The organism is Acidobacteriota bacterium, from assembly GCA_040754075.1.
GTDB lineage: Bacteria > Acidobacteriota > Blastocatellia > UBA7656 > UBA7656 > JBFMDH01.
Genome location: JBFMDH010000022.1, coordinates 1 through 57,671 on the forward strand (window position 1 = coordinate 1; position 57,671 = coordinate 57,671).

Sequence of the window (57,671 nt, forward strand, 5' to 3'; positions counted from 1 at the left end):
TGGGCGGAAGGCGACGAGTATTTTTCGGTCTGGTTTGAATCATTTGCGGCGCATATTATGCAATCTCTGGGATCGCTTCCAACAGATTGCGTTTCGACAAGTTACTCAACTTTTGTCATGTACATAGCTGTCCGTCTTAAAGTAACCAATAAACGGGTAAGTCACAGACGTTGCAGATGCTGTGCTCTTTTTAGCCGGAGAGCAAGCTGCCTGGATCACAGGCGTGCTAATGCCGCTCGACGGCGGCGTAACGGCTGGTCGTCACAATTAACCCATGCCATCAAAAAATCAAGCGGAGCCGCCAGTCGTTGTGCTGGCGGCTCCTTTCTGATGAATTACTGTTGTGCAAAGATATGATGTCCAATTCAGTTACCGTTTTGGGCGCGCTGCCACGCGCGCCGATTATTTCATCGTATGCCAACGTAGCGCATTATTTCTGTATGAGAAAATCTTTTGGAATAAATCACCTCAGTAAAGGAGTAGGTGGTATTGAGTGCTTAATTTGAATGGTGAAAGAACCCTGGGATCAGAAGCCTCCAGGGTTCTGGTGGATGAACCTAAGTAGAGACCATTTTGGAGGAGCTGAAAAATGGAATTATCGAAAACCAAAAATACGCTTTTGTGGGTGCTGCAAATTCTTCTTGCCATTTTTTACATCGCTCAGGCGGTTCTCAAGTTAATGGGAAGTGAAGAGGTTGTGGCGAACTTCAAACGCTGGGGCTTCCCCTCAGGCTTTCATCTGGTTATCGGCGGAGTTGAATTACTCGGCGGCTTGCTGCTGCTCTTTCCCAAAACCGCAGCTTACGCAGCTATCGGGTTAATTTTGGTGATGATTGGCGCAGCGTTTACGCACATTCTCAACGGCGAAGGCGCGATGGTCATTATGCCGATTATCCCGCTGCTTTTGCTCGCCGTAGTTGCCTACTTTCGAGGCGGTTGGGGTACAAAAGGAAGGCTGTCCAGGCTGGATGCCAACCAGTGAACCGCCATTTTGTGAACGAGAGATGTAATAGCAGGATATAAAATGAGCATATTTTGTACCCGGAGATGTGGTGTCGAAATTCGATAACATTCAACGAAAGACCAATTTCGAGCGTCAGGTTATTGCTTATGTAGATGACTTATTGAAGACCGCCACTCATATCCTGAAGAACCGACAGGATGCTGAGGATGCGGTGCAGGAGGCATATTTTCGCGCCTGGAAATATTTTGAGTCTTTTGACCCATCTACGGATGGAAGACCCTGGATGTACCGCATTCTCTTTAACGTCATCAATGGCAAATTAGGGAAACGAGCAAAGCTGGCTGAAACTCCTTTTGAGGCGATGGAGAATGCTGACCTGCCCGCAAGTAAGGTTTTGATATTCGATCCGGTTGCCAGTTTAGATGGGAGTGAAGTGGTGGCAGCGACCGAAAAATTATCGGCGGAGCACCGCAGCGTTTTACTACTGGTTATCGTGGAAGAGTTCAGCTACAAAGAGACCGCTGACATCCTCGATATTCCGGTTGGCACGGTAATGTCCAGGCTGCACCGCGCCAGAAAAGAGATTCGCGCGATTCTTAATCGAAAGCGCGCGACAGGAACTTCGCATTGATGCCATCCTGATTGAACTACTGAAGGGTAGGTGGTGGAGTATTTATGAATTGCAAGGAAACCCAGGAACTCATTCAATTGTTTTTGGATAGTGAATTAGACTCGCGAAATACGCTCGATGTGCAGGCACATTTAGAGACCTGTTATGCCTGTACGCGACAACTAGACGCTTATGCCGAACAGGATCGGTTGCTTAAAGACCGAATCAAAACCGAAAAGGTGGATAGCCGTCGGCTTCTTGACAACATTCGTGGTGTGATGGAGGAAAAGCCTGTCACCGTTAAGCCGCGATGGTTTGCGTTTGATGGATGGAAGCGGGTTGCCGCGATCATTGTACTTGGCTTTTTAATCACCTTTTTCGCCTTACAATCCTTTCTCCCGGGCGGCAACAGTAAGGTGTATGCTGATGTGGTCACCGACCATGCCAATCATTGCTCAATGGAGGCAATGATGGGTATTGGCAGCGATAGCGCAGAATTTAATCTACTGGTGCGTCAATATGGTGGTCTTGTCAGAGTGCCTGATCTTTCGACCTTTGGGTACGCTAGCCCGCAGGCGCGTCCCTGTCTGATAGACGGGCTTGATTTTCTTCATATCGCTTTTTACAGCCCGAATGCCAAACCGATTTCATTGTTTGTGCGCCCACACCAACCGGGGTTGATCACGGATCGTTTAACCCTGTTCCAAAAAGGCAATTATCGGGTGGCGGCACTCGCCCCAGCCGGAGTTGACCTGATCGTTGTTACCTCCGGTGATGAGTCGCAGGCGAAAGACCTTGCCGAGTTGATCAGCAACCAATTACAGGGCTAAGCACGAGGCTAAACCAGAACTTAAAACATCGGCACACTCGATAAGGCGAGAATACCGATAAACTAAGGCTTTTCGTCATAATGTGGTGTGTGCCAATCTTCTGCATTCCGGTTTGGTAGTTCAATGGCGCAGCCCCATCGGCTGCGAAGTGTCACGTCGGGGAGGACGGCAAGCACCTCCACACAGTTTACAGGATGGGCTAGTCGGACGGTCTGGCTTCGAGTATGAAGCGGGCGATTTCAACGCGGTTACTGAGTCCCTTCTTGGCAAGAATGTGACTGACGTGATTTTCAACCGTCCTGACGCTGATGTCGAGTTCGGCGGCGATCTCTTTATTGCTGAACCCGCGCGCCACCGCTTCGGCGATCTTCAACTCGGCATCGGTCAAATCCTCCAGGTAATGGCGGGGAGAGGGTAACGCCTCTGCCGCGCCCAGCATCCGCGAAAATTCGGCGCGGGTGCGCTCGACGCGGTTGAAGATAGCCAGAATGACCGCGAGCAATTCGTCCGGCTCAAACGGTTTGGTGATATAAGCGTCCACCCCCGTCCGAAAGCCTTCGACGCGGTCTTCTTTCTGGTCTTTCGCGGTCAGAAAAATCACCGGAATCAGGGCAGTTCGCGGCGACGAACGGATGCGGTGCACAAGTGTGTGGCCGTCCATCCCCGGCATTCTCACGTCGCTGATGATCAAATCCGGGAGGGACTCGGTGAGACTCACCAATGCGTCCCTGCCGCTGCGCGCGGTGCTGACGTCGTAGCCCTCCAACCGCAGACAGGCGGCGACCGCGCGCAACAAGTTCGGTTCGTCGTCTACCACAAGAAGCCGTTTAGCCATCAATTTTGCTCCTCGTCCGCCAAGCCGTTCTCCTGACTCCCCCACCTCGGCAGAGAGATGGTGAACGTGCTGCCGATCCCGGCGATGCTTTCTACAGAGATGCGTCCGCCGATCCCTTCGATGATTGTTCGCCCCAGGTAAAGGCCAAGTCCAACACCCGGCGCTTCCGCGACCTCTTCACTCACTTCAAGTAAAGGGTCAGTGACGCCAAGGCGAGGGGCGTGCCCGCGATAAAACTTCTCAAAGATGAATGGCAGGTCTTCAGCCAGAATGCCACGCCCGGTATCGGCAACCTGAATGACTACCTCATCCCCCACACTTTCGGCACGGATGCGAATTCGTCCGCCGTCAGGCGTATACTTGACGGCATTTTCAACCAGCCCGCACAGGGCACGCCGCAGGGCTGCGCGGTCGGCGAGCACCTGCGGCAGGGTTTCGGGGAGTTCGGCGCTGAGCAGGTGGCGGTGCGCCTCGGCACTGTGACGGGTGATGGTGAGGGTTGAGTTAACCACTTCCCTTACGTCCACCGGATCAAGGGTGATGTTGAAGGTGCCGGACTCGATGCGGGAAAGGTCAAGCAGGTTCAGCACCAGATCGATCTGCCGGTCGCACTCTGCCTCTATGGTATCCAGGAATTCTTCGCGCTCTTCCAGGCTCACCTTTCCGCGCCTGAGGACGCGAACCAGCGTTTTAACTGTGGTCAGCGGAGTCCGCATCTCATGCGAAACGCCACTCACAAAATCTGACTTCAACCGGTCAAGCTCTTTCAGCCGCATCTCGCGCTCTTCAATCTCTTGTGCCATGAAGTTAAAAGAGGTGCGAAGCTCTTCAAATTCGCCGGCGGCTGCAAAGGTCGCGCGTGTGGAAAGCTCTCCCGCGCCGAACCTCTGGGTGGCTTGACTCAGCCCTCGTATAGGCTGAACGACTCCCCGCGCCATCACAATCGATGCCAGGATTGCCAGCAATACTCCGGCGAGGCTGAACAGTAGAAAGCGGTTGAGTTGCGCCTGCGCCGGAGCATACAGCGTGTCGCTGGGCAGCCCGACCAGAGTGACGCAGCCGGTATCCCCGACGCGCGCCATACCATAAACCCGCCGTATTCCGTCAATCGGGCTTTTAAGCTCGATCATGGCAGTCGGGTTGTCGCCTAATGCTGAGTAAAACGGCGAGTTGCTCATGTCCTTGCCGAGATAGGTTTCGGGGCTGGGGTTGCGGTAAAGGATAATGCGACTCTGCGGGCCAAAGACGGCGAAGACGGATTGACTGGAAAGCTTGATTTCTTTCAGAAAAAAATTGCTCAGGGTGCTGACATCGATTTGCGCCACCGCCGCGCCACCGCGACTCATCGGCACCGCCAGCAGGAAAATCCCGCGCGGGTCGCCCGACGGCCAATCCGTATCCACCACCCATTTCCTCTCCCGCAGTTGGGTTAAGATTTTGTTCGCCACGTCTGTAGAAAGCGCGGGTGCGTTGGAAGGCTCTGAAATTGTCACCTCACCTGATGAATTCAGAATACGAAGTCCGATCCAGTGCGAGCGGCTGGTGACCACCAGATCAAGCAGGTGCTGCAACTCAAGCCGCGGCGTCGGTCGTTCATCGAAATTCGCGGCTACGGTCGTCAGGGGTTCCCGCTGGGATTCCAACCATTGCTCAAAGGCGACGGCGGTGATTTCGGCTTGCAATTTTATCGAATCCTCGAGCTGGTCACGAGTGGCATTTGACATCGCCCAGAGACTCACAAACCCCACGAGGGCGAGCGGCAACGCGACACCCGCCGCATAAACGAGCAGCTTGAAGCGAATTCCACCTTTAAAACCATCGCGGCGCATATGCATCAATGATTTCCAAATGCGAACCTGCTCAACATCGTGAGATGATTTGGAAAGTAAAGTATAGCACTCCCTACTTCTCCCCTAATAGCGGGAAACACCTAGGCGATGAGAGTGATTTCACAGTATTTTTCACCGTCCTTAAATCGCTATCGTAATCTATCAAACCATCGTTAAAGGATTAGAGCATGATTTTCTACATCGGATCGAAACAGTTTGGCGGATCGTCCGCTGTCGAGGTCACACGAAAAATAGAGGGCGATTGCGCGGCATATCACCAGGAGGGAGGGACGGTGCGCGACTTCATATCCTGGTCGCTGCTACAACTCGAAGGACAGTTGCCGCGGAGAGAACTTGCCGTCAGCGACCACGTCAGCGACGAAACCCTGGCGTTCAGTTATTTGTGTCTGCTCGATCGGTACGGGTTAGGTGAATTAGACTGCCTGACGGAAGCAAATCAACATCACCCTGCAAAGATGAATGTCCGGTAAACTGCACGGATGACTTTATAAGTATAAACACTCAGACCGAATAAGGGTTCATACAGATGATCGGTTGAACAAATAATTTACCATCTAAACCGGAATGCAGATGCTTGGTACACGACACATTAAGAATAAGCCCGGTTTATCGGCATTTTTTCAACATCGAGTGTGCCAACCTCATGCTTTCTGGTTTAGACAGGCGCTTCTGGGTAGATTCAGCCGAATGCCTACCCATAAGCTTTACTAACCAGGTAAGGAGATAACATGAAAAAACAAGGAGTTTTAACATGTGCGCTGGTTCTTTTGATTTCAGCGGTCGCTTTCGGAAAGGATGACAAAGTCACTTTGCACGAAGCGGCAAGGAAAGGGGATACCGATAAAGTCAAAGAGTTGTTAGCGGGAGAGGCGGATATCAATTCAAAAGATCACACCGGGCGCACGCCGTTGATGGAGGCGGCATACTGGGGTCGCGCCGACACGGTTGCCTTTTTGCTTGAGAAAGGCGCGGACGTGAACCTGAAGGATAAGCGCGGGCTGACGGTCTTAATCGCCGTATCGCAGCCCGGTCACCATAAAATTGTTCAGGCGCTGCTGGCAAAGGGGGCTGAGGTGAACGCCAGGAACAACGAGGGCAGTACCGCCTTGATCGAAGCGGCGGCTAACGGTCGGGCAGAGATTGTCGAAACCTTGCTGCTGGCCGGCGCCGACGTTAATGCCAAGAAGAATAACGGCCGCACGGCTCTGATGATGGCTGCCTATTTCGGGCACCCCAAAGTGGTGAAAGCCTTGCTTGACCGGGGCGCGAAGCTCGGCGAGAAAGACAACTCCGGTTATGTGGCGTTGGATTTTGCCAAAAGCGGAGATCACAAAGAGGTCATTGAGATGTTGACTCATGTCCAGGCAAAACAGTGATCCCACTTCTCAGTGACTTCAATGGGTCGCGCGGTCTTACGGGGATTAAGAAACTCCTGCTCGGAAGTGTTGCGCAATCAATCGTCAGTCATGCACCGTGTTCGGTCGAAGTCGTCCGGGCCGCGGGGCAATCAAGCTGCCTGAAATTCCAGACAACCTGTACTCTGGAATCTCTTTTCGCCAGCACTCGCTTTGACGGGGGGCTGCGGCTTTCACTTAGTCTCAGCTCGCCCCGCTGGTATAACCGACTTGAGCAGTCCAGTTCCACCTTCGATTCCTGTCGAGGTAGCTCAAATCACGGAGGTCATAATGAAGACCAAGTTGACACCACTCCTGTCAACTCTCGTCATAACGATCAGCCTTCTTATCGGTTGTGAGACTCAAAACGTCAAGCTGCAAAATGCCAATGCGCCTGACCCGGCAAAAACCGGCAACGCGAATAACGGCGATTGGAATATCTCGCGCGAAGCGTTCGAGAGACAGAAAGATCGCCTTGCCAAAGAGGCCAGAGAGTTGGGGAGAAAAATCGGGGACGGTAACGATGACCTGTGGATTTGGACCAAGACGCGCGGTGCGCTGGCTTACGCCGACGGACTAAGAGGTGTGACCATCAATGTCGATGTCGAAAACGCCGTCATCACGTTAAGCGGCAGGTTGCCGAATGAGGCTCAGAAAACTCAAGCCGAAGAAATTGCCCGCAATATCGATGGCGTTAAGAGTGTAAAAAATGACCTGATCGTTTCTGCGAACCTGCATACTGGCTGACCTCATATCTATCAGAGGGCGTTCGTCGCAGGCATCATCGGAGTGTCGCAATCGGGTTGTTGAAGACAGGTCTTTGCTTGACCAGATGTGCCAGGTATTCGGGCACCATCCGACCTTAAAATAGAGTTTGAAGTGGGAAGAAAGGGGGAAGAAAAAGCAGCGATTGCAGGGCAGTGTGCCAGGATGGTCGCCAATGTCTGTCAGCAGAATTTGGAACTTCTCAGGCGCGAATCACGCTAAGGGTTGCGGGCTTTCCGGTGTCGCAAGCCCTTCGCCGATTAGTCCAATTGCTAATAGTTCTTTAAGTCCGAGCATAATTGATCTCCATTCCACTATCGCTTATGCGCCATCTTTTGGTGGCATAAATGTAGCGTCACTTATGCTATTTAAGTGATATTACCCATGAATAGATTTCCGACTGTTGAATAGATTGATAAGAAAAATGAGGACTGCTGGAAGTAGTAGCAGATGAATAAAGCCGCCAAGATTTAATAAAAATCCCCAAAACCACAAAACTATGATGACAGCAAACACGAACCAAAGGTCGGCTTCAATATCCTTCATAGTTGCCCCTTTCTTTTGAGATCTCCGATGTGCATCCAGATTAAGTCAATCAGACGGCTATTTTCTTCCGTGTGATCCCTCAGACTTATAAGTAATTTCACTCAAACTGCGCGGATGAACGCTTTATGCTGATACATCGATCTCACTGACCGGGCTGGTTCAAACGGGTTCTATCCGTCCCGATTTGAAAAATAGGGATAATCACTCATGCGCTATGGGTATTCACACCCTGATTTCCGCCTTTAATTTTCACTAAAATCATTACTGGCAAGGCGTTGATGAACCATTATCGGAATGATGAGTCAGAGAGCCGGCGAATGTGTCTATTTCTCAACTCGACGACCAGGTTTTGAAATCGCTGAACGGAGTGACGCCCAAGACAAAATAGGTTGCACCCATCAGCGATATAGATGCCGGGCGCGCATTATTTAATGGGGGTGACCCGTCCGCTGACAGACGACTCTGCCGCAACGCATTAAAAGATGTAGAAAGGAGAACGCCAATTAAATCTGCACAATCATCATTGATCCATTCATTGCCAGCGCCGGAAAATCCAGGCACCCTGGCGGCTCAATTGATGGTACACCTGATCTCCCATAACCACTGGGATCGGGAATGGATATTCACCGCCAACTACACCAACCGCTGGCTGGTCTCCTTCTTTGATAACCTGCTAAGGGTCTTGGAAACCCAGCCCGAATATCGTTTCGTTCTCGACGGACAAACAGCGATCATTGAGGACTATTTGAGTCAGTTATCTCCCGCAGACGCCCGTCAGTGTGAACAGGAACTGAGTAAATATGTAAAACAAAACCGGCTACTCGTCGGCCCGGCTTACCTGCAACCGGACTGGGCGTTGGTGAGCGGCGAAGCGCTGGTGCGCAATCTGATGGTTGGTCACAAAATGGCTGAAAAGTTGGGCGGCGTCATGAAAGCCGGCTGGATGCTCGATAACTTCGGTCAGATTGCCCAGGCGCCGCAGATCTGCAAGGGCTTTGGCATCGACGGGGTGTTCATCTGGCGGGGCGTGGCTATGGACGCTGAGAACCTCAAGTCAGAGTTCTGGTGGGAATCTCCCGACGGCTCAACCGTGTTGGCTATCTACCTCATTAACAGTTATCGCAACGCTATGGTGTTGTCGCTGACCCGGGAGATCGCCGGGCAGCGCATTCTCTCGGAAGCCCAAGCGTTGCGATGCTTTGCTTCAACCCCCAATGTTCTCCTTATGAATGGCTACGAGCAGGTTCCCTGGCCCGACGACGTGCTGCCGATCATCAAGGAGTTTAACCACAGCGTTACCGAGAACCTGAAGTGTGTTCAGAGTACACCGCCCGAATACCTGGAGGCTATCAGGTCATTCAATCCCAACCTGCCAAGACTCAAAGGCTATCTTTACAGCGGGTTCTACATGCCTGTGCTGAAGGGCGTCTTCTCCAGCCGCAGCCACCTCAAGTTGCTCAATAATGAATGTCAGAGAGAGCTTGAGCGCTGGGCTGAGCCGTTTGCCACGATTGCCTGGATGATGGGAGCGGAGTACCCCAAGGATAAACTTGAGAAAGCCTGGAAGACATTGATGCTTAACCAGGCGCACGATGACATGTGCGGGTGCAGCATAGACAAGATTGCCCGCGATATGGAGTCCCGGTTTGCCGAGGTCTATCAAAGCGCCTATGACATCAGTGAGACCAGTTTGCGGACGATTGCTGATGCGGTAGACACGTCGCGCGCCGATAGTCTGCTCGCCATCGTCGTCTTCAACCCCTCGCCCCGCGTGCGCAGCGATGTCATCAGTTTCTCACTTGACCTGCCGGCTTCGGTCGAATCATTCAGCATAAAAGATGGCGGCGGGAAGTCCGCGCCATATCAGATCACGCGGCGTGACGAAAATAAGGTAGACCTGTTCCTCTACGCAACGGATATTCCCTCACTCGGCTATAAGACCTATTACCTCAAGCCTGGGAGTGCAGCGAATGAATTATCGGAAATGGTGATTGCTTCAGCCGAAGGGCGAACGCTTGAGAATGGTCACCTGTTCGTCCACATCAACGCGGACGGCACGCTAAACGTTACTGAGAAAGCGAGCGGCCACTTCTATGAAAATCTCGGCCATTTTGAGGACGGCGGTGACGCGGGCGACACCTACGACTACTCTTTTCCAGCGTGCGACCAGGTGATCACCAGCCTCGGCGAGCAGGCAACCATCTCACTGGTTGAGCGGGGACCATTGCTTGCCAGGTTCAGGGTTGAAATCAACCTGAACCTCTCGGAGCGCCTCACTGAAGATCGCCAATCGCGAAGCAAACAAACTCGCAGGTTCCCGATTGTGTCCTACGTAGAGTTGACTGCCGGTTCGCGTCGGGTCGAAGTGAAAACTCTGCTCACCAACATCGTTAAGGATCACCGCCTGCGCGTCATCTTCCCTACGGGTATTCAGTCCGATTACGCATACGCCGAGGAGCCGTTCGATGTCGCCAAACTGTATGTCGCTGAAGACCCTCCTCCGAAAGAACTGCCGGAGAGGGTGCGTAACCTGCTGCTTGCCGGCCGCTATACCCGACCGATCAACACCCACCCGTTTCAGAATTTTGTTGACTACAGCGACGGGACGAAAGGCTTGGCGATCATCAGCCGCAGAGTTACCGAATATGAAGTGCTGCCGGAAACGGGTGCCATTGCCCTGACGCTTTTGCGCTCTGTGGGGTGGCTTGCCCGCTACGACCTGCTGACGCGCGTCGGGGACGTAGGCCCTCATATCTTCACACCCGAAGCGCAGTGTCTGGGCGAGCATGTGTTTCATTACGCCATCTACCCTCATGGCGGTGATTGGTTCTATGGCAAAACACCTTTGGAAGCTTTTTCCCACAACCTCAGACTTCGCGCTGTGCAGACCTATTCCCCGGGTGTGTTGCCCGATGAGTTAGGGTTTGTCAGTTTGACAACCGACAGTCCTGAGGGGGCTTTCCGGCTGACCGCATTGAAACGCTCTGAATCCGGGGACGGCGTCATCATCAGGTTTTTTAACACCCTGGAGACCGCTGTACAGGGCGAAGCAAGAACCTGGTGGACTGCAATGGAGAAAGCGTTTCGGGTTAACCTCAACGAGGAAGAACAGGACGAACTCCTTCATGATAAGGGCTTGGTGAAGGTACAAGCCGGGCAAAAGGAGATTGTCTCTCTGAAGCTTAAACTCATGCCGGGACTACAGATTGATGCTCAGTATTTTGACGCGGCAAAGCTACTTCCGCCCTTGCCGCCGGGAGACAAACCGCCAGTCGCCGACCTTCCTCCTGTGCTTACCAAAGAGGATGTCCAAGCCGAGGAGGATCGAGTAACGCGCCTGGAGGCAGCTTTGCTAAACGCGAAGGCTGGAGTTTACACCCTGGAAGATGAGATCGAACGCACAGGCGGTGCCGCCATCGACCTCAGTAAGCAGGTCGAGTTACAGAAGAAGAAAATGGAAGTCGCCACGCTGACTCGTCAACTCAACGAGAGCCGAATCTCGGCGCTGCTCAACAAGCAGCTTTTCATTACCAACCAGATCGAGAGCGAGCTTGAAGAAATTGGTGAAGCGATGAGTTGGTCGAGGACCAAGAAACGCGCCAGCGAATACCTCGTCCATTACTATGAAAGTCTCCTCGAAAAACAAACCCTGGAGGTAAAGTTAAAGCCGAAATAAAAGAGTTGTTTGGGTGGCAAAAACGCCCGGCGCTGTTTTGCCATAATTTAATCAATGCCAATAATCCAATCATTTGCCACAGAATTACGGCGCTGTGAAGATTGCCGTTAGAAATTCTAAAGCAACGAATGAATAGGAATTTAACCTTGTCCCATAAAAGTATGATCTTGTGGGAATCTTATGGAGATCATTATGCGAATAGAACGTCCCCGCGAAGCGCAACGTTTCGGTGCCAATCTGATTTACGGCGTGCAAAAAGTCTATGAACTCGATTCAGGTCCGCTCGCCGAGCCTTTATATGAACCTTATTTTGTCATCCGGCAGGTCCCGTACGAAGCGCTTCACGAAGTCGAAAAGCAGATGGCGATCATTGTGCCGATCAAGGGCGAACGCTTGAGGTTGATCGAAGGAGTGCTCTACGGCATCCCTCATGCCTGCCTGACGATTGTCGTGTCGAACAGCCCCCGCGAACCGGTTGATCGCTTTAACATGGAAAAAAATGCCATCGAAAATTTCAACACCTTCAGCAGAAAAAATGTCATGGTCGTGCATCAGAAAGACCCGGTTTTGGCAAACGCTTTCGCCAGCAGCGGGTACAGCGAGATAGTCGATCAAACGGACAGGGTGGCAGACGGCAAAGCCGAAGGTATGATCATCGGGCTGATGCTGGCGCGGCTCGCGGGAAAGAAGTACGTCGGGTTTATTGACGCCGACAACTATTTCCCGGGAGCCGTCTTCGAGTATGTGCGAGTGTATGCAGCCGGTTTTGCCCTAAGCCAGTCGGATTACGTGATGGTGCGAAATCTCTGGCACAGTAAACCCAAGGTTGTCGAGTCGAGTTTATATTTCGCCAAGTATGGGCGCACTTCCCTGGTGACGAATCAGTATTTAAATCGCCTGATCAGCTATCACACGGGGTTTGAGACCGAAGTGATCAAGACCGGCAATGCCGGAGAGCACGCGCTCAGCATGGATCTGGCTCTCTTGCTGGACTATGCCGCCGGTTATGCGGTTGAGCCTTATCACTACATTGATCTGATAGAGAAATTCGGCGGCTTGCAGGAAAGCCCGTACCCGGAAGTCATGCGGCAAAGCGTCGAGATTTACCAAATTGAATCGCGCAACCCGCACCTGCACGCCTCGAAAGGCGACCCGCACATCCAGGATATGATCAGCGCGTCTTTGCGAGCCATTTACTATTCTCCGGCTTGCCCTGACGCGCTCAAAATCGAGATTCTTCATGAGATGCGCCGCCGCCGAATTCTTTCCAAAGAACAGGAGCCTGCGCCGATTACTCGCTATCCGGCGCTAGCCGAAGTCTCAGCGGAGCCTTTTGCGAACGCCCTTTCCGGCCAAGCCTATTTGCCGCTCCTGGAAGCGCTTTCGTTATAAACAGAATGAAGAGAGTCGAATCACCCCGGTTGATTATCTTTACCGACCTGGATGGAACCTTGCTGGATTTAACCAGTTATTCCTTCCGCCCGGCTATTGAGGCATTGACTCGGGTAAAGGAAACCGCCACCCCGCTGATCTTTTGTTCGTCAAAGACTGCCGCAGAGCAGTTGTACTATCATAAAGAAATGGGCATCCGTGCCCCGTTCATCGTCGAGAACGGCAGCGCCATTTTCATCCCGCAAGATTATTTCACTATCGCCTATCCGGCACAGCGCACCACATTTGCTTACCGGGTCATCGAGATGGGAGTTTCAGCGGCGGTGATTAACCAGAGACTGCAATCGATGCGGGATGACCTGAAATTACAATTTCAGATGTACACCGAATTATCTATCAACGCGCTTTGCCGCCTGACCGGGCTTGACCGCCAGGCGGCAAGCCGCGCCAGGCTGCGTGACTATAGCGAAACGATTGTTGGGTTATCTCGCCCGGAGGCAGAGACCCTCCATCAGGCGTTGGCGCCCGCAGGTCTATCTTGCACATGGGGGGGCAGGTTTTGTACCGTCACCGCTGCGCAAATTGATAAAGGGCAGGCAGTCAACCGGCTGACCGATTTATTTCAAAAGCAGTATGGGGCTGTCATAACCGTCGGCATTGGTGATAGCGCCAATGATGCCTCGTTCCTTGCAGCCGTTGACGAAGCCTTCCTGGTTCAACAGCCGGATCAGAGGTGGGAGCCGATTTCCACCGGCTACTGCAAACCGGTCGAAGGGGTAGGTCCGATTGGCTGGAATCGCGTAGTCAGCAATCTCCTCAACATCTATTACTATTTTTAGCGGCGACATACGATCTGCTTGATTCGGGTTTATTCGCAATCAGGGTTTGGGCTATGGAATTCAATCAGGCTCAAGCTCATCAATTAGCAGGTGCGTCACTGCGACCTGCTGGCTGCCGGATTCAACTCAAGGCTCAGGTTTATTTAGTTTGAAAAGTTTTAGCGAATTTGAGGTTACGTTATGGTCACGTGAATCGATGATAAGCCTTGATACTTGATGGTAAGGCTTGCAAATTTAAATGTGGTCGTAATGGCGGCAACCTGTAGATTTTGTAATGAAAGATCACCGATTGATAAGTGGTGACCATTGGTTTTTCGCTTTCGTAAACCGGCGTCGGAGGTTCGAGTCCCTTCGCTGGCATCAATAAAAATCAATAAAAAGAGCAAGCGCCATATGGCTTGCTCTTTTTATTGCACACAACCACGCAGGCTTTCATTCCTGACCGCATTTCAACTAATTGGTGATGGTCTTAAAAAACGCCGATAAGATATGCCTTGCCGATTAATCAGATAAATTTTTAACCTCCGGCGATAATCAAACAAGCATCGCCAAACTCATGGGTCAGGTAATCGTGGTCATCAAGATGCTGACTAACCCTCGCTAGAATGGACGCAGGCAGGAAGGCTCCAAGCAGTTGATAATGGCTTTCCGATACTTCATGGGTGCCGGTGATGATGCCGTCCACGAATTGCAGTTTATGACCGGAACTCAATTTAAGTTCGGTGAAGCCCGCAAGACCGAGGCTTGCGCTTTCCAAGGCGCGCACCACTGAAGTGCCTACCGCAATCACGCGACCACGCTTGCTTCGCGTTTGCCTGATCATCTCCATCGTCGTCGGTGGAATCTCGAATTTTTCAGCGAGCGGCAAAACCGCATCAATACCTGCATCGCCGGTTGATGACAAGCCTGCGCCATGCGTGAGCGAGGCGATTTGCACCCCTTTTCTTATCAACCGCAACAGCAATTGCCAATTGAAGGCGTGCCCGGCGCTCGGCATTTCAACTGCCCAGGGGCGGCTGCCGTAAACATTTTGCACCGACCAGAGTTTGAGTTCTTTATTCATATAAGCGTATTGCACAGGCTTGCCGTATCGGTAAATGCCGCGCCAAAGTTCTGTATTTGAGAGGTTGAACTCAAGATGCAGCAGCCTGTCTGAAATTTCGCTTTTTCTGAGAACGCTAGCCTGGAAATCGTCAGAGAAAATAATTTTCTCGCCGGTTTGCAGTTGCGGCGGCGAGGGGCGGTTCTCGGTCGGCGTTTGCCAATCCCCTTCACCCAGAATAACTGCCTGCCAGACGCTGGCATTCAATTGTGTACTCAGCCGAACTTCCACCTGCCGGTTATGTTGATCCCGACCGAAAAGCGAAGCCGGCAAGGTCGCCGCATCGTTGATCACCAACAGGTCGCCCGATTGCACAAAATCAGGCAGAAATTCGATAGTGCTGTCGCATAGTTCGCCGCCACTGACAACCAGCAACTTGTCTTTCATTTTATCTGCTCGAGGCGCGCGTGCTGCTTTCATAAACCACCTTCCAATCTGAGGCAAGCAGTCTTGCCCCGTTTGCTATTTCGTTGCCATGTTCGATTATCGAAACGATTTTTTCAGCCACTGCATCAGGCGGAAGTAAACTGCTACGGTCGGCTTCGGGCATCGCCTCGGCGTGCATACGGGTATCCATCTCACCGGGATCAATGCTCAGGAAACGAACGCCGGTGTCGGCTAATTCCAACGCGGCGATGCGCGTCAGATGATCCAGAGCCGCTTTGGAAGCGCCGTACGCGCCCCAGAATGGATAAGCCTCAACTGCCGCGTCAGAAGAGATGTTGATGACCACTCCGGTTCGTTTGAAAATCATGGAGCCAACCACCGCTTTGATAAGGCGAAACGCGCCAAGAGTGTTTACCTGAAGGGCGCGTTCAAAGTCTTCACATTCCGTATCCGCAATTAACCGCAAAGGCACAGGCCCGAGCGTACTGGCATTATTGATGAGGATGTCGATTGTGCCAGCTAAAGCCGCTGCCTGACCGACGATGGGATAAATCTCTTCTTTGTTGCCGACATCGGCAGCGATTCCATAGGCGACGCCGCCTGCCCTGATGATATCCTTTACCGCATCATCAAGTTTTGATGATTCACGAGCCACGAGAACAACTTTCGTACCTCTTGAAGCAAGGCTCTGTGCCAGCGCATACCCCAACCCCTGGCTGCCACCGGTGATCAGTGCCGATTTTCCATTAATATCAAACATATTCGATTACCTCCTTATTGTTACACTGCCATCATACGCATCGGCTGATGATTAGTCATCGAAATTGACAATAAATTATCGAAATGCTAATAAGATGGTGATGAAGGATGCAATTGCCGGTTATCTCGCACAGAACATCAAACAATTACGGCTCAGCCGCAATATGAGTCAGGAACAACTCGCCAGGATTTCGGGTGTCCCCAGACCGACGTGGTCTAATCTGGAATCCGGCACGGCTAACCCGACGGTTTCCGTGCTCACCAAAGTTGCTGCCGCGTTACAGGTTCCGGTTGAAGAATTGATCAGCCCGCCGAAAGCCGTGGCAAAGTTATACCGGGCGGATACGCTTCCGAAAAAACAACGGACGGGCATTGTGATTCGCAGGCTCTTACCGGATCACCTGCAAGGCATTGAACTCGACCGCATGGAACTTGCGCCCGCTTCACATATGATTGGTGTTCCTCATCGCATGGGAACGAGAGAATATCTGGCGTGTGAGAGCGGTCGGGTAGAACTGGTGGTCTCCGGTGAAACCTATGAACTCTCGCCCGGTGATGTGGTCGTGTTTCGCGGCGATCAGCGTCATTCGTACGCCAATCGCAGCACAAAAGTGGCAATCGCTTACAGCGCGGTGGTTTTAGGTCCGGGGCGAATTGAATAAACTTGTCCGTGAGAATTGTTCCGGCAGATGACGGGCTTCCTTTACCTGATTTAATCACCCATAAACCCTGAGCCTAGAGCAGGGCGGGAAATGACTCGACTGACCTGTGAACAGAGAACGTTCGGCTCTCTATCCGATTTTATTTTTGCATCGTGTTTTTACTATTTTGCGTCATCAAGGTTTGAGTGCCCTTATTTTTTGTCCGCTGAATGAGCGGACTCTTGAAGTCAGTTTAAAAGTCATAACGGGCGGGGGCGTTCGCCTTTCAACAGGCATCTAAATTCATCCCCAAGGAGAAAACCATGAATCAAGTTTTACCCGAATCGTTAGTTGTCACCATGACGACGCTTTATCAACCCTGCTCCGGTAATGTTGGCGTACAAATTCAAGCGGGCAACACCTTCGCTGTGCCCTTCGATTTATCGCACGTACACGGGCAAAGCGGCACGGTTTATTTAACCACGGATGCCGAGAATAATTTTCAGGCGGCAGAGCAGATGACCCTTGCGCCGGAAGGCTTAGCCGGTAAGGTCGCCTTCATGTCAATCGGAACCATTCAAGCGACGGTTTTCGGAGAAACAGAGACCGTTACGCGGTCATATATTGTCGGGACACCGGAAGGCACGGGTTATTCGTGGCAAGCGGGAATCATCGTCGGCGGTTGTATTGTGACCAACGGCGTAAGCGACGACGCCATCATCGCCAAGTTGAAGGGTGATTCCTAACTCCTCGGAAAAAGATTGATGATGCGAAAAATATTTTGCATCGTTTTTGAAAAAAACCGCGTCTATCAGAAACGTTAATCATTTTTTATCTCTGCCCTGCTTTTTGAGCGGGGCTTTTTGTTTTACGCCAGGGATTTTGGCTCTTTCTTTTTGAAGCGCCTGACAGTCGCCCGGAGAAAATGGATCAGCAAGTTGACGCGACGCTATAATTTGGTGCTTATCTCCTAAAAATATTCGCCTCGCGCCAACTTGCTGATTTGCTGCCTGCATTCTTAAAACTTATTTTGCCTGTTGCAGTTTGCCGCCTTTTGCCGAGAGCATCAGTTTGATTAACTCTTCGGTGACTTTCGGTTCAAGCCCTTCGGTGTGACCTTTGTCTATACGCACAACATCGGCGACGACACGACCATCTTTGCAATCGGGATAGATTTGAACCTGGGCTTTGCCCGGCGCTGGCAGAAGTCCCCAGCCCGGTCGCAACTGATTCAAACGGCTGCTGTCAAAAACATACCCGGCTTTGCTATCAGCTACCTCGACCGGCGGGCGGCGCGCCCCACAGCTATATTTTTTTGCCCAGTCCGAAGTTTCCGGCAGGCTTTCAATTTCGCGCTGTCCTGTGGTGTAGATGAATGAAAAATCATTGGTCGGCAATTCGCGCAACGCCGCCATTGCCGAAGCCATCGCGCTGCTCGGAGGGGTAGCGCCGGGCGTGGGAGAACCGGCTGCCACTGCGCCGGGAGGGGATGCGGGCGCAAAGGTTGCGCTGCGACCCGGGTTGCCGCCGAGTCGCCCGCCCGAAAGACTTAACCAGCCATCCACCTTATCTTTGAAAAAATCTGTGCGAATGATGCGATTGCTGGTCATCCCGCCCTGCGAATGTCCGACCAGCCAGAAGGCTTTGATATTTTCTTTGCCGAGTTGCTCAATCACGAAATTTACGATGTTCTGCAAATATTCATCATCTGGCGCAGACCAGGCGCGCGTCGGCGCATTCGGCGTCGCCACAACCAGACGATACTTGTTCACATAATCGAGCAGCGGAAAGTAATGGCGTTGCCAGTTCCCGTATGAGCCGCCGCCGTGCAGGCTCAAAATGAAGGTGACTTTTTCGCCCTTTTGCAAATCACAAGGGTAATCCAGAAAATAGGTGCGGCGCGTCTTCATCTCGACGACATTCCCCTGATTGATAACCGTAGCGCCTGAGCATTCGCTATCGGGACAATGCAGGTAAGCAGTTCCCGTACAGGTCGTGCCCGGAAAACGGAAAGGCTGTTGCTGCGCTGTGGCAATCGCAACGGTTCCCGTAAACACGACGCAAAACAAAATGGTGTTGAATAAATTTCGCATGACGATTCTCCTTTTCGCCTCTGTTAAACCCTTATCAATCATCTTCGGCAAGAGCTTAACGTTCAGACTTGCGCCGATTGAGCTTAGGAATTTTGATTCGGGTAATTTTTCAGAATTGAATGTTTGATTGGTCAGCAATCCCTGTCGCAAGTTTATCACTCGCAAGCTACGACTCAAAGCAAGATGTGAGGCGAATGAACATTGACTGTAGATTTATTGTGCCAGGTGGTCTGCGATTACTGCATGTACACTTTGTTAAAGCGAAATTTTATCTTAGGATCAGGTAGCTTGCACGGATGAAATGGATAAGCCCGCCTGGTTGTTCAATCCGAAGATAAAACTTTACCGTTCGGCAGTGAGCGACTATCAGTGAATGCTTGAATGCAACTCACGCTTGATGATTTCACGCCGAAGCGGCTCATTTACCCAAACCTTTCATGATGTCTCATTCAATGTTAAGAATGTAAAATTTTCGCGGCTTTCAACACACCGCGAAAATTGTGCGCTATAATCGCGCTATGAAATTTGGGAAGCGCAAACCACCGGTGATTTTAATGATTACGGTGGCAATGCTTGCATTGCTTCCGGTGCTTGCGGTTTTGCAATATCGCTGGATGGGCAAAGTCAGTGAAGCCGAACGCCAACGTATGCAAAGCAATTTGCGTGAAGGCGCAAGCAAATTCACCCAGGATTTTGACCGCGAAATGGCGCGCGTATTTTTCGGTTTTCAATGTTCGGCAACCACAGAGGCAGAACTCGGCGCAGGGCTTGCTGAAGCTTACAGGCGGTGGTCTGAGGAAACCGCTTTTCCGCAACTCGTGAGTGGCATTTATCTGGTGGCGATGAATGAACATCAACAACCGGGTTTGCAGCGCGTCAATCCGGCAACCGGACAATTGCAAACCAGCGATTGGACAGACAATCTCGCGCCACTCAAAGACCGTTTGCAAAATTATTTTCATAAAACGCCGGTAAATCTCTCTGCGACTGAGATATCGAAAATCAAATTGCCGGGACTGAAATCCGATGGCTTGAAGATTTTTAGAAACGAATTTGAACCCGTGCAAAGCGATGTGCCGGCGTTCATCATTCACAACTTGCCGACCAAAATGGAAGGCGATTTTGCCATCCTGCCTTTTCAATCGCGCAATCTGACCATCATCACTTTGAACCTCGACTATCTTAAACAAGAGATGATTCCCCAACTTGCCGCGAAATATTTTTCCGGCAACAGCGGATTGGATTACAACCTGACCATTCTTGATAAAAATGTGCCACAAAAAATCATTTATCAAACGGATACGGCATCAGTACCACCAACGGAAACCAGTGATGCTTCCGCCAATCTGTTCAGCGTGCGTTTGATGGAGATGAATTCGGTCGTCAGAGCGCGCAGCACCGAAACCGTTGAAGATAAGCGCATAGATAGTAAAAAGACCAGTCACGTTGCAGTTCAGGTTATCAGCAGCGACAGCCCGGAACTGTCCGTCGGCAAACTCACAGAGAATGCCCTGCTTGCGGCAAACAGCGGCAAATGGCAACTGCTGTTGCAACATCGCGCCGGCTCACTTGGCGCGGTCGTCGAAAGCGCCCGCCGTCGTAATCTCGCTATCAGTTTCGGGGTGTTGATTTTGCTATCCATCAGCATCGCCCTGCTCATCATTTCAACCCGTCGCGCCAAACGTTTAGCCGAACAACAGATGGAATTTGTTGCGGGCGTTTCGCATGAACTTCGCACCCCGCTTGCCGTCATTCGCTCGGCGGGCGAAAATCTTGCCGACGGTGTCATTGATGAAAAAAATCAAATCAAACGCTACGGCTCGTTGATTGCCAGTGAAGGACGCAGGCTCACGGAGATGGTCGAACAAATTCTCGAATTTTCCGGCATTCAAAGCGGCAAAAAGAATTACTCACTGATTCCGACCGATGTGAGTGACATTATCGAACACGCTATCGCTTCGTGTTTGCCGATGATTGAAGAGGGCGGCTTTGAACTCAAGAAAGAAATTGCCGAAAATTTACCGGCAGTCGCGGCAGATGAAGCGGCGCTCAGTCGTTCGATTCAAAATCTGCTAACCAACGCCCTGAAATATTCCGACACCCATCGCGTCATTGAACTCAAGGCAGGCGTTCATAAAACCGCCAGAGGTCAAGAGGTGCGCCTCACGGTTTCGGATAAAGGACTAGGGATTGCCGCTGAAGATTTACCGCATATTTTCGAGCCGTTTTATCGCGGTCGCGAAGCCGTCGCTTCGCAAATTCACGGAAGCGGTCTTGGACTGAGCCTCGTCAAACAAATTATCGATTCGCATCAAGGGCGCATCACAGTAAGCAGCGAAGCCGGTAAAGGCAGTTCATTTACCATTCATCTTCCGGTTGCTAAAAGTTTGGAGTCTGGAGTCTGGAGCCGTGAGTCAGTTTCAGAAACCCAACTGACTTAAAACATTTATCGAATTATTTTTTGACTCCAGACTCCAGACTCTCGACTCTGGACTTTTACTTATGAGTAAACGTTTACTTTTAGTTGAAGACGAACCGGGGTTGGTGCTGACGCTCACCGACCGTTTGATTAAAGAGGGCTTTACGGTCGAATCGGCGCGTGATGGGGAAACCGGGTTTGAACGCGCCGTCAATGAAAATTTCGATTTAATTATTCTCGATGTGATGTTGCCGCGCAGAAACGGTTTCGATGTATGCCGCGATTTGCGGCAACGCGGTGTGCAAACGCCCATCATTATGCTGACGGCTCGCGGGCAGGTGGTTGATAAAGTTGTCGGTCTTAAACTTGGAGCCGATGATTACCTCACCAAACCTTTTGAAATGCTTGAACTGCTCGCGCGGATTGAAGCCTTGCTCAGGCGCGCTCCGGCAATTGACGCTCAGGTGAATTCCGAAACTTATCAATTCGGACAGGTGCGCGTTGATTTTCGTCGCGCCGAAGTTTTTTTTGATGATAAACCGGCTGAACTTTCCGCCCGCGAATTTCAATTGCTCAGATATTTCATCGAACATCGCGGCAATACGATTTCGCGTGATGAATTATTGAATGAAGTTTGGGGCTATAACGCCATGCCTTCGACGCGCACGGTTGATGTGCATATCGCCTGGCTCCGACAAAAGCTCGAACCCAATCCGCGACACCCGCAATACATTCTCACCATTCACGGTCTCGGTTATAAATTCATCGGCTGATGATGTTCGTCTACAGTTGCTGAACGACATATCGCTTTTGAACCTTTCCTTTTGCTGTTCAAGCAATCAGTCTATAAAATTCATAGTTGAAACGATGGAGAATAAAGAATGCCTCTATACACCCTATTTGATTGGCAAATCGGTTGGCAGTTGAAAAAAGAGAAGGGCAAAGTTACGGCGCTCGTTCGGCTTTTCATTTTTTTTATTTTGATTGCGAACGCTACGCCGTTGCCGGCACAAACCGATGATGGTAAAGCGAAAACCAATCCGCCCGCAATCAGCGCCGGGAATGCAAATCAAGAAGCTCATGCCAATCAGAATGAATCTTTTTTTTCAAAGTTGTTTGGCTCGCAAGCCTCTGCAAACGGTGTAGAAGAAAGTCTGTCGCTACACGTCACCAAGATTGCCATCAGTTTTTTGTTAGCTGCCCTGCTGGCGGCGGCGCTCGCGTATCGTCCGCGTAAAAAGATGATGGTATCGCAAAACAACCCTTATGTTGCGCAGACCCAAATTCTGCTTTCGGTCACAGCGGCAGCCATGATGATGATTGTTTCCGATAATGCGGCGCGCGCTTTTGGAATTTTCGCCGCAGCCTCTTTAGTGCGCTATCGCACCAACATTCGTGACCCGAAAGAGACCAGCGTGCTGTTAGCCTGTCTGGCTATTGGTTTGGCTTCGGGCGTCAGGCGTTGGGAAATCGCCCTGGTGCTGACGATTTTCATGATGTTGTTGTTGATGCTTTTGGAATCCCTGGAACCGAAACAGGTTTTTCGCACGATGGAACTTAAAATCAAATCCCGCAATGTGGAAAAGACCGATTTGATTTTAAAACGCATCTTTAAAAAGCGGAACATTAAAGCCGAGTTGCGCAAGATTGATTTACCCGACGAAGAGAATAGTTTTGGCAGCCTTCTCTATTTTATCAATGTTCATCCGATCATCAGCACAGACCGGTTAACCGATGATTTTTTTGCAGCCGACCCTGATAACATTGATAAAATCGAATGGCAGCAGAAAAAGAGCCAATCTTACATCTATCGCTGATGGATGAGCTTTATTTTCCCGGACGGCATTGCAAAACCTTTGAGTTCTCATTCAGGCAAATCGTCACGCGATAATTTTTCTGGCAAGGAGCGCCTAAGCAATGGATTCAGAATATCAATCATTAACCGTCATCCGACAAAATCGCATCGCTGAAGTTACCCTCACAGGACCCGGCAAAGGCAATGCGATGGGACCGGATTTCTGGCGCGAGCTACCTCAGGTTGTCGCGCAACTTGAACGCGACAACGAAGTTCGCGTCATCATCGTTGCGGGCGCGGGCGGCAATTTCAGTTACGGACTCGATTTGATGTCGATGACTTCCGAAATTGGCGCAAAAGGCGCTAACCTTGCTGCCGAACGCACCGCATTTTTAGATAAACTTTATGAATTACAGAAAGCCTTCGATCAGGTTTTCTTCTGTCGCAAGCCGGTCATCGCAGCCGTTTCGGGTTGGTGTGTCGGGGGCGGCGTCGATTTGATTTCCGCCTGTGATCTGCGCGTTTGTTCCGCCGATGCCAAATTCAGTGTGCGCGAAGTGCGCGTCGCGATGGTCGCCGATTTAGGCAGCCTGCAACGTTTGCCTTACATCATCGGTGAAGCAGCGACCCGCGAACTTGCCTATTCAGGCAAAGATATTGACGCGCAAAAAGCTTTAAAACTCGGTCTCGTGAGCGAAGTTTTCGCGACGCCCGATGCCACGCTTGAAGCCGCGCGCGCCTTAGCTCACGAAATCGCTGCCAATCCGCCGCTTGTCGTACAAGGCATCAAACAAGTGATGAACCATCGCATTGCCAGCGAAATCACCGAAGGGTTGCGCTACGTTGGCGCATGGAATTCTGCTTTTCTGCACTCCGAAGATTTAATCGAAGCCATTCAGGCATTTCGTGAACGCCGCGCGCCGGAGTTTAAAGGAAGATGATTTCCAGTAGGCAGCAGGCAGCAAGAAAATCCTGTTTTAAGAATTGCTCATCAAATCAATAGAGTAAAACTGTTTAATCTTAATTCCTGAAACTGCCTACCGCCTACTGCCTACTCTTGTTATGAATTGGACACCTGCACAACGTGAAGCAATTGAAACGCGCGGGCGACGGGTGCTGGTTTCTGCCGGTGCAGGCTCTGGTAAAACCCGTGTGCTGGTTGAACGTTTCCTCGCGTTGCTTGAAGAAAATATTGATTGGCGGGTTGCCGACATTGTCGCGGTAACCTTTACGGAAAAAGCGGCGCGCGAAATGGTGTCGCGCATTCGCCGCGAAATCCGCTCGCGTATTGAACGAAGCGCGGATGCAACGGAACGCGCGCGTTGGCGTGAACATCGCAATGCTCTGGATTCGTCGCGCATCGGCACGATTCACGCGCTTTGTGCAGCGATTTTGCGCGCCCATCCCGCAGAAGCCGGACTCGACCCGGCATTTGAAGTGATCGAAGAAATCGAAGCCTCGCGTCTGCTCACCGAAGCGATTGATGAGGTGTTGCTCGATACGGTTCGCAGCCTCACAGCCGAGGCTGAAGTTTTTTCTTATCTGACCCCTTTTCAAATTCGTGAAGTCTTGCATTCACTCATTGCCCAAGGTGAACGGGCGCGTCGCGCTATTGCATTGTTTGCCGACCACACACCGGAAGACCTGCTTAGGTTTTGGCAGGAAATCATCAATGAACAGCGCCGTCACGCAATTAGAAATTTATTTCATCAAGACCTCTGGCGAAACGCTGTCAATACAGTAATGAGGCTTGCCGCACTTGATGCAAGCGATAAACGCGAACAACTTCGGGCACAGGTTGCAGAACTGTTAAGCTTCATTGAACAGAGCACCCCTGAAGAAGGCATCGGGTTGCTTCTCAATATTAAATCCACCATTAAATTGACCGGCGGTTCAAAAAATAACTGGGCATCCGTAGAAGAGTTTGAAGCGGTTAAAGAGGCTTTGCGAATCATCCGCACGATGATTGAAAACGAAGCGATTTTTGAACTCTGTTTGAATGAACTCGACGCGCAGGCGGCTCGTGTGGCTGTGCACCTTGCGAAACTTTACACGAAGGTTCGCGCGCGTTTTGCCGAACTCAAAGACGAACGCGCTGTGTTGGACTTCAATGACCTCGAAGAAATCACCGAACGCCTGCTTGCTTCACACCAAGAGGTTCGCGAGTTGTATAAAAATCAAGGTTGGCTTCGCGCCTTGATGGTCGATGAATTTCAAGACACCGCGCCGATTCAAAAAAATATTCTCTGGATGATTGCTCCGGCTTCCGCAGAACTCTTCATCATCGGCGATGCCAAACAATCGATCTATCGTTTCAGAGGCGCGGATGTCACGGTGTTTCAGGATGTGCGTTTGGAATTTGAAGCAAGCGACGGACACATCGTCGGCATGGACACTTGCTTTCGCACTCACACCCGATTGATTGATTTCGTGAATCACCTGTTTCCACAAGTGTTTTTGCAGGAAAGTCGTTACGACACGCCGTATGAAGCCATGCAAGCAGTTCGCGAAGCGGCGCATGACCATGCGGCTATCGAGATTCACATCATCGAAAAAGATAAAGATGCGGAGGTAAAATTAACCACCCATGATTTACGCATCGTTGAAGCCCGTTTGATTGCTGAACGCATTCGCCAACTTATCGACAGCGGCGATGTCCAGGTTGCTGATGAACAGGGAAATCCGCGACCCGTTGAGTACGGCGATATTGCTTTGCTTTTTCAAGCCTCGACGAATTTTGAGCTTTACGAAAGCGCACTTGCCGATGCCGGCATTCCTTATGTGACGGTTGCCGGAAGAGGATTTTATGCGCGCCAGGAAATCACCGACATCAGCAATTTGCTGGCGTTTCTCGCCAATCCACTGGATAACCTGAGTCTGGCGGCGGCGCTGCGTTCACCGATGTTCGCGCTGTCGGATGAAACGCTTTTTAAACTGCGAAGCATTGATGCAACATTGTGGACAAGCCTTTGCGAAGACCACAAAGACCTGCCCACTGATCAACAGGAGGCTTTACGATTTGCGCGCGAAACTTTACAAAATTTGCGTTCACTGGTTGGGCGCGTCTCTCCTGCCCAACTATTAACTCAGGTGGTGCGCCAAACCGGTTATCTCGCGACTTTGATGGCGCTCCCGCATGGCGAACGTCGCGTCGCCAATGTTGAAAAATTGATTGAACAGATGCAGGCGCTTTCGACGCTCACACTTGTTGAAGTTGTTGAACGCATCAATGAATTGAAATTCCGCGAAGCCCGCGAAGGCGAAGCGACGATAGAAGAAACCGGCGCGGTAAAAATTATGACTGTGCATAAATCAAAAGGGTTGGAGTTTCCGATTGTCTGGATCGTTGATGCGGCTTATGCAGGCAACTCTGATAAAGCGATTTTCGCTACCCATCCCGATTTAGGCGTCGCCGTTAATTTGCGCGATGAAAAAGAGATTGACAGAAAATCGGCTCCTGTAGCCGCTTTCAGGTTGATTAAGCGAATCGAAGCGCAGATGGAACGGGCAGAAAAGAAGCGTTTGCTCTATGTCGCGGCAACCCGGGCGCGCGACCATCTGATTATTTCCGCATCGCTTGGTCGCCTGAACCTGACAGGCGAACACTGGCTTGGTCTCCTGGTTTCGGCGCTCGGCATTGAAGCCAATGAACCGCGGGGGCAGATTGAATATGAATCCGGGTTCATTGATATTCATTGGCACAACGCCGAATCGTGGATTGATTCCGAAGGCATGAATCAGCATAAAGCACAATCCCTACAAAAGGATTTGACTTCGGCTGCTAAGGATTCCTCTTTACAGTTTCCTCTCCTCAGTCGCATCTCAAAATAAACACTCATTGTTTTAAGAAAACTATTTTGTAGGGGCGGAATTGCTCTTATATTGGCGTGGTGGGTCCCCATATTTTTTCTGGTGAGGAGTGTATGGCGACCAGAAGCCGATATAGTAATTTCAATGATGTAGATGAATATTTGTTAGCTCTTGACGAACGCCGCCGTTCGTCCCTTGAAAAGCTACGCGCGATTATTCGCCGCGTTGCGCCGCAAGCCAGAGAAGTGATGCGGTTTAATATGCCTTATTACGAATACAACGGCATGCTTTGCGCGTTTTCTGCTCTGGAAAACCAACTCCGTTTTTATTTGCATGAAGGGTTAGAGTTGGAAAATTTTCAACCGGAACTTTCCGGCATTGAAATTCGCAAAGGCTGCATTCGCTTTCAGGATATTTCCGAAATACCCGAAAGTCTGATTGAGCGAATCGTTAAAGAAGCGGTGTTGACCAGTGAACAGTTAAACAATCAAACGCACTAAAATCGAAGACATTAATCTTTTATTCGTTTTTCAGCAGGTCGGCGCGGGCGTTATAAACGTGACCGCTTGCCCTTGAACTATCGCCAAACAGGGCATAATGGCTGCGCAAGGTCGGCACCACATCAATCAACCGTTTACCATATTTTTGTTTGAGGATGGCAAGGATTTCCTCGAATCGTTCGTAAACTTCCCATCCCGTCCATTCCCGCCAGACGATTAAATTGCCGTAACAGATGAGGCTCTCCCATTCCAGTTGGTCCCAGACGAAAATTAATTCATTATCTCCGGCAATATCCGGCAACTGGTCTGGTGAATGTAAAGTTATTTCCTGCATAAATCTTTTTGAAAGAGAGTAAATATTAAGGTCGCAAGCGCGATTCTTGCGACCTTATATTTACCGCTTCTCGATTTAATCCCCGAAGCTTTCGCGGACGGCGTTTGAGGGGACGCGGAATTTTGCGAAGCTGATGGCGATGAGCCACCACAGACCGGGCGTTGCCGACAGCAAACCGGACACGATGATTGCCTGTAGCGGGGTTATCGAATTCAATAACCAAGTCGCCACGCCCATTGAAAAGGTCATCATGCCAAATTCCAACGAGCGGTCAGTGGTAAACACCCGTCCGCGATAATCATCAGGTAAGACGCGCATCACCATGGTTTCCTGCACCCCGAATTCCAACCCTAACAGGAAACGACTGGCAGCAATAAATGGCAGCATGGTAAATAAGGATGACATCAAACCCGCTGCCGCAAATAAAATTCCATGCGCGAGCAACGACCAGCCGATGAAGTAGGCAGCCTTTTTCTCTTCGACGAGATAATCTCCGGCACGACGCGCCAGCACCATGCCTAAAAATACTCCCAAGCCTGCCGAGGCAAACATCGCTGCAACGCTCCAGTCGCCGCGTTCCCCGATTTTGAAAACGTGCCCACCGATTTGCTCGAATAAAATATTCGGCATCCCTCCGCCAGTTGCCCAGGCGATGTTGACTAATATGACCGCACGCACAAAAGGCGTTGCCCAGATGTATGACAGACCTTCGCGCAAATCCGCAAAGAAATGTATCTTAGGTTTTTCAGTTGATGCTTGATTTGTAAACTGATTAACCGTCAACGGATTGACATTATTCTGTTCATTAGCGGATAACAGATTTTCTTCAACCGGTTTGCGCATCTTCGCCCCGGATATCGGCGCGATAAACAATGCTGACGCAATAAACGAGATTGAATTCACCACGAAAGCCGTCGTGTAACCAAACTGCGCCGCTACCAGTCCGCCGAGCGCCACACCCAAGGTGTATTGCAAAAAGCGATTTGAAAGCATGAGAACATTAGCAGTAAGCAATTCACGCGAGTTTACGATATTGGGAGTTGCTGCGTTTTTCGCCGCATCAAAAAACATGGTGAGCGACAGCATCACAAAGCTGCAAAGAATAATGACCCACACCTGCCCGTATGCCATCGCCGGAATATAAACGATGGCAATCGCTGCGCGCAGTAAATCGGTGATGATCATTATTTTTTTGCGCGGCAGACGGTCTGCACACACCCCTGCAAAGGGCGCGACCAACAGAAAGGGAAGCATACGCGCCGCCATCAAGGCGGTGGTGGCGATTGCCGAACCCGAAAACATTCTGACGAGTCCGAGTTCTGCAATAAATGAGAACCAGTTGCCGAGTTCACTGATGACCTGACCTGACCAGAGCCGTCGAAAATCTTGATTGTGAGTGAGCAATTGTTTATAGGTTGCCGAAGCCATAACACTCCTGAAAATTCAAAAGCCGCCAACATCAAACTCGATGCTGGCGGCTTTCGTGCTTGAAGTTTTTTATCTTTCACGGTTTTTGCAAAACCTGTTTTTCCAGGTGAATTGAGCGCACCATTCGCCAGTCTGCGGACTGGACGTAAAGCGGTTGCTCAGTACAAACGAGTTGTACAGCGACGCTTTTAGCGGTTTCCGTAAGTTGTGCGGTAAAGCTTTTCATAAGACTTTCTGTGTAACCCAAATTGGCTACGCAAATTTTTGTACCGTTGTTGCAAAAAATATTTCGAGTCACCAAGATAGATGACTGGAGTTTGCCTGTCAACATTCGTAATCGTCTCAATTATTTTTGGGGGTTTTATCAAACCCAATTTTCCTCATTCCTTTGATAAATCATACTGACGATACAAAATTTCGGTTGTGATTGGTTAAGTTACCCAAACAGGTAAAAAGTATTGAGTTGGGTTGATGCCTGGCATATGATGGAAACGGGGTTTCAGAGTGTCGATTATCTGTAATGAAGGTCTCTGCCCTCTCTATTGTGCGGGGTTGCCCGTTAGGCTATGATAATGCCTCCTCAAACGTTAGGCTTTGCAGCTTGGTGGGAAGCAATTTAGTAACCGAGTGCCTGGCATTGTCGAATGCCCCTTTGTGGTTCATTAGCCTTAACTCAATCAACCAATTTGTGTAGGAGCGAGCAATGAAGGTCTGTTGGAAACAATTAACGCTTGCTGTTAGTCTTTTTTTCTTTTGTATAATCGCTGTTCAGGTCAACGGTGACCGCACAAAATTTGGAGAAAGCCGCAGCGTCTTATTACCATCGGAGGCAATTATTGATGAACGTTGTTTCCCGGTTTTAACTGTCAATGGCAAGGTTGGGTTCATCGCCTCTGCGACGACAGGTTCAGCCCTGTCGTTTAGCACAGTAACGGGCAGAATCATGTCTTCGGTAGTGGTGGGCGAAAACGCTGGAGCTATTTCCCTGGTTGAAACCGACTCTCGCCGGTTGCTCGCTGTACCGGCAGTCAATGACCCTGAACATGATAAACCTGCAAGTGTTTCCATAATTGATGCCACCAGACCCAAAGAATTGGAAATTGCCGCGCTGACGATTTTGCCGAAAACCGCTCGCTTAACGCCTGCCTCGCGCGCTCATCTGACTAGCGATGGACGCTTTGGTCTGATTGCTTCAAGTTTCAACCAATCAATGCTCTATTCATTCAGCACAACTACCGGACAAATCATCGGACAATTAACCCTTGCGGGACAACCATCGGAGATCGCTTTACGAAATGTCGGAGCTAATCACTTTATTGCCGTAGCCAGCGCAGCAGCCAATACGCTTTCAATCATTAAACTCGACGCGAACGGACTTTTAACTCAAATATCAACATTTGCGCCTAAAAATGCACATTTTGCTGAATCAAACAATCCTGCGCTAAGTATTGACGGGCGTATTGCCTACATCGCTGCGAGCCAAGGTGAATCCCTGTTTGCGATTGAGGTTACGACTGGCGAATTGCTCAGCACCTTGAAAGTGTTTCCCTCACCACAGCGAATTTCGCTTGCCCGAAATCAAAATCGCGAAGAATTAATCGCCATCACTCGCACGCATTCAACAACTGCTAATCAATCTGGCGGCGTGATGATTGCTGTCGGTTCCAGAGGCCAACTACAAGGGCGAAGCATTTTCGACCCGCCGGAGCCAATCGAGTTTTCTGACATCAATAATGTTGTATTTAATGATGATGCTTCGTTGGCTTTCGTGGGCGCAAAAAGCGGGATGCTTTTTGCATTCAATACGGCAACCGGTGAATTGCATTCGCATCTTTTGCTCGGCGGGGAATTGATGAGCATTGCTTTTAATGGCGCTGCACAGAAAATTATTGCTGCAAAACGCAATGCCCATCGTGATGAAATTTCAATTATTGATTTCGATTTCGTCAGTTCTCAAGAAACTGATGAACGTATTTTAAAACCGGACTATTCACTAGCTGAGAACCTGACAACTCCTTCTCCAAATCCACCTGCTCTCTCCAGCAATCGCTCAACGATAATGACGCCGGTATCCAAAGCCATTCCGAGGGTGACAATGCGCGATGGCGCGGGCAATCAAATTCAAATTGATGCCTCGCGTGTGCGCTTCCGTTCTAGCAAAACTTTGGAAATTGCTTTGGATGGAAAGCTGACCGAACTTATTGAACGCGGCGGCTGGAAATTTAATGTGAGAACCGCGTCAACCGATGAAGCGAAGCCTCAAGGAACTCGTGCCGCGCCGCAAATCAGTCGGGTTATTATTAAGCCTGCGAAGAACGAAGCAGGGAATTTGCGGATTAAAATTGGCGGTTCAAATTTTCAAGAAGGCAATGTTGTTGAATTCATTAAGGCTGGAGCCGTTTTATTCAGGCAAAAACCTGACAGTTTAACTACTGATGAATTGCTGATAAAAATTCCCGAACATAAATACCAATCGCTAGGGCTTTTCAGCCTTCGGGTTATCAATACTGCAAAACTCGCCTCAAACACCGTCGATGTCGAGCCTTTTAATAGGGAAACGATAGCCAATGCTGATGCGCAAATACTAAATAAAACCAGGGAATTTCCTTTGCCGTCGTCATCCATCGTTGGCAGCATCAGCGCCAAAGCGCTTGGCAACGGCGTCCAGGTATTCGTAAAAACCAATACCCAAGCCCAGTATTCAGATTTCACTTTGCGCAATCCTTCACGCATTGTTGTCGATGTCATCGGAGCAGAAAACGCTATTGGATACAAAACTCTGCGGGTCAACTCATCAGCTATCTCAAAAGTGCGAGTTGGTCAACCATCCGATGGCGTCGTGCGCATCGTTCTTGATGCATCGCACAACGTTCCTTATAAAATAACTCACAACCGTGGCTTTTTGATTATTACAGCGGGTGAAGCGGCACTCTTCGCAGGCAAATAAGCTATCTATTTAACGATCAAAGAAAACCATCGGGTTTGGATAAGGTGAAGCATCCCAATCTGCGGGATTAAACTTTGGCGCTTCAATTATATTCTCGATGGAGGGCAATTTGGCTGGCAAAACGATGGGAATATATTTATCTGAAGGAGTGAAATCATCTGCTTGTAATTCCAACTTGACGGGCACATCTTTATAAATATCCGCTAAATTCTTGATGACCTGCCTATCATCCATTTCTAAGGCTTTGTAAAAAACTCTTAGGGGTTTTTCAATATCATTGGTTTGATCAATCAATGCCAGTGTTCGCTCAATGATTGATTTAGCATCATCTAATCTCTGATTGAGAATATTTGTCACAGCGATTTTTACGGCAAGTTGTGCAAGCGCATCCTGCATCTTTTTATTCAATCCCAGGCTTGCAAAACTGTCAGGTTGGCTTTTAATTAAACAGCTTTCTATTAATAAAAATCCCGCAAAATAATCTCCCATTTCAAGACAGCGCTTTCCTAAAATCACATTTGCCGTTTCAAACTGCCGATGTGGGAGCAGTTTGACCGCCAGGCGCTCGGCGGCTTCCCACTTCCCACTTAATGCTAAACAGCGAATTTTTAAATCTAATGCAGTTTCAATTATCGCTGTGGGTTGCTTCTCTTCGCCAGTTAATAGTTCGTCTAAAGTTATTATCGCCTTGTTGTAGCGCTTTTGAACCATCAGCACGTAAGCTAATGCGATTTTTAACCGACCGCTTTTTTTGGGCTGTTTATAAGCTACAGCCACGCCATGTCTGAGGACATTTTCAGCAGCCGTTACTTCGTCTGCTAAATACAGTGCTAATCCCAGATGGTAACTGGCACCTGGATTAATTGAATTTGCTGCCAGAATGAACCGCAATCTCTCCACTGCGATTGCATAATCTTTCTGTTTTAAATCTACTAAACTCAAACCATAATCATACTTTAAATTATTTGTAATAAACTTACCTGTATTTAGTAATTTTTTTATCTTTTCAAAATCTGGCTGCTTTTGGCTTAATAAATCAATTGCATATGTAAAACAAATTTCAGCAAGTTTTTTGGAGATGTCTTCATCTTTATTCTTTTCAATATAATTTTCCAACCAGAGGATTGCTTCATCAATCAATCTTCTAGTTATCAATTGCTGAATCAGACCTTGAAAAGCATTTTTAAAAGCCTCATTAGGAATCCCATCTTCCTCACTTAAACGCCCCCAGTATTTAATCGCTTCAGCGTATTCACCGGAAAAAATTGCCGCTGCCCCAAGCATTTTAATTAGGTGTTTATCATTGGGGTGATATTGAGATGATTGCTTCAGGCTCCACAAAGCAGCGGGATAATTTCTTAATTTAAATTGCAACAACCCCATCCTTAATTTCACAATACCTAACAGCTCGACTGATTGGACTAATTCATACTGCATTAGGCTTTTCTCAAGATCATTATTCAATTCCATTTGTGCTGCGAGCAGACAATAATTTAGGTCTGTGGCATTTTTATTCACCTCGATTTTTTGCTGATAATCAGTAAACTCGAAAACTCTATTGGTCAAAAGACAGATGGTTGCGAGTCCATAAAAAATTGTCTCTACATTTTGGAGATTATATTTCAAAGCCTCTTTGTAAAAGCGTTCTGCTTCCTCATACCATCCTGACATCAAACACACATTTCCCAATTGAATTAAAGGCTCCGGACGGCGAGGAACCCAGCGAATCAGTTGGCCCAAGATGCGTCGCGCATCGTCGAAGCGACCAGACCATCCATAAGCGCAACCCAAGAAATAATTAATCTCATAATTTTCACCAAAACGCGCCTCGGCACGCTCAAGAAGCGTTATTCCAGAATCGAAATCCCCAACTTTTAAGTAACAGCGAGCTGTATAACAAAGTGTATTGGATGATTCCGGAAGTGTACTGAATTTTTTAACCGCTTCCTGATAACCACCACACTCGAAATCGGCAACCGCCATTAAATGAACTGCATTATTATAATTTGGGTCTATTGATAATATCCGTTTTATGTGTTCTCGAGCCTCTTTTCCAAATCCTATAGCTAAGGCATATTGCGCCATTAATTCATGCCCTTCCAACCACTCATTCCTTATTTTAAATCCTTCATTTAACAATCTTTCTGCTTGATGATAAGCTCCACTATGTTTTTCCAAAGCAAATAGTGTTTTAGCCTTCCCTAAAAGCGCTTCCGTATACTCTTTTTTCCACTTATTACTGGTTAAAACATCATCAGCAACCATTTTTCTGCAAATCTCCGAATCGAGAAGATTTATTGATTGATCAAAAAGCGCCTGTGCCTGGTTAAAATCATTGGAAGCCAATTTACCATATGCCTGTATGATATTTTTTGAAGTTTCCTCAAAGGCAAACAAGACTTTTCTTTTTTGGTTTAGAATCGGTATTTGCATGAATTATTTTCCGAGGGGGCAATTTAAAAATAACTTTTATCCGTAATATCAGGGCAACAAGGTTATTTTACGCCCCCTGTCAATGTTTTCACTTTTTTAAAAGGTGAGCAAGGTTTACCTCATCTACTGTGCTTTCATCGTTTTCTTTCAATTAGGTTGAAAAAAAATTATAACCAGAAAAATACTCTGCGTATTCCAAATAGTTTCACGTGAAACTATTTGGAATACATAAACTATCCTTTTTGTAATCAGCTTTCACACTAAAAAATAAATTTTGAAGGCAGTATACCTTCTGCCTCCCATTTAAAAAGTATAAATAATAGCTTAGGATATAATCCTTTTATTGCCTTAACTTCCGTTTGCTCAAGAAGTATGATTTGTGATAGAGTGAAAACGGCTTAACTCAAATTTGTCATCTCCAATTCTCAACCACTTAGTTAAGTTAATGCGCTTTCGTATTGGCATTTTGAGTAAGTATATTCAGCATTTTCACTCACAAAAAATTTAAGTAAACAGGCGGTAACCTAAAATGCAATCGGACTTGCTCTCAGCGATTCTATCTTCTATTTCCAAAAGGGTAAATTATCAAAGTTTCAATACCTGGTTTAAACCGATTTCTTATGCGGCAATTGATAATTCCACTTTTTTGCTAAAAGTACCCAATGAATTTTGTAGAGATTGGATAATCAATAATTATTCAGATGTTTTAGAAGAGTCTATCAGAGAATTGGATTTGGACGGCTATAATTTAAGCTTCTTAATTGAAGAAAAAGGAAAAGCTGAGGGGGTAGTTAATAATGGCAATTCACAAATTGCGAATAAGCCTGCTAAACCACCATTGATTAATTTTCATGATCTGACCGTAACGGGAACCCAGCCAGCGTTTGAACTGGAAAATGTTGAACCGCTGCTCAACCCAAAATATACATTTGAAACTTTTGTGGTTGGTTCCTGTAATCAATTTGCTCATGCAGCCTCCCTGGCTGTCGTGGATATGCCATCTAAAACCTATAACCCACTATATATTTATGGCGGTGTAGGCTTGGGGAAAACTCACTTAATGCATGCCATTGGGCATGCGATTAAGGGTAGAAATAATAAGGTAAAGCTGGCTTATATCTCTTCGGAAAAGTTTATGAATGAGCTGATTAATGCCATACGTTACGATAAAACCATTACTTTTAGAGAAAAATATCGAAATATTGATATATTATTGATGGATGATATTCAATTCATTGCCGGCAAGGAGCGAACCCAGGAAGAATTTTTCCATACTTTTAATGCGCTATATGATTCGCAAAAACAAATCGTTATCTCAAGTGATTGTCCGCCACGAGAGATTCCCACACTGGAAGAACGTTTACATTCCCGGTTTGAATGGGGATTAATTGCAGATATTCAGCCACCTGATCTAGAAACTAAGGTTGCAATTTTAAAACGAAAGGCTGAATTAGAAAAAATAGATCTGCCGGATAATGTAGCCTTGTTTATAGCCAGTAAAATAAAATCGAATATACGCGAGTTAGAAGGGTCGCTGGTAAGACTTGTTGCTTATGCTTCACTGAAAGGTTTGCCTTTAGGGATAGAGCTTGCCCAGGAGGTTCTCAAGAATATTATTGAAGAAGAAAGTGCTGGCATTACCATCATTCAAATTCAAAAAGTAGTCGCGAACTACTATGGTTTAAAGGTGTCAGACCTTAAATCGAAGAATAATTCCCGCAGTGTTGCAGTGCCAAGACAGGTAGCAATGTATTTATGTAAATCACTTACAAAAACCAGTCTTCCAGAGATAGGTCGAGAATTTGGTGGAAAACATCATACAACAGTTTTGCACAGCATAAATAAAATTGCTCAGCTTTGTAAGACAGATAAGGTTTTCCACAAGGTTATCAACAGTTTAATTGTTGATATTAAATAAAATACTAGTTTTTTCCACAGTTAGGTGTTGTGGAACCGCTGTGGAACCTGTTGAAAAAATCTAGTTTAGAAAAAGGTTCCACAGAAAAGGCGTTTTTTCCACAAGTTTACAACAGGGTTTTCCACAACCTGAATTTACAAATAGCTCTTTATTTTCTTAATTTAGATGTATGGCTCCACTTTTCCACAGCCACTACTACTACTACTATAGAAAATAGTATTTTTTTTATTAGGAAAATTAGTATAAGAGGCAGTCGTTGAGGAAAATTCTTAAAGAATAAAGGAATGAGTAAAAAAATGAGTTGAAAGGAGCTTTTTATGAAATTCAGTATTAATAAAGCGGAAATACTAAAGGAGTTGAATGCCTTACAGGGAGTTGTGGAAAAAAAGAACACCATTCCAATACTCTCTAATATACTAATAGAAGCCACAGATGCTTCGACCATCGCATTTTTGGCTACAGACCTTGATATTTCGCTTCAGACTGTTTGTGCAGCGGATGTCGCTACACCGGGAGCCGTTGTGGTTCAGGCAAAGAAATTATTTGATATTGTTCGCAACCTGCCGGATGCCGAAATCCATTTCCTAAAAGAAGACAATGACTGGGTAAAAATTTTGTGTGGCTCTTCAGAATTTAAAATTGTCGGGCAATCAAAAGAAAATTTTCCGTCAACAACAATGGCAGAAAACTACGACACAACCTTATCAGCCAGCGTAATGAACAACCTGATTCAAAGAACCATCTATGCCATCACTCAGGAAGAATCGCGTTATGCGCTCAACGGAGCGATGTTCGTTACAGATGTCGATAAGCTGGAAATGGTAGCAACCGACGGTCACCGTTTAGCCTTAGCGAGCGTTGCCCATGAACAAAATCAGGTTGCTGAAAAGAAGAGTTTCATTATTCCTAAAAAAGCCTTGTCGGAAATTTTGAAACTCACAACCGGAGTAGAAGAACCTATGGAGTTTGCGACTGATGAAAATCATCTCTATTTCAAAATTGGCGCAAGGAGATTTACCTCCAGGAAACTAGCCGGGCAATTTCCCAACTATGAACTGGTCATTCCTAAAAACAATGATAAAGCGGTGCCGCTTAATACAGAGCGAATTGCGCAGGCAATCAAACGCGCGGCTTTGATGGCTGATGAAAGAAGTCATAGTGTGAAATTTGAGTTTGAAAAATCCAAACTCAATATCACCTCGCAAAGCGCCGATGTCGGTGAACTGCGCGAAACCATTCCGATTGATTACACAGATGCAAGCGTCTTTATCGGGTTTAATGCGCAATACCTCCTGGACTTTTTCAATGTCGTCAGTTCCGATGAAGTGGTGATTGAATTTAAAGATGAACAAAGCCCTGCATTAATTCGCCCGGCAAAAGATGAAGGTTGCGATTATCGCTATATCGTCATGCCGATGCGATTGATGTAGAAGAACTCACGAAACAGTTTTCACCGATTGGCATTCAATGAGGAGTTGCCAATCAATTCCAAAACAGATTCGCGGACAAGCTTTAACTTTGAGTAAAAATCAAAGAGGAGGGCTTGTCCGCTTTTCGTTTTTCTTATACAACATGAGCCACGATTTCCGAATTATTGATACAAGAGAGGATTAAGCCTAATGAAAGAACTATTCGTCGCATTCTTGTTGTCGTTGGTCTTTCTTCTATGCAACCCAACAGCTCAGGCTGATACGGATTTTGAGAGCAAGGTTAAGCACGGGTATGCAGATAATAGTGGTGTGAAAATTCACTATGCCAGCATTGGTCAAGGACCGCTCATTGTCATGATTCACGGCTTTCCGGATTTCTGGTATACTTGGCGCGATCAAATGGCGGCGCTTTCTGCGAACTATCAAGCTGTAGCCATTGACCAGCGCGGTTACAACCTCAGCGACAAACCCAAGGGTGTAGAAAATTACGATATTAAATTTTTGGTGAGTGATGTTGCTGCGGTCATCAAACATCTCGGTAAAGATAAAGCCATCATTGTCGGCCACGATTGGGGCGGTTTCGTAGCCTGGTCATTTGCGATGGCAATGCCTGATATGACCGAGAAATTAATTATTCTCAACTTACCGCATCCGCGAGGACTGGCGCGCGAACTCGCAACCAATCCCAAGCAACAGCAAAACAGTGCCTATGCGCGCGCTTTTCAAAAAGAGGGTGCTGAAAAACAACTCACGGCTGAGGGCTTGGCGCGTTGGGTGAAAGACCCAAAGGCTCGTGAAAAATATATTGAAGCCTTCAAGCGTTCCGATTTTGAAGCGATGCTCAACTATTACAAACGCAACTATCCGCGTGAGCCTTATCAAGAAGACCCGTCGCCGGTGATTAAAATTAAAATGCCTGTGCTGTTAATTCATGGACTCAGCGATACGGCGCTGCTTGCCGGGGCATTGAATAATACCTGGGAGTGGGTGGAAAAAGATTTAACCCTTGTCACCATTCCCGGCGCTGGTCACTTTGTGCAACAGGACGCCTCAGAGATGGTGACAAAAAGCATCAAGATGTGGCTTGCGCGGTGAGATGAGATTAAGAAAGAGACCATTTGATCAGTCACCATTTTTACATTCAATAATCAAAAAGCGATATTAGTGGGCTGCCTCGCATCCAACGGGTCAGCCCAACGATTATTGGGAATCGTCGGCGTCCATCCAATCCTCAAGGGGTCTTGATCGTATGGATAAGCCCCCAATCGTTTATAAAGCGCGCTATAGTCCATCAATTTATCACGGTCGAGTTTTACACCGAGTCCTGCGCCTGTGGGAACCGCAATCGAGCCATTCTCATATTGAAATTTTCCGCCTTCGATAATGTCGTCGATAAGGTGATGGTAATGCGCATCGGCTGCAAACGATAGATTCGGAATCACTGCGCCGAGGTGCAACATGGTTGCGAGTTGGATGCCGAGTTCACCGGATGAATGCACCGCAACCCCGAGTTGAAAAGTTTCGCAGATGCCTGCGGCTTTAACGCAGGCACGAATGCCGCCCCAAAAAGTCGTATCAAGCAAGATGACATCAACTGCCGTATTCAAAACATTAGTTGCGAGTTGTTCAAAATTGACAACCACTGTGTTGGTCGCAAGCGGCATTCGCACTTTTTCACGCACCCGTCGCATGCCGTTCAACCCGAACACCGGGTCTTCCAGATAATCGTTTTTTATGTCTGCAATTTGTTGCCCGAACCAGATGGCTTGCTCAGTTGACCAGACGCCATTCGGATCGAAGCGAAACCTATCGCCATCTAGCGCAGCAGCAACCGCGCGATAGCCTTCCAATTCATATTCAGGCGCAAATACGCCGCCTTTAAGTTTGTGTGAAGTGAACCCGAAGCGCGCTTTTAACTCACGCGCATGCGCTACGAGTTGTTCAACAGTTCGGACTTCACCTGTGCCATCTTGGGGATTCGGATAGCGAAAGAAAAGATAGGATGCGAAAGGCACACGTTCCTGCAATCGACCGCCGAGAATTTCCGAAACCGGTACATTCCATTTTTGTCCAAGAATATCGAGACAGGCGAATTCAAGCGCCGCGAGAATTTGTGTGCGATTGTTATAAAGCGAGGCTGTCGGATTGGCAATCAGAAAGCGCATCTCTTCAAGTCGCGCGGGGTCATGCCCGACAAGATAATTTTTCATGGCGCGAAACACCGATTCCGCCGATTCACCGCCACCGCCCATTTCACCAAGCCCGATGATTCCTTCATCGGTTTCAACCTCAACGATAGTGCGCACAAAACGCCCCCAATGGCAGCCGTTGGCGTGGCGCAGCGGCGCTTCAAGCGGGACGGTAACAGTTGTCGCTCGAATATCAACAATCTTCATGGGTAGCCCCCTGTTGCCCAAGCATGAGCACGGGCGTCAATTATGCTATGCCATCCCTGTCGGGCGACCGACAGATTACCAATCCAAACTTTTAGCTTTGTATTCCTCAAGGGTTTTCTGCGGTGGCTCTACGCCTTTCGGAAGCGGTCGTTTGGAAAAGCTTTGAAAATAGAGCAACACCGCATCACGCCAATGAATGGCATCACGCTCTTGTATCGCTAACTTCTTCGCTGCTTCGGCGTGACGTTGCGCGTCAATCACATTACCCATCGAGTCCCATTTTTTGCGTGCGGCTCGCGTCCAGTCAACGCCACGTTGGTAATGCAATGCTAATTCATCCCACAATGTCTGACCTGAACGCATTCGATAATCCCAAGGGAGGTGATGAAACCAGAGCAGGAATTTTTCAGGACACCTGGATACATTAGCAAAGCGATTGCGCACCGGCGGAAAATACTGACTCACCGTGTTGCTGCCGGTTTTGGTACGGTCAAAGCCGATGCCGCGTTCATCAGCTTTGTGATAATAAGTGGGATTCCAGTCATCACGTTTTTCCGTGTCCCACCAGGGCGCAGGTCCGTAATGATGCCCGCCCCATATTATGTGATGCAAACCAAGCGGCGTCATATAATCGACCAACGCTTCGTGAGATTCAAGCAGCATCTGAACCAAAGTTTCAGCAGCCTGCGACTCGCGCGTCAGGGTCATCTTCACCCACTCTTCGGCAATCTGTTTGGAAGACAAATCGGGATTCCAGGCGAGTCGCCCAAAGGCATACCAGTTTGCCTGCGCAAAATGATGCCCCGTCCAGTTGGTATCGGTTCCGGTATTGGCAACACCGGCAATGCCTGTGAGTCTTTGTTTGAACAAACTGCCATCAACAACTTTGATAACTGTCGAACCGCGCCCTTTCGCATAGGTATCAGAGTCGAGAATTTCGCGCCACATCTCTGCAAGAAAAACCAGATGATTGGAAAAACCAAGATATTCCTGAGTAATTTGCAATTCCGGCATCACCTGAGTTTTCGGCATCGCGCCAAACAGCGGATGAAAAGGCTCACGCGGTTGGAAATCAATAGGGCCGTTTTTAACTTGCAATAAAACATTCGCAGCAAATTTCCCGTCAAACGGTTGCAAGTTCTCATACGCCGCGCCGGCGCGGTCATAACCCGGTTTCATGTCGTAAACAAATGCCCGCCAAATCACCATGCCCTGATGCGCAGCCACTGCCTTAGCCAGCATATTCGCGCCGTCAACATGATTGCGATTATAGGTTCGCGGTCCCGGTTGACCTTCGCTATTGGCTTTAACCAGAAAGCCACCAAAATCAGGAATGAGTTGGTAAATCTCGTCGGCTTTTTTCTTCCACCATGCAGCAACATCTGTGTCGAGTGGGTCAGCGGTTTTCAAGCCGCCTGATTCCATCGGTGCAGAAAATCGCGCCGATAAAAAAACGCGAATACCATAAGGGCGAAAGACCGCCGCGATTGCCGCGACCTTGTGTAAGTATTCGGCGTTTAAAATCTGGGCATTGGCGTTGACGTTATTTAGCGCCGTCGCATTGATGCCAAGCGATGCGTTGGCGCGCGCATAATCGCGGAGTCGGGAATCGATGCGGTCAGGCAACTCCTGCCAGTTCCACAAAGATTTTCCCGCATAGCCGCGTTCGATGCTGCCGTCGAGATTGTCCCAATGATTGAGCATTCTTAGTTGCAGGCGCGGCTTTTGGCTCACATTCAATTGATGAATCGGTTGCAGGGTTTGCATTAAACGCAAAAAATGGAATGCGCCATAAAGCAATCCGGTTTCACCGTTCGAGGCAATCACGGTGACAGAATGATTATTGATTTTCGTCGAACGTATGATGAAACCTTCTGCGCCTAAGGCATTCAATTGTCGTTGCCATTTGAGACTCGTAATCATCGGCGAACTCGTCGGAGTTCCGATAATCAATGCGCCGTTGCCTTCAACGGTATTTGTAAAGGGAATCGCGCGACCGAGTAAACCATTGCAGCCATCCATCAATTCATTACGAATTGCCTTTAAGGTTGGCGAATCGCCTTCAATTAGTATTGATTTAAGTTGTGCTTGATAGACCTTGAGGGATTGCTCAGGCAATAAATCGTAGCGTAACCACAAACGATAACCGTCCTCTGCTTGTGCTTGAGTTCCGGCGAAAATAATCGCCACAAGCAAAACCTGAAGGCTGGATTTCAGAAGTTGGTGATGATTGTTAATAGTCATGGATATGCAATAAAAGAACGGATGAAATCAGCCTGATCATTTCTGAGCGTCCGAAAAGGCTTTCTGAATGAACTCCAGCGGCGACGGTGACGGGGCAAATTTTTTTCCTTTATTGAAAGCCCATTGCGCTAACCAGTCTGAGGTGCTGATGTAAGTATCGGGAAAGCGATAAACCGGGTCTTTTAATGCCGCTTCCAAAGTAATAAATTGATAGCCGCGATTTTTTATTATTTTCACCAGACCGTCAAAATTATCGGCGTTGAGTTCATTGGCGTGCAGAAGAAGAATATGTTTTATCGGATAACCGAATAGTTCACCGGTCAGTTGTTCGCAAAAAGCAAACTTCAAATCAACGAACTTCAAGTATTCCTCAGACACACGTTTTACCATTTCACTGTCGCCTTGATTTTTGGCTTTGCCGTAAGCCGCCAGAAACATCCAATCCATCGTGTCAATAGTCACGGGTGCGATTTGGTAACCGCGTTCAGCAATAAATTTCTCAAATGATTTTTCAATTTCAGGCGTGTTGCCCATTTGCAAAAATGGATGACGAAAATACCTGACCGCTTGCCCCCGTTGCTTCATTAATATTTTGATGAAGGCATCCCCGCGAATGAAATCATCCTGATAATTGGCAAGCGAATTGTCCTTGAACCCCATATGCGAAAAGGTGTGATTGCCAAGTTCGACTCCCGAATCAAACCAGGCTTTTAAGAGGGCAATCCGCGCATCGGTTTCATTGGGTGTATAAAGCAGCGATTCGTTTACAAATCCGACAGTTGGAATTTTATAGTGCTTAATGCCGCTTAGAATTTTATCGGTCATCGTCTGCAATCGTTTGAGTTCAATGTGTGAGCCATTAAGCGGCAAATCATCAATAGTGACGGCAATCTCTTTGGTTTGCGAAGTCGCTTCGGACAAATGCTGCGCCTGAGTGTTGCCCGAACCGCCAGGTAGCCCTGCGACCAGAAAAATGACGAACCCCAAAATCTTACGCTTCATATTTCAACTCTCTCCTCAAACATTTTTAATAGGGTCGGTAATCATTTGCAGACCTTGCGAATCTTAACTGCATTATTCTGCCTTCAAAAGCTTTTGTTTACGCAGAAAGGTTCTGATTTCGGTAAATCCATTGATCATCTGTTGTCGATTAAATCCGCCATGTTTTGCGCCGCGAACCGTAACCAGTTGATTAACGACACCGGCTTTATCCAATGCTTCGTGAAGACGTGTCGCATGGGCATAGGGCACAACATCGTCGCCATCACCGTGAAGAGTAATAATCGCCGGAAGCCCTGCGCGAACGTAATTAATTGGCGAAAGCTGTTTGGCAAGTTCCTGTCGATTAGTTAAACTGCCGAACCATTCGATGGCATAGTGTTTGGCATTGGTGCCTTCCAATAAATCGGCAACATCGGTGATGCCGTACCAGTTAATAATTGCAGCGACTTTCAATTGCGGTTCGCTGCCTTCGCGCCAGCGCGTGCTGCTATCAGTTGGACATTGCCGGTCAAATGCAGACTGTGCGGGCAACATTCCGGTAATTAGCGCCAGATGCCCTCCTGCGGAACCACCGGTTAAAATAATTTTTGCAGTATCCAGATTGTAATCTTTCGCGTGATACATCACCCAGCGAAGCGCACAACGACAATCTTCAACCGCAGCCGGAGCTAAAGAATTGCGCGCCAAACGATACTCTACATTGATGACCGCCCAACCAAAGGAGAGGTAAGGCAGGAGTTGCATCACATTGCGCTCTTTCGCCCCGTCAACCCAGCCGCCGCCATGAAAGAGCATCAAAGTTGGCAAAGGGGTGCTGCGATTTCTGGGGAGATATAAATCAAGTTTTAATTCGCTATTGTTGGCTATTGCATAGGTAAGGTTTGGCAGAATGTCATAATCTGCCGAAGCATAATCTACCCATTTATCTGAATCTGAAGACTGCGCTTGACTGGCATGGGTTATGCAACCTGCCAGCAATGCGCCAACTAATACAAAAATGCTCAGTGTTCGAGTCACCTTCTCTCCTTTAGCGATTGCCCACCTCCAGATGTAATGACTTGCGGAATGGCGAGCAAAATTTATTCAATTGCGGTTTGAAAGGCTGATATTATCACAAGCGTGTGACCCACCTTAGTTGAAATCAGGCGCAAATTTTTGCGCGAGGTTCATCGTTAGCATAAAAATTCAGGTTTCAATTTGCAAAGACGGATAATGCTTGAGAATTTATTCACTGTGAATTTACCGGGAGGAAAAATTATGAGCCGATTTCGCTGGCTGGCATTGTGTGGTTTGTTTTTCGCTTTCAGTTTATTGCTTGATGTGCGGCAAATCCGTTCAAGCGGACAAACCATGCTTCCCTATAAAGACGCTTCATTGCCAATCGAACGTCGAGTTGACGATCTGATTTCGCGAATGACATTGGAAGAAAAAGTTTCGCAAATGGTCAACAACGCCGAGGCTATCGAACGCCTCGGCATTCCCGAATATGATTGGTGGAATGAAGCCCTGCACGGGGTTGCTCGCGCCGGCTATGCAACCGTTTTTCCGCAGGCTATCGGTCTTGCCGCGACCTGGAATGAAAAACTGCTTCACGATGTCGCCGATGTCGCTTCAACCGAAGCGCGCGCCAAACACCATGAATTTGTCCGCAACAATGAACGCGGTCGTTACAAAGGGCTGACCTTTTGGAGTCCCAACATCAACATCTTTCGTGACCCCAGATGGGGGCGCGGACAGGAAACTTTTGGCGAAGACCCTTACTTAACTTCACGACTCGGTGTGGCGTTCGTTAAAGGTTTACAAGGCGATGACCCAAATTATTGGAAAGTGGTTTCGACGCCCAAACATTATGCAGTGCATAGCGGGCCCGAACCTGAACGTCACGGATTCAATGCCGTCGTCAGTGAACGAGATTTACGCGAAACTTATCTGCCCGCCTTTCGCGCGACGGTCATCGAAGGCAAAGCCGCTGCCGTGATGTGCGCTTACAATCGCACCAATGGTGAACCGTGTTGCGCGAATAAAAATTTGACCGACATATTGAGGACCGAGTGGGGTTTCACAGGTCATGTGGTTTCCGATTGCGGCGCGATTTATAACATCCACATCTTTCATAAAGTCACTAAAAATGAAGCCGAATCTTCGGCAATATCTGTTAAAGCCGGAACCGATTTATCGTGCGGAGGTGAATATAGATCACTGGTGAAAGCTGTCAGAGAAGGCTTAATCAGCGAAGCGGAAATCAATGTTTCACTTAAACGTTTAATGACCGCGAGATTTCGTCTGGGAATGTTCGACTCAGCGGAGAAAGTTGCCTATGCGCGAATTCCCTTTTCGGAAAATGATTCACCTGCGCATCGCGAACTGGCGCTCAAAGCGGCACGCGAATCCATCGTGCTGTTAAAAAATGAAAACAACACGTTGCCGCTGAAAAAGGGGATTAAAACGCTTGCCGTCATCGGTCCCAATGCCGATGCGCCCGAAGTCCTGCTTGGAAATTACAACGGACAACCCTCGAAATCCACCACGCCGCTTGCAGGCATTAAAGCAAAAGTGTCGCCCTCAACAAAAGTTCTATATGCGCTTGGCTCAACCCTCACCGGCGAAGAAGCTGCGCCGGTTTTCGCGTCAACCTTGACAACCAATGGCAAAGGTTCGCAGGCAGGTTTTAAAGGTGAATATTTCAATAACAAAAATTTACAAGGGCAACCGGCGCTGGTTCGCACCGACGAGCAAATCAATTTTGATTGGAGTCGTGGGAGACCTGCACCACAAATCAATGAGGATAATTTTTCGGTGCGTTGGACGGGCAAATTCACGCCCCCCGAATCTGGCAAATATCAACTTGGCGCAATCGCCGATGATGGCGTTCGCCTTTATCTCGACGGCAAATTATTGATTGATGCCTGGGCAGTCGAACAGGCAAATCAAATTCGCACAACCCTGAAAGAGGTCACCCTTGAAGCCGGGCGCGACTATGATATTCGCTTCGAGTATTACGATGACACCCGTTCGGCGATTGCGAAATTCGTCTGGGCATTTCCGCGATTTACCGAACGTCTGATTGAAGAAGCCGTTGCAACTGCGCGACAAGCCGATGCCGTGGTGATGTTCATCGGCATTTCACCAACCCTTGAAGGCGAAGAGATGCCGGTAAAAATCGAAGGTTTTCGCGGTGGCGACCGCACCACGCTTGATTTACCGAAAGCCCAGGAGAGTTTATTAAAAGCCGTTCGCGCAACCGGCAAACCCATGATTCTTGTTTTGCTCAACGGCAGCGCGATTGCAGTTAATTGGGCGGATGCCAATGTTTCAGCAATTCTCGAGGCGTGGTATCCCGGCGAAGAAGGCGGAACCGCAATCGCTGATGTGTTATTCGGTGATTATAATCCCGGCGGGCGATTGCCTGTGACGTTTTATAAATCCGCAGACCAGTTGCCGCCATTTGAAGATTATCGAATGCAGGGGCGCACCTATCGTTATTTCAGAGGTGAACCGCTCTATCCGTTTGGTTTTGGTCTGAGCTACACCACATTCAGATACGACGGATTGAAATTCACTAAATCAGGTATAAAGACCGGCGATGATTTAGAGGTGAGTGTGAATGTGCAAAACCTTGGCAATCGCGCCGGTGATGAAGTCACGCAGGTTTATTTGACCGATGTGGTTGCAAACGTCCCTGTGACGATTCGTTCGCTGGTTGGCATCCAGCGCGTTTTTCTAAAGCCCGGTGAAAAGCAAAAACTGACGTTTAAAATTTCCGCAAGACAGATGTCGCTTATTGATGAGCGAGGCAGGCGCATCATTGAACCCGGCGAATTTTTAGTGAGTATTGGCGGCAAGCAACCGGGATTTAGCGGACGAGCGGACGCGAAGACTAGCGGGCTTGTCAGCGGACGGTTTAACGCTTCAGGAAAAATTTTTGAAATACCGGAAAAATAAATTACCGGCAATGGCAACTTAAAGAGCTACTGTTGGGTCAGTGGTTGGTTTTACCGGCACACTCATAAAGTGAATCGCTGGTAAATGGTAAGGATAAATTGTTGACTTTTAGCAAGTCTATTTTTGTTAAGAGAAAATCGCTTTCCTTCACCTGCTCACCGGTCACAAATCAACCTGACTGATTCTGTTTGCAATAATTTCTCACCAACAAGCATAATTTCTCATTCGACAAGCTGAAGGTTTCTTCATTACGAACCTGGTGAATATAAAATTTCTTGGGCTTAAACGGTGAACGAATCATTGATGGAGTTTTCTCAAAAGAAAAAAATTCTCGTCGTCGATGACAACACTTCGATTCGCACGATGGTGGTATCGCATTTGCGCAATCAGGGTTATGAAGTCGAAGAAGCGACGGATGGCATTCAAGGTTTGGAAAAAGGGCTTCAACCCGGATTGCAGGCAATCTTGCTCGATGTGGTGATGCCCGGAATCGACGGATTCAGACTTTGTCATTTGCTGAGAGAAAAAGGTGTGAAAGCGCCCATCATTATGCTCACCGAAAAAAATGCCATCGAAGACAAAATTCAAGGATTTTCCGGCGGCGCGGATGATTATTTACCGAAACCCTTTGATGTCGTTGAACTCGAATTGCGCCTCAATGCCTTGATTAAACGCTATAACTGGATGCCAGCCGAAGAGACGCCAGCCGAACCGGAAGCGATTAAACACGGCGGACTTGAAATTGATTTGCTGCGTCACCGCGTCGCGGTTGATGGCAAGGAAGTTTCGTTGACGCCAATCGAATTCAATATTCTCAAACTGCTGGCAGCAAAACCCGGATTCGTTTACGCCCGCAATGATTTATTAAATGCCATCTGGGATACTTCCTACGAAGGCTACAATCGCAACATTGACCCGCACGTCAATCGCCTCAGAACCAAAATCGAAGCTAATCCAAGAAAACCTAAATATATCCTTACGGTCTGGGGAGTCGGTTATAAATTCAACGACTCGCTGCCGCAATAACTTTCACGCCCGGTTGGAAGATAAATTACGCAAAGCGGCATTCATTTTATGAAGTCAAAAACCATCTGTTTTGCGAGAATCGTATTTGCTGGTTAGAATCAACAGCAGCATTTTAGTGACCAATAATAAAGAGCAGAGAGGACAACATGCCTTTACACACACACAACGAAACCGGAGAAAGATTAACGCTACATAAATTTGCTCAAGGCGGTGATGTCAATGCATTCAGCGAAGACGTTCGCCAGGGGTTAACCGCAAAACAGAAATACCTTTTACCAAAATATTTGTACGATGATTTAGGCTCACGCTTGTTTGAAGCGATTTGCCTGTTGCCGGAATACTATTTAACCCGCGCCGAAAAATCGATTTTACAAAATCAGTCGGATGAAATCGTCAGCCACTTACCCTTGCCTTCGCGTATCGTCGAACTCGGAAGCGGCAATGCGGAAAAGACGCGCTTTCTGCTTGAAGCATTATTAAAACGCCAAACCACTTTGCACTATCTGCCGATAGATATTTCCGAAGAGAGTTTGCGCCGCAGCAGCGAAGAGTTGCTGGGAAATTATGATCGCTTACGCATCACAGCCTATGCCGCCGACTATTTCAGAGCGTTGCGGTCGATTGTTAAAGCTGATGAAAACGAACACACGGTAGTTTTATTTTTAGGCTCGAATATCGGCAATTTCAGCGAAGATGAGGCGATGAATTTTTTGCAACAGGTTCGCAGCATCCTTGAAGTCGGAGACGCGCTGTTGCTCGGTGCCGATTTGAAAAAATCCGAAGAGATTTTAATTCCCGCCTATGATGATGCGCTGGGCGTCACCGCCGCTTTTAATCTCAATTTGCTGGTGCGCATGAATCGCGAGTTGAATGCGGATTTCGATTTAAGAAAATTTCAACATCGCGCCATCTACAATAAAAAATTTGGACGGGTCGAAATGCATCTGGTGAGCAAAGAAGAACAGACAGTCACCTTGAAAGCCTTGGAATTGCGCGTCCATTTTGCAAAAGGCGAAAGTATTCATAAGGAGAATTCTTACAAATTCGACCTTGAGCAAATCAACTCGCTCGGTTTAAACACCGGCTTTGCGCTCCAGCAAACCTGGTATGACCCGCAGCAGCAATTCAGTTTCAATCTCTTGAAAGCGCAATAAAAGCTCAGTAAAGACGGGCATTTTTTATCTTCCAAAATTTACATGACCACATCGCCAAACTCAGACTTATCGGTTGCCATCGAATTTCGCGATGTTGGTCTGCAAATCAATGATAAAGTTTTGGTCAAAGATTTGCGCTTTGCCATCAAACCCGGTGAGACGCTTGTCCTGCTGGGTCGCAGTGGTTCGGGAAAAACCACCACTTTGAAACTCATCAATCGTTTGCTCGAACCGACGAGCGGGCAAATCTTGATTGACGGCACGCCAACAAGCGAATGGGATATTATCAAGTTACGCCGACGCATTGGCTATGTCATTCAGGAAACCGGCTTGTTTCCACATTTCACGGTTGAACGTAACGTCGCATTGGTTCCCCGTCTGGAAAACTGGGAAGCAGAAAAAACCCGCCGACGGGTTCGAGATTTACTTGAACTCGTCGGATTAAATCCACAGGTTTTTGCACAGCGTTTTCCACAGGAACTTTCCGGCGGGCAGCGTCAAAGAGTGGGCGTCGCGCGCGCTTTAGCCGCTGACCCGCCGATTATTTTAATGGACGAGCCGTTCGGTGCGCTCGACCCGTTGACGCGCGCGGAACTGCAACAGGAATTCGCGAATTTAGCGAAAAAGCTCAATAAAACCATCGTTTTTGTCACTCACGATATCCGTGAAGCCTTCAAACTGGCAACGCGCATCGGACTTTTTCAGGACGGAAAGTTGATTGAGTTGAGTGAACCTAAAGAATTTCTTGAATCCAAAAGCGTCGAAGCCAGAGCCTTTTTGGAAACCCTGAACCAATGAGCCTGTGGGAATTTTTTAAACAGAATATCAGCGAGATTTTGCAACTCGCCTTCGAGCACTTGTTGCTCGTTGTCATCGCAACCGGTGCGGCAGTAATCGTTGGCGTGCCGGTTGGTATTCTGCTTGCGCGAAAACCGCAGTTTGCAAAACCGGTTCTCGCGATTGCCAATATTTTACAAACCATTCCGAGCCTTGCGCTTTTTGGCGCGCTTATCCCATTCGTCGGTCTTGGCAGCAAACCGGCTATCATTGCGCTTTTTCTTTATTCGCTCTTGCCGATTATCAGAAATACCTTCACAGGCATTAATGGCGTTGACCCGGCGGTGCGCGAAGCGGCGCGGGCAATGGGGATGACCCCGTGGCAAATGCTCATTCAGGTCGAATTGCCGCTGGCGCTCAGTGTCATTATTGCGGGTATTCGTGTGGCAACGGTGATTTCCGTAGGCACAGCGACCATTGCGGCAGCAATCGGCGCAGGCGGGCTTGGCATGTACATCTTTCGCGGACTCAGAATGAATGACAACAATCTGGTTTTAGCGGGCGCAATACCGGCAGCCTTGATGGCGCTTGCGGCTGATTTTTTTCTCGGTTGGTTTGAAAAAAGCCTCACGCCAAATCGCCGGCGAACGGTTGCCACAGCAAATCCCTATAAACGACTCGCCACCGTTTCAATCTTGTTAATGATTGCCTTGCTTGCGATTTTCTTCTGGCAAAAAAAATCGGGGCAAACGGCTTTCAATCTATCCTCAAATAATTTGCCAAACGGCTCGCAAGTGCGAATCGTCGTTGGCTCGAAAGATTTCACCGAGCAAGTGATTCTAAGCGAAATTGTCGCACAACTCCTGGAAACCAAATTAAGCGCACAGGTCGAACGCAAATTTGAACTCGGCGGCGACCTCTGCCATCGCGGCTTGCTTGCAAAAGAAATTGATGTCTATGTCGAATATACCGGCACGGCATTCGCGGCGATTTTAAAACATCAGGCACTGACCGATCCGCGCGAAGTTTACGCCCAGGTCAAAGAGGAATACGAACGTGAGTTTAACCTTGAATGGTTTGCTCCGCTCGGCTTTCAAAATACTTTTGCTGTACTGGTGCGCGGTGAAGATGCGCGCAATTTAAATTTGCAAACCATTTCGGACGCCGCGCAGTATGCGCCGAAATGGCGTGCCGGGTTCGGACAGGATTTCATGTCGCGGCAGGACGGTTATCCCGGTTTTTCGCGTGCCTACGGTTTGAAATTTTCTGCGCCGCCGCGTGAAATGGATTTATCGTTGACCTATCGGGCGCTGGCTTCCAAACAGGTCGATTTGATTGCCGGAAATTCAACCGATGGTTTGATTGATAAACTCGATTTGTTTCAGCTTGAAGACGACAAAAAATATTTCCCGCCTTACGAAGCCGCCGCCGTATTTCGCAAAGAAGTATTAACTGCGTATCCGCAAATCCGCGATGCCCTGAAACTCATCGAAGGCAAAATCACCGACGCCGAAATGCGCCGCCTGAATTACGCCGTTGACGGCGAACACCGCAGCCCGAAAGATGTCGCGAATGAGTTTTTAGCAAATTTGAAATGAAAAAGGGGTCAGTTGAGAAGCGGCCTCAGACCGCTTCTCTGTGAATACCGTCAATTTTATTTTGCGGCGTGATTGCAGACGTAGTTAATCAAGGTGCGAATCGCTACGCCCGTCGGGCCTTTCGACATATACGGTTTGCGTTCATTTTCCCAAGCCGTACCGGCAATATCGAGATGCACCCACGGGGTATTTTCTGCGAAGTGGCGTAAAAACCACGCGGCGGTTATGGTTCCTGCATAACGCCCGCCGGAATTTTTAATATCGGCAATGTCGCTCTTGATGATTTCTTTGTAATCATCATCCATCGGCAACTGCCAGAACCGTTCGCCAACTTCATTTGCGGACTGACAAACTTCATCAATAAATTTCTGATCATTGCCCAGCACCCCGACATTGACCGGACCCAGCGCGATAGAGACCGCGCCGGTGAGCGTCGCTAAATCAATAATTTTTGTCGCGCCGAGTTTCCGCGCATAAGAGATGGCATCGGCGAGAATCAACCGACCTTCGGCATCGGTGTTGACGACTTCAATGGTTTTGCCACTCATCGCCCTCAACACATCGCCCGGTTTATAAGCGCGACCCGAAGGCATATTTTCGGTTGTAGGCATCACGCCAATGACATTGATGCGGGGTTTGAGTTGCGCGATGGCGCGCATTGCCGCAAGCGTCGCTGCCGCGCCCGACATATCATATTTCATTTTTTCCATGCCTTCGGCAGGTTTGATGGAAATGCCGCCGGTATCAAAGGTGATGCCTTTGCCGACAATCGCAATCACATCGGCATCATTGCCCATTGGCTCTGTGCCTTCGGGTTCGTAACGCAAGACAATCAACTTCGCAGGTTCGTCAGAGCCGCGCGCCACGCCAAGCAACGCGCCCATGCCGAGTTCTTTCATGCGCGTTTCATCGAGGATATCAATGTCGAGTCCGTAAGTTGACGCGACCTCTTTTGAACGCTCGGCAAGTTCTGTCGGGGTCAGCACGGAACTTGGTTCGTTCGATAATTCACGCGCCATATTCACGGCATCGCCAATAATCTTGCCGCGTTCGACGCCACGCGCCAGGGCTTCGGATGCGCCTTCTGCGGAAGTGATTAAAATGATTTCATCAATGCGGCGCTCTTCTTTGCTTTCGGTTTTATACATATCCGGCTCGAACAAGCCAAGCAATGCGCCTTCAACAACCGCCTGAACGCTGCCTTCGATGTCGAGGTGCGAGCGCCGTAGAATCGCCATCGAACGCACGCCTTTGCTGCGCAAAAATCGCGTAGCGGTTCCGGCAAGTTTGCGAACGGCATCGAAATTCAACTCTTCGCGTTTGCCGCCGCCAACCAGCAGCAAGCGTTTGGCGCGAATATTGCCCGGACGATAGATGAATACCGAATCGCCCTGCTTGCCGCGCATCTCATCCGAAGCGAGCATTTCGCTTAAAATTCCGCCGGTGCGCTGGTCAATTTCACTGAGCACGCCTTCATCAGCCTTTTCGCCTTCGTAAACCATAACCACCAGCGCATCGGCTTCGACTTCATAAAATTTTGAATTATCGGCTTTGACTTCCATCTTTTAATTGCGGATTGCGAATTGCGGATTGCGGATTTATCAAGCGAATTGCCGAGAGCAATTTATTTGAATAGCAACCTGCGAAGGTTACTATCACATAATCCGCAATCCGCAATTCGCAATCTGCAATCAAGGCATTCGCAATCACCTGCTCCTTTCTTTTATCGCTGAACGGGCTTCGCGGTCTGCATCGCGGCGACGTTCGGTTTCGCGTTTATCATAAAGTTTTTTACCTTTGGCAACTGCCAGTTCGACTTTAAGACGACCATTTTTAAAATACATTTTCGTGGGCACCAAGGTCAGCCCTTTTTCCTGAGCCTTGCCCGCCAGACGATCAATCTCTCGTTTATGCAATAAGAGTTTTCGGGTGCGTGTTGGCTCGTGGTTATCACGATGACCGTGCGAATACGGGCTGATGTGAGCGTTGAATAACCAGGCTTCGCCGTTCCTGACCTGCGCATAACTGTCTTTAAGATTGCAACGACCTTGACGTATGGATTTGACTTCGGTGCCGGTAAGCGAAATGCCGCACTCGTAGGTCTCAACGATGTGATAGTTGAAATAGGCTTCACGGTTTGAAGCGACGACTTTTTCGCTGCTAGTCATAAGACAATTCAAGCGCGAGTCAACATTTGCTCGCGCCGGATGTTGAAAAATATATCCGATGCCTTGCCAGATGTGCAATGTGCGGAATCCCAAATTGCGGATTGCGGATTTATCAAGCGAATTGCCGAGAGCAATTTATTTGAATAGCAACCTGCGAAGGTTACTATCACATAATCCGCAATCCGCAATTCGCAATCCGCAATTAAAAGATTGCTTGCTTAGTTGATGGGCGGCGTCTACTATTTTTTAATTCGATGAAAGAATACAAACTAAAACCAGTGAAACAAACAGCGAGCGCGCGACCTGAGCTTTCGATTTTTCTGCCGGTTTATAACGAAGAAGAGAATATCGAGTTGCTCGATGCCAAGCTCAAAGCCTCGCTCGACACGCTGGGGCGCACTTATGAAATCATTTATGTCGATGATGGTTCAACTGACCATAGCCTGGTGAAATTGCGCGAAAAAGCTGCGCAAAATCCGCAAGTTCGTGTGATTGCTTTGCGTCGCAACTTCGGTCAGACAGCCGCCATGAGCGCAGGCATTGATCACGCCCGTGGCGAGATTTTGATTCCGATGGATGCCGATTTGCAAAATGACCCGGTGGATATTGTACGGTTGCTCGAAAAATTGGACGAAGGTTATGACGTGGTTTCGGGATGGCGCAAAAATCGGCAGGACAAAATGATTACCCGCCGTGTGCCTTCGATGCTTGCCAATCGCTTGATTTCACTCATCAGCGGCGTCCACCTGCACGATTACGGATGCAGTTTGAAAGCCTATCGCCGCGAAATGTTGGCAGATGTAAAACTGTACGGCGAAATGCACCGCTTCATTCCGATTTACGCGAAATGGGCAGGCGCGCGAGTAACTGAAATTCCGGTGACCCACCATGCGCGTCACGCCGGTAAATCGAAATATGGACTCTCGCGCACCATTAAAGTTCTCTATGATTTAATCACCATTAAATTCATGGCGAGTTACTGGACAAAACCGCTTTATCTGTTTGGCACAGCCGGGATGATTTGTCTGGCAATCGCTTTTTTGACCTTTATAGCCGCAATGTATTATCGCTTTATCGAAGGTGTCCATTTGAACCGCATGCCGCTTGCGACCTTGACGATGATTATGTTTGCTATGGGCATTCAATTTATTTTCATGGGCTTGATTGCCGAGATGGTGGTGCGCACCTATCACGAATCGCAGGACAAACCGACTTACCTGATTCGCGAAAAAATCAATGTCGAAGACGAAAATGCAACCGTTGAATAAAGAGATTCAACCCGCAACTAAAACTGAGAATGAAAGCCTATCCGCTGCCTCCTGCCTCCTGCCTTCGGCTTACTGCACAATCGCCGGGATTGACATAAACAATCTCAGTCAAGACGAAGCCATCGAAAACATTGGTCGGTTGATTGCCAAAAATGAACCGCATTACATGGTTGTGGTGAATGCTGCCAAAGTGGTTACTGCCACTCGCGACAGCGAACTTAAACGAATTATATCGAATGCTGACCTGGTGACCGCAGATGGCATGTCTGTGGTTTGGGCTTCACGGTTATTTGGACGCCCGCTGAAAGAACGGGTCACCGGTATAGATTTATTTGCGCGCTTGATTGCGACGGCTGCGGCAAAAAATCTGCGCGTCTATTTTCTCGGCGCAAGAGATGAAGCTGTGAAAAAAGTTGTTGAAATGTTGAAAACTCAACATCCCACGTTACAGGTGGCAGGCTCGCATCACGGTTACTTTACCGATTCCGAAAACCCGGCGATTGTTGAAGACATTAAATCAAGTCGGGCGGATTTACTGTTTGTTGCAATGGGTTCGCCCAAACAGGAAAAATGGATTGCGGCAAATGTTGAAAAGACCGGCGCGCGGTTTGCGCTTGGGGTTGGCGGCAGCTTTGACCATTTGAGCGGCGCGGTTCGTCGCGCGCCGTTGTGGATGCAAAACGCCGGGCTTGAATGGTTGCACAGACTGATGAGCGAACCGCGCCGCATGTGGCGACGTTATTTAATCGGTAACTCCCAATTCATCTGGGTTGTTGTAAAGCAATTTTTCTCGCGAAAATCCCGCGCTTAGTTCAAAGTAAAAAGGCAAAAGTAAAAAGTAAAAAGGCAAAAGTAAAAATTGCCGATGGGCATTTTTTAGCTTTTTATCATTGGGGGTTCACAAGACTTCCCAAGCTTAAATTCATTTCTCGGATTTTGCATCCGCCAGACCGAACAGCACCCAGAGGTGGCGAAAATCTTCAATGTCGTTTGCCAGCCCGTCAATCAACATTCCTGCAAGCCCGCTCCAAATCGCCAAATCTGTAGGGCGTTTTCTGTTGCGCCACAAAAGAAAAATGATTGCCGTAAAGGCGAGCAACGCCGGAAGCCCAAGGGTTGCGGCGATGTTGAGCGGCGTCAGGTGCGCGTCAAAAGGCATCCCGCGATAGAAGCCGGGACTGTTGCCAAGTCCCACTCCGAAAATCGGATGGTCAATAAGTGATTGCCATGACGTTGCAATGGTTGTGTAGCGGCTGGACGCTTCATTCCAGTTGAAATGCGCGGCAAATGGATGCGCCGGATCGAATGAGAGATTCCAGAAACTCAAAAGGGCAATAACCCCAATACAGATGATGACAGCAACCGCAGCGATAATTTTTTGCCGGCGCGATTGGGCGCGACGCATCAGAGCCGCGACCAGAAAAATTAAAATCGCCCGTGAAAAAGTGAGCATTATGGTGAGCAACAGGCTCGCAAACACCAGTCGGCGAAATCTGACTGAAAAATTCGCCTCCGGATGTTCAATGATTGCCGCAGCGAAAATGCAGAAACTTGCGAGCATATTCGGTTGATAGGTTGCCGCCTGCACACGCGCATAATAGAGCGATGGCATTAAATCCCCATAAGTTCCAAGGAGTCGCGTAGGTACGCCGAAATAAAAAAGCGCAAGTCCGGTGATGGCTGCAAGACCGACGGCGAGTGATGATATTGCTACCGTCAAGGCAATCGGTTTAATCATTTCTGCGCGTGAGGCTATATCGGAAGTGATGATGGTGAATAAACAAAGTTCGCCGATGCCTAAAAGTTTTGGGGCGGTTGCCAGCGCATTGGATGAAGCAAAAACCAGCGATAAGGTCGCGGCAATAAAATATCCGGCAATTGCAAAATGCAGCGGGCGAATTCGCGGTAATTGAGGTTTGCTCACACGCTCGAAAAACCAGATGACGGCGGTAACGGCAAATAAGGCATCGCTCCACTGCGCGTGTTCATGCAAAAAAGGAAAGGGTGGAAACCACATCCACGGCAGCAGTGCGAGGGTTGCAAGATAAACTATGAGCAAAAGCCGCGACATAAAATGTCCTTGAGCGAAAACCTGTTTAGCGATTATGCAAAGATAGAGCACCAATGACCCGAATGCGACGGGGATTCACGGATTAGCGTTGGGTGAATTTAATGCGTCCGCGTCATTCCTGTTCCCATTCGATTGATTGCATCTCGTCAATTCTTCAAAAGCGACCGGTTGTTTTTAGCAAAAATATGGCAAATAGGTAAGGACGCGGAACCCGACTTGCTTGGAAATGTTGTGTTGTCTCGGCGCGACGCAAGGGCTACAATTCCCTTCGGTCAAGGCAGAGGCATTCAATCTGCGTGGACGATAAGAATAAGGAGAATTTTATGTC

The 57,671-nt window shown here is 48.4% G+C and carries 48 protein-coding genes and 1 pseudogene (1 of these 49 running past the window's edge); 31 read left to right on the top strand and 18 right to left on the bottom strand.

Features of this window, described 5'->3' with window-relative positions; genetic code table 11:
* Positions 1–166: 166 nt before the first annotated feature.
* From AB1757_20850 to AB1757_20865, 4 genes and pseudogenes are all read left to right on the top strand, one after another.
* Positions 167–271 (top strand): annotated as a pseudogene (locus tag AB1757_20850) (sugar dehydrogenase).
* Between the two features lie 318 nt (positions 272–589).
* Positions 590–982, top strand: coding sequence for a DoxX family protein (locus AB1757_20855; GenBank protein MEW6129502.1), 393 nt, complete (start codon positions 590–592; stop codon positions 980–982).
* Positions 983–1,052: 70 nt separating this feature from the next.
* Entirely contained in the window at positions 1,053–1,595 is a 543-nt protein-coding gene (locus tag AB1757_20860) for a sigma-70 family RNA polymerase sigma factor (protein MEW6129503.1), read from the top strand.
* Between the two features lie 44 nt (positions 1,596–1,639).
* Complete coding sequence (locus AB1757_20865; protein ID MEW6129504.1) at positions 1,640–2,404, top strand: zf-HC2 domain-containing protein; 765 nt, start codon at positions 1,640–1,642, stop codon at positions 2,402–2,404.
* A gap of 199 nt (positions 2,405–2,603) precedes the next feature.
* Here the strand turns inward: AB1757_20865 and AB1757_20870 are convergent, their stop codons facing one another.
* Together AB1757_20870 and AB1757_20875 are read right to left on the bottom strand one after the other, a co-directional pair.
* The gene (locus AB1757_20870) at positions 2,604–3,239 is read right to left on the bottom strand and encodes a response regulator transcription factor (protein MEW6129505.1); all 636 of its coding nucleotides are present in this window, start codon (positions 3,237–3,239) and stop codon (positions 2,604–2,606) included.
* Positions 3,239–5,074: an ATP-binding protein gene (locus tag AB1757_20875; GenBank protein MEW6129506.1), complete on the bottom strand. Its 1,836-nt coding sequence runs from the start codon at positions 5,072–5,074 to the stop codon at positions 3,239–3,241. Before AB1757_20875 ends, AB1757_20870 begins: the two co-directional genes overlap by 1 nt.
* A 182-nt stretch (positions 5,075–5,256) precedes the next feature.
* On the opposite strand from AB1757_20875, the gene AB1757_20880 reads away from it, so the two are divergent.
* The 7 genes from AB1757_20880 (at position 5,257) to AB1757_20910 (ending at position 13,701) form a co-directional block, all read left to right on the top strand.
* Complete coding sequence (locus AB1757_20880) at positions 5,257–5,559, top strand: hypothetical protein (GenBank protein ID MEW6129507.1); 303 nt, start codon at positions 5,257–5,259, stop codon at positions 5,557–5,559.
* 258 nt (positions 5,560–5,817) lie between these two features.
* Positions 5,818–6,465 (top strand): ankyrin repeat domain-containing protein, encoded by a 648-nt coding sequence (locus AB1757_20885; GenBank protein MEW6129508.1) that lies wholly within the window; start codon positions 5,818–5,820, stop codon positions 6,463–6,465.
* Positions 6,462–6,842, top strand: coding sequence for a universal stress protein (locus AB1757_20890; protein MEW6129509.1), 381 nt, complete (start codon positions 6,462–6,464; stop codon positions 6,840–6,842). Before AB1757_20885 ends, AB1757_20890 begins: the two co-directional genes overlap by 4 nt.
* On the top strand, positions 6,775–7,230 hold the full coding sequence (locus tag AB1757_20895; GenBank protein ID MEW6129510.1) for a BON domain-containing protein: 456 nt from the start codon (positions 6,775–6,777) through the stop codon (positions 7,228–7,230). The genes AB1757_20890 and AB1757_20895 overlap by 68 nt, the downstream gene beginning before the upstream one ends.
* A 1,141-nt stretch (positions 7,231–8,371) precedes the next feature.
* Entirely contained in the window at positions 8,372–11,470 is a 3,099-nt protein-coding gene (locus AB1757_20900) for a glycoside hydrolase family 38 C-terminal domain-containing protein (GenBank protein ID MEW6129511.1), read from the top strand.
* Positions 11,471–11,662: 192 nt separating this feature from the next.
* Positions 11,663–12,862 (top strand): mannosyl-3-phosphoglycerate synthase, encoded by a 1,200-nt coding sequence (mpgS, locus tag AB1757_20905; protein MEW6129512.1) that lies wholly within the window; start codon positions 11,663–11,665, stop codon positions 12,860–12,862.
* 5 nt (positions 12,863–12,867) lie between these two features.
* On the top strand, positions 12,868–13,701 hold the full coding sequence (locus tag AB1757_20910) for an HAD-IIB family hydrolase (GenBank protein ID MEW6129513.1): 834 nt from the start codon (positions 12,868–12,870) through the stop codon (positions 13,699–13,701).
* A gap of 184 nt (positions 13,702–13,885) precedes the next feature.
* On the opposite strand, the gene AB1757_20915 is transcribed toward AB1757_20910, so the two are convergent.
* The 3 genes from AB1757_20915 to AB1757_20925 form a co-directional block, all read right to left on the bottom strand.
* A complete protein-coding gene (locus tag AB1757_20915) occupies positions 13,886–14,062 on the bottom strand; it encodes a hypothetical protein (GenBank protein ID MEW6129514.1) in 177 nt (58 codons plus the stop codon).
* Between the two features lie 156 nt (positions 14,063–14,218).
* Entirely contained in the window at positions 14,219–15,190 is a 972-nt protein-coding gene (locus tag AB1757_20920; GenBank protein MEW6129515.1) for an S-adenosylmethionine:tRNA ribosyltransferase-isomerase, read from the bottom strand.
* A gap of 1 nt (position 15,191) precedes the next feature.
* Positions 15,192–15,950: an SDR family oxidoreductase gene (locus AB1757_20925; protein ID MEW6129516.1), complete on the bottom strand. Its 759-nt coding sequence runs from the start codon at positions 15,948–15,950 to the stop codon at positions 15,192–15,194.
* 100 nt (positions 15,951–16,050) lie between these two features.
* On the opposite strand from AB1757_20925, the gene AB1757_20930 reads away from it, so the two are divergent.
* Positions 16,051–16,611, top strand: coding sequence for an XRE family transcriptional regulator (locus tag AB1757_20930; GenBank protein MEW6129517.1), 561 nt, complete (start codon positions 16,051–16,053; stop codon positions 16,609–16,611).
* A 302-nt stretch (positions 16,612–16,913) separates the two neighbouring features.
* Complete coding sequence (locus AB1757_20935; protein MEW6129518.1) at positions 16,914–17,336, top strand: hypothetical protein; 423 nt, start codon at positions 16,914–16,916, stop codon at positions 17,334–17,336.
* 78 nt (positions 17,337–17,414) lie between these two features.
* On the opposite strand, the gene AB1757_20940 is transcribed toward AB1757_20935, so the two are convergent.
* Complete coding sequence (locus tag AB1757_20940; GenBank protein MEW6129519.1) at positions 17,415–17,606, bottom strand: hypothetical protein; 192 nt, start codon at positions 17,604–17,606, stop codon at positions 17,415–17,417.
* Between the two features lie 9 nt (positions 17,607–17,615).
* The gene (locus AB1757_20945; protein ID MEW6129520.1) at positions 17,616–18,683 is read right to left on the bottom strand and encodes an alpha/beta hydrolase; all 1,068 of its coding nucleotides are present in this window, start codon (positions 18,681–18,683) and stop codon (positions 17,616–17,618) included.
* A 518-nt stretch (positions 18,684–19,201) separates the two neighbouring features.
* Between AB1757_20945 and AB1757_20950 the strand changes: the two genes are divergently transcribed.
* The 6 genes from AB1757_20950 (at position 19,202) to AB1757_20975 (ending at position 27,207) form a co-directional block, all read left to right on the top strand.
* Positions 19,202–21,124, top strand: coding sequence for a HAMP domain-containing sensor histidine kinase (locus AB1757_20950; GenBank protein MEW6129521.1), 1,923 nt, complete (start codon positions 19,202–19,204; stop codon positions 21,122–21,124).
* Between the two features lie 61 nt (positions 21,125–21,185).
* On the top strand, positions 21,186–21,875 hold the full coding sequence (locus AB1757_20955) for a response regulator transcription factor (protein MEW6129522.1): 690 nt from the start codon (positions 21,186–21,188) through the stop codon (positions 21,873–21,875).
* A gap of 108 nt (positions 21,876–21,983) precedes the next feature.
* The gene (locus AB1757_20960) at positions 21,984–22,919 is read left to right on the top strand and encodes a DUF4956 domain-containing protein (protein MEW6129523.1); all 936 of its coding nucleotides are present in this window, start codon (positions 21,984–21,986) and stop codon (positions 22,917–22,919) included.
* Between the two features lie 100 nt (positions 22,920–23,019).
* Positions 23,020–23,838: a crotonase/enoyl-CoA hydratase family protein gene (locus tag AB1757_20965; GenBank protein MEW6129524.1), complete on the top strand. Its 819-nt coding sequence runs from the start codon at positions 23,020–23,022 to the stop codon at positions 23,836–23,838.
* 121 nt (positions 23,839–23,959) lie between these two features.
* A complete protein-coding gene (locus AB1757_20970) occupies positions 23,960–26,728 on the top strand; it encodes a UvrD-helicase domain-containing protein (GenBank protein MEW6129525.1) in 2,769 nt (922 codons plus the stop codon).
* Between the two features lie 92 nt (positions 26,729–26,820).
* Positions 26,821–27,207 carry a DUF1801 domain-containing protein gene (locus tag AB1757_20975; protein MEW6129526.1) on the top strand — a complete coding sequence of 129 codons (387 nt, stop codon included), beginning with the start codon at positions 26,821–26,823 and terminating at the stop codon, positions 27,205–27,207.
* 19 nt (positions 27,208–27,226) lie between these two features.
* Here AB1757_20975 and AB1757_20980 read toward each other — a convergent pair whose 3' ends face one another.
* From AB1757_20980 to AB1757_20990, 3 genes are all read right to left on the bottom strand, one after another.
* A complete protein-coding gene (locus tag AB1757_20980) occupies positions 27,227–27,541 on the bottom strand; it encodes a hypothetical protein (GenBank protein MEW6129527.1) in 315 nt (104 codons plus the stop codon).
* Between the two features lie 75 nt (positions 27,542–27,616).
* Positions 27,617–28,969 (bottom strand): MFS transporter, encoded by a 1,353-nt coding sequence (locus tag AB1757_20985; protein MEW6129528.1) that lies wholly within the window; start codon positions 28,967–28,969, stop codon positions 27,617–27,619.
* Positions 28,970–29,045: 76 nt separating this feature from the next.
* The gene (locus AB1757_20990; GenBank protein ID MEW6129529.1) at positions 29,046–29,195 is read right to left on the bottom strand and encodes a hypothetical protein; all 150 of its coding nucleotides are present in this window, start codon (positions 29,193–29,195) and stop codon (positions 29,046–29,048) included.
* Between the two features lie 477 nt (positions 29,196–29,672).
* On the opposite strand from AB1757_20990, the gene AB1757_20995 reads away from it, so the two are divergent.
* Positions 29,673–31,916, top strand: a complete 2,244-nt coding sequence (locus AB1757_20995; protein ID MEW6129530.1) for an AMIN domain-containing protein — start codon at positions 29,673–29,675, stop codon at positions 31,914–31,916.
* 9 nt (positions 31,917–31,925) lie between these two features.
* Here the strand turns inward: AB1757_20995 and AB1757_21000 are convergent, their stop codons facing one another.
* The gene (locus AB1757_21000; GenBank protein MEW6129531.1) at positions 31,926–34,349 is read right to left on the bottom strand and encodes a tetratricopeptide repeat protein; all 2,424 of its coding nucleotides are present in this window, start codon (positions 34,347–34,349) and stop codon (positions 31,926–31,928) included.
* Between the two features lie 529 nt (positions 34,350–34,878).
* Between AB1757_21000 and dnaA the strand changes: the two genes are divergently transcribed.
* The 3 genes from dnaA to AB1757_21015 all read left to right on the top strand — a co-directional run bounded on the left by dnaA (position 34,879) and on the right by AB1757_21015 (position 38,792).
* Positions 34,879–36,267: a chromosomal replication initiator protein DnaA gene (gene dnaA / locus AB1757_21005; GenBank protein MEW6129532.1), complete on the top strand. Its 1,389-nt coding sequence runs from the start codon at positions 34,879–34,881 to the stop codon at positions 36,265–36,267.
* A gap of 317 nt (positions 36,268–36,584) precedes the next feature.
* Entirely contained in the window at positions 36,585–37,697 is a 1,113-nt protein-coding gene (gene dnaN, locus AB1757_21010) for a DNA polymerase III subunit beta (protein MEW6129533.1), read from the top strand.
* Positions 37,698–37,886: 189 nt separating this feature from the next.
* On the top strand, positions 37,887–38,792 hold the full coding sequence (locus tag AB1757_21015) for an alpha/beta hydrolase (GenBank protein MEW6129534.1): 906 nt from the start codon (positions 37,887–37,889) through the stop codon (positions 38,790–38,792).
* Between the two features lie 53 nt (positions 38,793–38,845).
* On the opposite strand, the gene AB1757_21020 is transcribed toward AB1757_21015, so the two are convergent.
* The 4 genes from AB1757_21020 to AB1757_21035 all read right to left on the bottom strand — a co-directional run bounded on the left by AB1757_21020 (position 38,846) and on the right by AB1757_21035 (position 44,356).
* Positions 38,846–40,093 (bottom strand): enolase C-terminal domain-like protein, encoded by a 1,248-nt coding sequence (locus tag AB1757_21020; GenBank protein ID MEW6129535.1) that lies wholly within the window; start codon positions 40,091–40,093, stop codon positions 38,846–38,848.
* A gap of 75 nt (positions 40,094–40,168) precedes the next feature.
* The gene (locus AB1757_21025) at positions 40,169–42,337 is read right to left on the bottom strand and encodes an alpha-glucuronidase family glycosyl hydrolase (GenBank protein ID MEW6129536.1); all 2,169 of its coding nucleotides are present in this window, start codon (positions 42,335–42,337) and stop codon (positions 40,169–40,171) included.
* A gap of 36 nt (positions 42,338–42,373) precedes the next feature.
* Positions 42,374–43,339, bottom strand: coding sequence for a polysaccharide deacetylase family protein (locus tag AB1757_21030; protein ID MEW6129537.1), 966 nt, complete (start codon positions 43,337–43,339; stop codon positions 42,374–42,376).
* A 72-nt stretch (positions 43,340–43,411) separates the two neighbouring features.
* Complete coding sequence (locus tag AB1757_21035; protein ID MEW6129538.1) at positions 43,412–44,356, bottom strand: alpha/beta hydrolase; 945 nt, start codon at positions 44,354–44,356, stop codon at positions 43,412–43,414.
* A gap of 240 nt (positions 44,357–44,596) precedes the next feature.
* Between AB1757_21035 and AB1757_21040 the strand changes: the two genes are divergently transcribed.
* From AB1757_21040 to AB1757_21060, 5 genes are all read left to right on the top strand, one after another.
* The gene (locus tag AB1757_21040) at positions 44,597–47,281 is read left to right on the top strand and encodes a glycoside hydrolase family 3 C-terminal domain-containing protein (protein MEW6129539.1); all 2,685 of its coding nucleotides are present in this window, start codon (positions 44,597–44,599) and stop codon (positions 47,279–47,281) included.
* A 288-nt stretch (positions 47,282–47,569) separates the two neighbouring features.
* Positions 47,570–48,307 carry a response regulator transcription factor gene (locus AB1757_21045; GenBank protein MEW6129540.1) on the top strand — a complete coding sequence of 246 codons (738 nt, stop codon included), beginning with the start codon at positions 47,570–47,572 and terminating at the stop codon, positions 48,305–48,307.
* A gap of 146 nt (positions 48,308–48,453) precedes the next feature.
* Positions 48,454–49,461, top strand: coding sequence for an L-histidine N(alpha)-methyltransferase (egtD, locus tag AB1757_21050; GenBank protein MEW6129541.1), 1,008 nt, complete (start codon positions 48,454–48,456; stop codon positions 49,459–49,461).
* A gap of 42 nt (positions 49,462–49,503) precedes the next feature.
* Entirely contained in the window at positions 49,504–50,259 is a 756-nt protein-coding gene (locus AB1757_21055) for an ATP-binding cassette domain-containing protein (protein ID MEW6129542.1), read from the top strand.
* Complete coding sequence (locus AB1757_21060) at positions 50,256–51,836, top strand: glycine betaine ABC transporter substrate-binding protein (GenBank protein MEW6129543.1); 1,581 nt, start codon at positions 50,256–50,258, stop codon at positions 51,834–51,836. Before AB1757_21055 ends, AB1757_21060 begins: the two co-directional genes overlap by 4 nt.
* Positions 51,837–51,892: 56 nt before the next feature.
* Here the strand turns inward: AB1757_21060 and AB1757_21065 are convergent, their stop codons facing one another.
* Complete coding sequence (locus AB1757_21065; protein ID MEW6129544.1) at positions 51,893–53,398, bottom strand: leucyl aminopeptidase; 1,506 nt, start codon at positions 53,396–53,398, stop codon at positions 51,893–51,895.
* Positions 53,399–53,542: 144 nt separating this feature from the next.
* The gene (gene smpB, locus AB1757_21070) at positions 53,543–54,004 is read right to left on the bottom strand and encodes an SsrA-binding protein SmpB (protein ID MEW6129545.1); all 462 of its coding nucleotides are present in this window, start codon (positions 54,002–54,004) and stop codon (positions 53,543–53,545) included.
* A 278-nt stretch (positions 54,005–54,282) separates the two neighbouring features.
* Here smpB and AB1757_21075 point away from each other — a divergent pair, with 278 nt between their 5' ends.
* Both AB1757_21075 and AB1757_21080 read left to right on the top strand, forming a co-directional pair.
* Positions 54,283–55,272: a glycosyltransferase family 2 protein gene (locus tag AB1757_21075; GenBank protein MEW6129546.1), complete on the top strand. Its 990-nt coding sequence runs from the start codon at positions 54,283–54,285 to the stop codon at positions 55,270–55,272.
* Positions 55,241–56,083, top strand: a complete 843-nt coding sequence (locus AB1757_21080; GenBank protein ID MEW6129547.1) for a WecB/TagA/CpsF family glycosyltransferase — start codon at positions 55,241–55,243, stop codon at positions 56,081–56,083. Before AB1757_21075 ends, AB1757_21080 begins: the two co-directional genes overlap by 32 nt.
* A gap of 111 nt (positions 56,084–56,194) precedes the next feature.
* Here the strand turns inward: AB1757_21080 and AB1757_21085 are convergent, their stop codons facing one another.
* Positions 56,195–57,343, bottom strand: a complete 1,149-nt coding sequence (locus AB1757_21085) for an O-antigen ligase family protein (GenBank protein ID MEW6129548.1) — start codon at positions 57,341–57,343, stop codon at positions 56,195–56,197.
* A 323-nt stretch (positions 57,344–57,666) separates the two neighbouring features.
* Here AB1757_21085 and AB1757_21090 point away from each other — a divergent pair, with 323 nt between their 5' ends.
* A protein-coding gene (locus AB1757_21090) for a bifunctional oligoribonuclease/PAP phosphatase NrnA (protein ID MEW6129549.1) crosses the window boundary here: on the top strand, positions 57,667–57,671 show its beginning. 1,192 nt of this gene lie beyond the right edge of the window; only the first 5 of its 1,197 coding nucleotides appear in the window; its start codon is at positions 57,667–57,669; its stop codon lies off the right edge, out of view.

Bases quoted from the DNA above. Each gene is read 5' to 3' on its own strand.
- AB1757_20975 (MEW6129526.1), top strand. From the start codon at position 26,821: ATGGCGACCAGAAGCCGATATAGTAATTTCAATGATGTAGATGAATAT.
- AB1757_20960 (MEW6129523.1), top strand. From the start codon at position 21,984: ATGCCTCTATACACCCTATTTGATTGGCAAATCGGTTGGCAGTTGAAA.
- AB1757_21000 (MEW6129531.1), bottom strand. From the start codon at position 34,349: ATGCAAATACCGATTCTAAACCAAAAAAGAAAAGTCTTGTTTGCCTTT.
- AB1757_20965 (MEW6129524.1), top strand. From the start codon at position 23,020: ATGGATTCAGAATATCAATCATTAACCGTCATCCGACAAAATCGCATC.
- AB1757_21055 (MEW6129542.1), top strand. From the start codon at position 49,504: ATGACCACATCGCCAAACTCAGACTTATCGGTTGCCATCGAATTTCGC.
- AB1757_20995 (MEW6129530.1), top strand. From the start codon at position 29,673: ATGAAGGTCTGTTGGAAACAATTAACGCTTGCTGTTAGTCTTTTTTTC.
- AB1757_21080 (MEW6129547.1), top strand. From the start codon at position 55,241: ATGTCGAAGACGAAAATGCAACCGTTGAATAAAGAGATTCAACCCGCA.
- AB1757_20930 (MEW6129517.1), top strand. From the start codon at position 16,051: ATGAAGGATGCAATTGCCGGTTATCTCGCACAGAACATCAAACAATTA.
- mpgS (MEW6129512.1), top strand. From the start codon at position 11,663: ATGCGAATAGAACGTCCCCGCGAAGCGCAACGTTTCGGTGCCAATCTG.
- AB1757_21020 (MEW6129535.1), bottom strand. From the start codon at position 40,093: ATGAAGATTGTTGATATTCGAGCGACAACTGTTACCGTCCCGCTTGAA.
- AB1757_21015 (MEW6129534.1), top strand. From the start codon at position 37,887: ATGAAAGAACTATTCGTCGCATTCTTGTTGTCGTTGGTCTTTCTTCTA.
- AB1757_21060 (MEW6129543.1), top strand. From the start codon at position 50,256: ATGAGCCTGTGGGAATTTTTTAAACAGAATATCAGCGAGATTTTGCAA.
- AB1757_21030 (MEW6129537.1), bottom strand. From the start codon at position 43,339: ATGAAGCGTAAGATTTTGGGGTTCGTCATTTTTCTGGTCGCAGGGCTA.
- AB1757_20955 (MEW6129522.1), top strand. From the start codon at position 21,186: ATGAGTAAACGTTTACTTTTAGTTGAAGACGAACCGGGGTTGGTGCTG.
- AB1757_20915 (MEW6129514.1), bottom strand. From the start codon at position 14,062: ATGCCAGCGAAGGGACTCGAACCTCCGACGCCGGTTTACGAAAGCGAA.
- AB1757_20870 (MEW6129505.1), bottom strand. From the start codon at position 3,239: ATGGCTAAACGGCTTCTTGTGGTAGACGACGAACCGAACTTGTTGCGC.
- AB1757_21025 (MEW6129536.1), bottom strand. From the start codon at position 42,337: ATGACTATTAACAATCATCACCAACTTCTGAAATCCAGCCTTCAGGTT.
- AB1757_21040 (MEW6129539.1), top strand. From the start codon at position 44,597: ATGAGCCGATTTCGCTGGCTGGCATTGTGTGGTTTGTTTTTCGCTTTC.
- egtD (MEW6129541.1), top strand. From the start codon at position 48,454: ATGCCTTTACACACACACAACGAAACCGGAGAAAGATTAACGCTACAT.
- AB1757_20895 (MEW6129510.1), top strand. From the start codon at position 6,775: ATGAAGACCAAGTTGACACCACTCCTGTCAACTCTCGTCATAACGATC.
- AB1757_20900 (MEW6129511.1), top strand. From the start codon at position 8,372: ATGGTACACCTGATCTCCCATAACCACTGGGATCGGGAATGGATATTC.
- AB1757_20985 (MEW6129528.1), bottom strand. From the start codon at position 28,969: ATGGCTTCGGCAACCTATAAACAATTGCTCACTCACAATCAAGATTTT.
- AB1757_20920 (MEW6129515.1), bottom strand. From the start codon at position 15,190: ATGAAAGACAAGTTGCTGGTTGTCAGTGGCGGCGAACTATGCGACAGC.
- AB1757_20875 (MEW6129506.1), bottom strand. From the start codon at position 5,074: ATGCATATGCGCCGCGATGGTTTTAAAGGTGGAATTCGCTTCAAGCTG.
- AB1757_20855 (MEW6129502.1), top strand. From the start codon at position 590: ATGGAATTATCGAAAACCAAAAATACGCTTTTGTGGGTGCTGCAAATT.
- AB1757_21065 (MEW6129544.1), bottom strand. From the start codon at position 53,398: ATGGAAGTCAAAGCCGATAATTCAAAATTTTATGAAGTCGAAGCCGAT.
- AB1757_20940 (MEW6129519.1), bottom strand. From the start codon at position 17,606: ATGCAGGCAGCAAATCAGCAAGTTGGCGCGAGGCGAATATTTTTAGGA.
- smpB (MEW6129545.1), bottom strand. From the start codon at position 54,004: ATGACTAGCAGCGAAAAAGTCGTCGCTTCAAACCGTGAAGCCTATTTC.
- AB1757_20990 (MEW6129529.1), bottom strand. From the start codon at position 29,195: ATGAAAAGCTTTACCGCACAACTTACGGAAACCGCTAAAAGCGTCGCT.
- AB1757_20925 (MEW6129516.1), bottom strand. From the start codon at position 15,950: ATGTTTGATATTAATGGAAAATCGGCACTGATCACCGGTGGCAGCCAG.
- AB1757_21085 (MEW6129548.1), bottom strand. From the start codon at position 57,343: ATGTCGCGGCTTTTGCTCATAGTTTATCTTGCAACCCTCGCACTGCTG.
- AB1757_20970 (MEW6129525.1), top strand. From the start codon at position 23,960: ATGAATTGGACACCTGCACAACGTGAAGCAATTGAAACGCGCGGGCGA.
- AB1757_20885 (MEW6129508.1), top strand. From the start codon at position 5,818: ATGAAAAAACAAGGAGTTTTAACATGTGCGCTGGTTCTTTTGATTTCA.
- dnaN (MEW6129533.1), top strand. From the start codon at position 36,585: ATGAAATTCAGTATTAATAAAGCGGAAATACTAAAGGAGTTGAATGCC.
- AB1757_20880 (MEW6129507.1), top strand. From the start codon at position 5,257: ATGATTTTCTACATCGGATCGAAACAGTTTGGCGGATCGTCCGCTGTC.
- AB1757_20945 (MEW6129520.1), bottom strand. From the start codon at position 18,683: ATGCGAAATTTATTCAACACCATTTTGTTTTGCGTCGTGTTTACGGGA.
- AB1757_20865 (MEW6129504.1), top strand. From the start codon at position 1,640: ATGAATTGCAAGGAAACCCAGGAACTCATTCAATTGTTTTTGGATAGT.
- AB1757_20980 (MEW6129527.1), bottom strand. From the start codon at position 27,541: ATGCAGGAAATAACTTTACATTCACCAGACCAGTTGCCGGATATTGCC.
- AB1757_20935 (MEW6129518.1), top strand. From the start codon at position 16,914: ATGAATCAAGTTTTACCCGAATCGTTAGTTGTCACCATGACGACGCTT.
- AB1757_20950 (MEW6129521.1), top strand. From the start codon at position 19,202: ATGAAATTTGGGAAGCGCAAACCACCGGTGATTTTAATGATTACGGTG.
- dnaA (MEW6129532.1), top strand. From the start codon at position 34,879: ATGCAATCGGACTTGCTCTCAGCGATTCTATCTTCTATTTCCAAAAGG.
- AB1757_20910 (MEW6129513.1), top strand. From the start codon at position 12,868: ATGAAGAGAGTCGAATCACCCCGGTTGATTATCTTTACCGACCTGGAT.